At 43.4% G+C, this 57,671-nt stretch carries 50 protein-coding genes and 1 pseudogene (1 of these 51 running past the window's edge); 47 read left to right on the top strand and 4 right to left on the bottom strand.

Features of this window, described 5'->3' with window-relative positions; all coding sequences use genetic code 11:
- From ACVC7T_RS07165 to ACVC7T_RS07100, 14 genes and pseudogenes are all read left to right on the top strand, one after another.
- Positions 1 to 252, top strand: partial view of a GNAT family N-acetyltransferase gene (locus ACVC7T_RS07165; RefSeq protein WP_447262717.1) — the 3' portion only. 195 nt of this gene lie to the left of the window's left edge; only the last 252 of its 447 coding nucleotides appear in the window; the start codon falls outside the window, past its left edge; its stop codon occupies positions 250 to 252.
- Positions 249 to 758: a cysteine hydrolase family protein gene (locus tag ACVC7T_RS07160; protein ID WP_447262712.1), complete on the top strand. Its 510-nt coding sequence runs from the start codon at positions 249 to 251 to the stop codon at positions 756 to 758. Before ACVC7T_RS07165 ends, ACVC7T_RS07160 begins: the two co-directional genes overlap by 4 nt.
- 1 nt (position 759) lies before the next feature.
- A complete protein-coding gene (gene rsfS, locus ACVC7T_RS07155; protein ID WP_044781673.1) occupies positions 760 to 1,119 on the top strand; it encodes a ribosome silencing factor in 360 nt (119 codons plus the stop codon).
- 165 nt (positions 1,120 to 1,284) lie between these two features.
- Entirely contained in the window at positions 1,285 to 2,031 is a 747-nt protein-coding gene (locus ACVC7T_RS07150) for a class I SAM-dependent DNA methyltransferase (protein ID WP_447262711.1), read from the top strand.
- Entirely contained in the window at positions 2,028 to 3,116 is a 1,089-nt protein-coding gene (locus tag ACVC7T_RS07145; RefSeq protein WP_447262710.1) for a nucleotidyltransferase, read from the top strand. The genes ACVC7T_RS07150 and ACVC7T_RS07145 overlap by 4 nt, the downstream gene beginning before the upstream one ends.
- Positions 3,117 to 3,193: 77 nt before the next feature.
- Positions 3,194 to 3,922, top strand: a complete 729-nt coding sequence (locus ACVC7T_RS07140; protein ID WP_447262709.1) for a MerR family transcriptional regulator — start codon at positions 3,194 to 3,196, stop codon at positions 3,920 to 3,922.
- Positions 3,923 to 3,992: 70 nt separating this feature from the next.
- Complete coding sequence (locus ACVC7T_RS07135; RefSeq protein WP_024386578.1) at positions 3,993 to 4,403, top strand: peptide deformylase; 411 nt, start codon at positions 3,993 to 3,995, stop codon at positions 4,401 to 4,403.
- A 71-nt stretch (positions 4,404 to 4,474) separates the two neighbouring features.
- Positions 4,475 to 5,949: pseudogene (locus tag ACVC7T_RS07130) on the top strand (IS1182 family transposase).
- A gap of 272 nt (positions 5,950 to 6,221) precedes the next feature.
- Positions 6,222 to 8,321, top strand: a complete 2,100-nt coding sequence (locus tag ACVC7T_RS07125) for an ATP-dependent Clp protease ATP-binding subunit (protein WP_447262708.1) — start codon at positions 6,222 to 6,224, stop codon at positions 8,319 to 8,321.
- 202 nt (positions 8,322 to 8,523) lie between these two features.
- A complete protein-coding gene (gene malQ / locus ACVC7T_RS07120) occupies positions 8,524 to 10,032 on the top strand; it encodes a 4-alpha-glucanotransferase (protein ID WP_105111174.1) in 1,509 nt (502 codons plus the stop codon).
- Entirely contained in the window at positions 10,025 to 12,289 is a 2,265-nt protein-coding gene (glgP, locus tag ACVC7T_RS07115) for a glycogen/starch/alpha-glucan family phosphorylase (RefSeq protein ID WP_447262707.1), read from the top strand. The genes malQ and glgP overlap by 8 nt, the downstream gene beginning before the upstream one ends.
- Positions 12,290 to 12,512: 223 nt before the next feature.
- Entirely contained in the window at positions 12,513 to 13,724 is a 1,212-nt protein-coding gene (locus tag ACVC7T_RS07110; RefSeq protein ID WP_105111176.1) for a quaternary amine ABC transporter ATP-binding protein, read from the top strand.
- Positions 13,725 to 13,739: 15 nt separating this feature from the next.
- Positions 13,740 to 15,464 (top strand): ABC transporter permease/substrate binding protein, encoded by a 1,725-nt coding sequence (locus ACVC7T_RS07105; RefSeq protein ID WP_105160085.1) that lies wholly within the window; start codon positions 13,740 to 13,742, stop codon positions 15,462 to 15,464.
- 213 nt (positions 15,465 to 15,677) lie between these two features.
- The gene (locus ACVC7T_RS07100) at positions 15,678 to 18,284 is read left to right on the top strand and encodes a glycoside hydrolase family 3 N-terminal domain-containing protein (protein ID WP_447262716.1); all 2,607 of its coding nucleotides are present in this window, start codon (positions 15,678 to 15,680) and stop codon (positions 18,282 to 18,284) included.
- 160 nt (positions 18,285 to 18,444) lie between these two features.
- Here ACVC7T_RS07100 and ACVC7T_RS07095 read toward each other — a convergent pair whose 3' ends face one another.
- Positions 18,445 to 19,152 carry a GntR family transcriptional regulator gene (locus ACVC7T_RS07095; RefSeq protein WP_447262706.1) on the bottom strand — a complete coding sequence of 236 codons (708 nt, stop codon included), beginning with the start codon at positions 19,150 to 19,152 and terminating at the stop codon, positions 18,445 to 18,447.
- Between the two features lie 197 nt (positions 19,153 to 19,349).
- On the opposite strand from ACVC7T_RS07095, the gene ACVC7T_RS07090 reads away from it, so the two are divergent.
- The 3 genes from ACVC7T_RS07090 (at position 19,350) to ACVC7T_RS07080 (ending at position 23,171) form a co-directional block, all read left to right on the top strand.
- Complete coding sequence (locus tag ACVC7T_RS07090; protein WP_447262705.1) at positions 19,350 to 20,141, top strand: endonuclease/exonuclease/phosphatase family protein; 792 nt, start codon at positions 19,350 to 19,352, stop codon at positions 20,139 to 20,141.
- Between the two features lie 36 nt (positions 20,142 to 20,177).
- Positions 20,178 to 22,346, top strand: a complete 2,169-nt coding sequence (locus tag ACVC7T_RS07085) for a PTS transporter subunit IIBC (RefSeq protein WP_447262704.1) — start codon at positions 20,178 to 20,180, stop codon at positions 22,344 to 22,346.
- 108 nt (positions 22,347 to 22,454) lie between these two features.
- Positions 22,455 to 23,171 carry a YebC/PmpR family DNA-binding transcriptional regulator gene (locus ACVC7T_RS07080; RefSeq protein ID WP_004195244.1) on the top strand — a complete coding sequence of 239 codons (717 nt, stop codon included), beginning with the start codon at positions 22,455 to 22,457 and terminating at the stop codon, positions 23,169 to 23,171.
- A 507-nt stretch (positions 23,172 to 23,678) separates the two neighbouring features.
- On the opposite strand, the gene ACVC7T_RS07075 is transcribed toward ACVC7T_RS07080, so the two are convergent.
- Positions 23,679 to 24,218, bottom strand: coding sequence for a Gx transporter family protein (locus ACVC7T_RS07075; protein WP_394732713.1), 540 nt, complete (start codon positions 24,216 to 24,218; stop codon positions 23,679 to 23,681).
- 190 nt (positions 24,219 to 24,408) lie between these two features.
- Here ACVC7T_RS07075 and ACVC7T_RS07070 point away from each other — a divergent pair, with 190 nt between their 5' ends.
- From ACVC7T_RS07070 to ACVC7T_RS07020, 11 genes are all read left to right on the top strand, one after another.
- A complete protein-coding gene (locus ACVC7T_RS07070) occupies positions 24,409 to 26,292 on the top strand; it encodes an NAD(P)/FAD-dependent oxidoreductase (RefSeq protein ID WP_447262703.1) in 1,884 nt (627 codons plus the stop codon).
- A 17-nt stretch (positions 26,293 to 26,309) separates the two neighbouring features.
- Positions 26,310 to 27,299 (top strand): polyprenyl synthetase family protein, encoded by a 990-nt coding sequence (locus tag ACVC7T_RS07065; RefSeq protein WP_447262702.1) that lies wholly within the window; start codon positions 26,310 to 26,312, stop codon positions 27,297 to 27,299.
- A 73-nt stretch (positions 27,300 to 27,372) separates the two neighbouring features.
- On the top strand, positions 27,373 to 27,876 hold the full coding sequence (locus ACVC7T_RS07060; RefSeq protein ID WP_105111186.1) for an FMN-binding protein: 504 nt from the start codon (positions 27,373 to 27,375) through the stop codon (positions 27,874 to 27,876).
- A gap of 68 nt (positions 27,877 to 27,944) precedes the next feature.
- Complete coding sequence (locus ACVC7T_RS07055; protein WP_105160077.1) at positions 27,945 to 28,988, top strand: FAD:protein FMN transferase; 1,044 nt, start codon at positions 27,945 to 27,947, stop codon at positions 28,986 to 28,988.
- A complete protein-coding gene (menA, locus tag ACVC7T_RS07050) occupies positions 28,978 to 29,949 on the top strand; it encodes a 1,4-dihydroxy-2-naphthoate polyprenyltransferase (RefSeq protein WP_269089459.1) in 972 nt (323 codons plus the stop codon). Before ACVC7T_RS07055 ends, menA begins: the two co-directional genes overlap by 11 nt.
- 78 nt (positions 29,950 to 30,027) lie before the next feature.
- The gene (locus tag ACVC7T_RS07045; RefSeq protein WP_105160107.1) at positions 30,028 to 30,789 is read left to right on the top strand and encodes a hypothetical protein; all 762 of its coding nucleotides are present in this window, start codon (positions 30,028 to 30,030) and stop codon (positions 30,787 to 30,789) included.
- The gene (locus tag ACVC7T_RS07040) at positions 30,779 to 31,048 is read left to right on the top strand and encodes a PspC domain-containing protein (RefSeq protein WP_105111189.1); all 270 of its coding nucleotides are present in this window, start codon (positions 30,779 to 30,781) and stop codon (positions 31,046 to 31,048) included. The genes ACVC7T_RS07045 and ACVC7T_RS07040 overlap by 11 nt, the downstream gene beginning before the upstream one ends.
- Positions 31,049 to 31,282: 234 nt before the next feature.
- Positions 31,283 to 32,215: an HPr(Ser) kinase/phosphatase gene (hprK, locus tag ACVC7T_RS07035; protein ID WP_105111190.1), complete on the top strand. Its 933-nt coding sequence runs from the start codon at positions 31,283 to 31,285 to the stop codon at positions 32,213 to 32,215.
- Between the two features lies 1 nt (position 32,216).
- Entirely contained in the window at positions 32,217 to 32,993 is a 777-nt protein-coding gene (gene lgt, locus ACVC7T_RS07030) for a prolipoprotein diacylglyceryl transferase (protein ID WP_105111191.1), read from the top strand.
- 12 nt (positions 32,994 to 33,005) lie between these two features.
- Positions 33,006 to 33,419, top strand: coding sequence for a DUF948 domain-containing protein (locus ACVC7T_RS07025; protein WP_105111192.1), 414 nt, complete (start codon positions 33,006 to 33,008; stop codon positions 33,417 to 33,419).
- Complete coding sequence (locus ACVC7T_RS07020; protein ID WP_105111193.1) at positions 33,403 to 33,864, top strand: YtxH domain-containing protein; 462 nt, start codon at positions 33,403 to 33,405, stop codon at positions 33,862 to 33,864. The genes ACVC7T_RS07025 and ACVC7T_RS07020 overlap by 17 nt, the downstream gene beginning before the upstream one ends.
- Before the next feature lie 106 nt (positions 33,865 to 33,970).
- On the opposite strand, the gene ACVC7T_RS07015 is transcribed toward ACVC7T_RS07020, so the two are convergent.
- Positions 33,971 to 34,681, bottom strand: coding sequence for a GntR family transcriptional regulator (locus ACVC7T_RS07015; RefSeq protein WP_105111194.1), 711 nt, complete (start codon positions 34,679 to 34,681; stop codon positions 33,971 to 33,973).
- 230 nt (positions 34,682 to 34,911) lie between these two features.
- On the opposite strand from ACVC7T_RS07015, the gene ACVC7T_RS07010 reads away from it, so the two are divergent.
- From ACVC7T_RS07010 to ACVC7T_RS06920, 19 genes are all read left to right on the top strand, one after another.
- On the top strand, positions 34,912 to 36,684 hold the full coding sequence (locus ACVC7T_RS07010) for a glycoside hydrolase family 35 protein (RefSeq protein WP_447262701.1): 1,773 nt from the start codon (positions 34,912 to 34,914) through the stop codon (positions 36,682 to 36,684).
- 13 nt (positions 36,685 to 36,697) lie between these two features.
- Positions 36,698 to 37,183 carry a PTS system mannose/fructose/N-acetylgalactosamine-transporter subunit IIB gene (locus ACVC7T_RS07005; protein ID WP_105123427.1) on the top strand — a complete coding sequence of 162 codons (486 nt, stop codon included), beginning with the start codon at positions 36,698 to 36,700 and terminating at the stop codon, positions 37,181 to 37,183.
- A gap of 39 nt (positions 37,184 to 37,222) precedes the next feature.
- Positions 37,223 to 38,119 carry a PTS mannose/fructose/sorbose/N-acetylgalactosamine transporter subunit IIC gene (locus tag ACVC7T_RS07000; RefSeq protein ID WP_161943055.1) on the top strand — a complete coding sequence of 299 codons (897 nt, stop codon included), beginning with the start codon at positions 37,223 to 37,225 and terminating at the stop codon, positions 38,117 to 38,119.
- Positions 38,106 to 38,927 carry a PTS system mannose/fructose/sorbose family transporter subunit IID gene (locus tag ACVC7T_RS06995; protein ID WP_105161240.1) on the top strand — a complete coding sequence of 274 codons (822 nt, stop codon included), beginning with the start codon at positions 38,106 to 38,108 and terminating at the stop codon, positions 38,925 to 38,927. Before ACVC7T_RS07000 ends, ACVC7T_RS06995 begins: the two co-directional genes overlap by 14 nt.
- A gap of 1 nt (position 38,928) precedes the next feature.
- Positions 38,929 to 39,330: a PTS sugar transporter subunit IIA gene (locus ACVC7T_RS06990; RefSeq protein WP_105111199.1), complete on the top strand. Its 402-nt coding sequence runs from the start codon at positions 38,929 to 38,931 to the stop codon at positions 39,328 to 39,330.
- Between the two features lie 266 nt (positions 39,331 to 39,596).
- Entirely contained in the window at positions 39,597 to 40,598 is a 1,002-nt protein-coding gene (locus ACVC7T_RS06985) for an aldose epimerase family protein (protein ID WP_447262700.1), read from the top strand.
- A 108-nt stretch (positions 40,599 to 40,706) separates the two neighbouring features.
- Entirely contained in the window at positions 40,707 to 40,961 is a 255-nt protein-coding gene (locus tag ACVC7T_RS06980) for a DUF1912 family protein (RefSeq protein WP_105111201.1), read from the top strand.
- Positions 40,962 to 40,977: 16 nt separating this feature from the next.
- On the top strand, positions 40,978 to 41,385 hold the full coding sequence (locus tag ACVC7T_RS06975; RefSeq protein ID WP_105111272.1) for a helix-hairpin-helix domain-containing protein: 408 nt from the start codon (positions 40,978 to 40,980) through the stop codon (positions 41,383 to 41,385).
- A gap of 58 nt (positions 41,386 to 41,443) precedes the next feature.
- Positions 41,444 to 42,550: a hypothetical protein gene (locus ACVC7T_RS06970; protein ID WP_447262699.1), complete on the top strand. Its 1,107-nt coding sequence runs from the start codon at positions 41,444 to 41,446 to the stop codon at positions 42,548 to 42,550.
- 310 nt (positions 42,551 to 42,860) lie between these two features.
- Entirely contained in the window at positions 42,861 to 43,448 is a 588-nt protein-coding gene (locus ACVC7T_RS06965; RefSeq protein ID WP_447262698.1) for a GNAT family N-acetyltransferase, read from the top strand.
- 89 nt (positions 43,449 to 43,537) lie between these two features.
- On the top strand, positions 43,538 to 44,581 hold the full coding sequence (locus ACVC7T_RS06960; RefSeq protein WP_354368171.1) for an EcsC family protein: 1,044 nt from the start codon (positions 43,538 to 43,540) through the stop codon (positions 44,579 to 44,581).
- Positions 44,582 to 47,230, top strand: a complete 2,649-nt coding sequence (locus ACVC7T_RS06955) for a valine--tRNA ligase (RefSeq protein WP_447262697.1) — start codon at positions 44,582 to 44,584, stop codon at positions 47,228 to 47,230. It begins immediately after the preceding gene.
- Between the two features lie 175 nt (positions 47,231 to 47,405).
- Positions 47,406 to 48,206, top strand: a complete 801-nt coding sequence (locus tag ACVC7T_RS06950) for a Fic family protein (protein WP_447262696.1) — start codon at positions 47,406 to 47,408, stop codon at positions 48,204 to 48,206.
- 87 nt (positions 48,207 to 48,293) lie between these two features.
- Positions 48,294 to 49,370 (top strand): DNA cytosine methyltransferase, encoded by a 1,077-nt coding sequence (locus tag ACVC7T_RS06945; RefSeq protein WP_447262695.1) that lies wholly within the window; start codon positions 48,294 to 48,296, stop codon positions 49,368 to 49,370.
- On the top strand, positions 49,367 to 51,211 hold the full coding sequence (locus ACVC7T_RS06940; RefSeq protein ID WP_447262694.1) for an ATP-dependent nuclease: 1,845 nt from the start codon (positions 49,367 to 49,369) through the stop codon (positions 51,209 to 51,211). Before ACVC7T_RS06945 ends, ACVC7T_RS06940 begins: the two co-directional genes overlap by 4 nt.
- A 45-nt stretch (positions 51,212 to 51,256) precedes the next feature.
- Positions 51,257 to 52,489, top strand: a complete 1,233-nt coding sequence (dcm, locus tag ACVC7T_RS06935) for a DNA (cytosine-5-)-methyltransferase (protein ID WP_447262693.1) — start codon at positions 51,257 to 51,259, stop codon at positions 52,487 to 52,489.
- 66 nt (positions 52,490 to 52,555) lie between these two features.
- Complete coding sequence (locus tag ACVC7T_RS06930) at positions 52,556 to 54,151, top strand: hypothetical protein (RefSeq protein WP_447262692.1); 1,596 nt, start codon at positions 52,556 to 52,558, stop codon at positions 54,149 to 54,151.
- Positions 54,135 to 55,190 carry an MmcQ/YjbR family DNA-binding protein gene (locus tag ACVC7T_RS06925; RefSeq protein ID WP_447262691.1) on the top strand — a complete coding sequence of 352 codons (1,056 nt, stop codon included), beginning with the start codon at positions 54,135 to 54,137 and terminating at the stop codon, positions 55,188 to 55,190. The genes ACVC7T_RS06930 and ACVC7T_RS06925 overlap by 17 nt, the downstream gene beginning before the upstream one ends.
- 617 nt (positions 55,191 to 55,807) lie before the next feature.
- Positions 55,808 to 57,481, top strand: a complete 1,674-nt coding sequence (locus ACVC7T_RS06920; protein ID WP_394732067.1) for an ABC transporter ATP-binding protein — start codon at positions 55,808 to 55,810, stop codon at positions 57,479 to 57,481.
- Positions 57,482 to 57,575: 94 nt separating this feature from the next.
- Here ACVC7T_RS06920 and ACVC7T_RS06915 read toward each other — a convergent pair.
- Positions 57,576 to 57,671: IS3 family transposase (locus ACVC7T_RS06915; RefSeq protein ID WP_136117368.1), on the bottom strand; the 96-nt coding region annotated here is incomplete at its 5' end.

Raw genomic sequence — 57,671 nt, 5'->3', positions numbered from 1 at the left:
GACATCCAGCAGTATATGCTTTGGCGGTTTATGATTGGTCAAGAATTTCAGGGGAAGGGTTATGGTCAGGCGGCTTTGGAGGTCGTGATCGATCAAGCAAGAGCTCATCCTGTCTGCGACCATTTGATTGTAGCTTATGTTAAGGGCAATCAGAAGATGGCTCATCTCTTGGAGAAAAATGATTTTGTCTTGGATAGTGAAGAAGAAAGGGAATTGGTCTTCCGTTTGGAAACGCTTTGGGTAAAGCTATGAAATCTGCACTGTTAGCCATTGACATTCAAAACCTTCTAGTGGAGGAAAAACCTTATGCCATTGAAGAGCGATTAGCCCTCTGGCAAGATAGCCTTGCACAAGCCCGTCAAGCGGGGATAGAAGTCATCCATGTCCGACATCATGACCAGGAATTGGTCAAGGGGACTGCTGACTGGGAGATTCACTCAATTGTTGCACCCTTAGCTAGTGAGAAGATTTTCGATAAGACCTTTAACAGTGCCTTCAAGGAAACGGGGCTTCATGCTTATTTGCAGGAAAAGGGAATGGAGCAGCTCATCATCATGGGCATGGCGACCAATTTTTGCATTGATACGACGATTAAAGTAGCTTATGAACTAGGCTACAAGGTAGCTGTGCTTCAGGATGGAACGACGACAGGTTATTCAGGCAAATTGGATGCCAAAGACTTGATTGACCACTACCAAAACATCTGGTCATGGAATTTTGCCCAGGTGGATAGATTAGAAAATATAATTAGAGGATAAGATGAAAGAACTAGATTTAGTAAAAGTTGTGGTTCAGGCTGCTGATGACAAGCGAGCTGAGGACCTTGTTGTAATTGATGTTCAGGGTGTGACTAGCCTGACAGATTACTTTGTGATTGCAAGTTCCATGAACAGTCGCCAGTTGGAGGCTATTGCGGAAAACATCCGTGAAAAGGTAGCGGAAGTTGGAATCAAGGGCAGCCGTGTAGAAGGCGATAGTAACGGTGGCTGGGTTCTTTTGGACCTTGGAGGCGTTGTCGTTCATATCTTCTCAGAAGAAATGCGTGACCTCTACAACCTTGAAAAATTATGGCACGAAGGCAGCTTCCTGGAAGTCGCAGACTTTTTAGAAGTGGAATAGTGAAACAGTCTGGGGATAGACTGTTTCAGCTGGTCACCTTAAAACTCGAAAGTGACCAAAGAGAGTTCACTATTAGGTAATTAGAAGTGATGAACTTCTTGAACACAGCATGAGTTAATGAAGCAGTCGATGGGCTGCTTTTTATGAAAGGAAAAATGGGAAACTATGGCAACTTATGAAACCTTTGCGGCGGTCTATGATGAAATCATGGATGACAGCTTGTATGATAAATGGACAGATTTTAGCTTGCGGCACCTGCCACAAGATACCAAGACAATTTTAGAATTGGCCTGTGGGACAGGGATTCAGGCTGTACGTTTTGCTCAAAAGGGTTATGAGGTGACAGGGCTTGACCTGTCCTATGAAATGTTGGAATTGGCCCAGAAAAAAGCAGAAGCTGCTGGTGTCATGATGGAATTGGCCCAGGCAGATATGATGGCTCTGGAAGGTGTTGGAGATTTCGATGCGGTGACCTGTTACTCGGACAGTCTGTGCTACATGTCGGACCAAGAAGCCGTTTTGCGGGTTTTTGAAGGGGTTCACTCTGTTCTCAATCAAGGTGGTACTTTCCTTTTTGACGTACACTCCATTTATCAAATGGAGGAAGTATTTGCAGGCTACAGCTACCATGAAAACTACGAGGATTTTGCCTTTGTCTGGGACACTTATGAAGGTGAGCATGAGCATTCCATTGTGCATGAATTGACCTTCTTTGTCAAAGATGAGGACAGTCAAGAGGAGCGGTTTGTCCGTCGGGATGAAGTTCACGAAGAGCGGACCTATCCGATTGAAACCTATGTGGAATTATTGAAACAAGCTGGTTTTGCATCTGTGGAAGTCTTTGCGGACTTTGAAAATCAAGCTCCGACAGAAACCAGCCAGCGGTGGTTTTTCAAGGCGGTCAAGGCATGATTTCAGGCATCGTAGCAGAATACAATCCCTTCCATACAGGTCATAAATACCTGCTGGAGCAGGCTGAGGGGTTGAAAATCGTGGTCATGTCTGGTAATTTCATGCAACGGGGTGAGCCAGCTATTGTGGATAAGTGGACACGGTCTCAGATGGCTCTGGAACACGGGGCAGACTTGGTTGTCGAGATGCCCTTTTTAGTGTCCGTCCAGTCAGCTGATCACTTTGCCAAGGGAGCCATCAGCATTTTACACAAGCTAGGTGTGGAAAAACTGGTTTTCGGTACGGAAGAAATGCTGGATTACCAGAAAATTGCGGATATCTATGTGGATAAGTTGGAAGAGATGGAAAATTTTGTGAAAAACTTGCCAGACAATCTCTCTTATCCGCAGAAGACACAGGCTATGTGGCAGGAATTTGCGGGTCTAACCTTCACAGGTGACACGCCAAACCATATTCTGGCCTTGGCTTATGCTAAGGCAGTGGCTGGAACAGGCATTCAGCTCAGCCCTGTTCAACGGCAGGGGGCTGGTTTTCATTCGGAAGAGGTGGAAACGTCCTACGCCTCGGCGACAGCTATCCGCAAGGGTGTTGACCAGCTGGACTTGGTTCGTGACTTTTTACCGTCTGCCAGTCTCTTTGAAGAGGCGACCAAGGTAAGCTGGAGAAACTATTTTCCCCTGCTCCGCTACCAGATTGCGACCCACCGAGCTCTCAGTCAGGTCTTTCAGGTCAACGAAGAACTAGCCAGTCGTATCCGCTCTGCTATTGGGAGCGCAGCGACCGTGGAGGAGTTAGTGGATGCCGTTGCGACCAAACGCTACACCAAGGCGCGGGTGCGGCGGGTGCTGACCTACATCCTGGTCAATGCGGTGGAAGCTCCCTTGCCAGAAGCGGTCCATGTATTGGGCTTTTCAGCTCGAGGCCAGGCCTATCTCAAGCAGGTCAAGGAGCAGGTGGACCTGGTAACACGGATCGGCAAAGAACCTTGGGACAGCCTGACCCAGCAGGCGGATGTGGTCTATCAACTGGGCGCTGACGCAATAGCAGAGCAGACCTACGGGCGTGTGCCGGTGAGGGTGGAGTGATGAGAAAAAATTTTTTATAAAGTTCTTGACTCTCACCTTACGTTATCCCTTATACTGATTATAGAGAGGAGATTTCTATGAGCGAAAATTGGACAGTTAAGCAGGTCAGTCAGTTGACAGGATTGACGGTGAGGACCCTGCACCACTATGACCAGATTGGTTTGCTCAAACCAGCATTTGTGGCTGAAAATGGTTATCGCTACTATAACCAAGAGAATTTGGCTCGTCTGCAAGAAATTCTATTGTTTCGTGAATTGGATTTTCCTCTCAAAGATATTCAGCAGCTTCTGGACGTGACGGAAGTCAATCGTCAGCAGGTCTTGCGGGACCATATCAGCCTTTTAGAGCTCAAAAGGGAACGGCTGAACCGCATCATCAATCACGCCAGATTGCTCACAGAAAAAGGAGGAGAAGTCATGGACTTTCACGCATTTGACAGCAGTCAACTAGAAACCTACAAGGCGGAGGTCAAGGACCGTTGGGGAAAAAGCTCAGCCTATGCTGAATTTGAAGAGCGATACGATGCCAGCAAGGACAGAGTGTTTGCCCGAGAGATGCAGAGCATTTTTGAAGCTTTTGGAAAAATGCAGAGCTTGGAAGCAAGTCATCCAGATGTACAGGTTCAGGTAGCTACTTTACAGGCCTATATCACAGAAAACTTCTACACCTGCACCAAGGAAATCTTGCAGGGGCTAGGTCTCATGTACGTTGAAGATGTGCGATTTTCAGTCAACATTGACCGAGCAGCTGGACCAGGGACTGCAAGTTTTGTCAGTCAGGCTATTGCGGTCTATTGCCAAGAATAATCGAAGAAGTCTAGTGAGAACTAGGCTTTTTTGGTATACTAGATGAAGCTAGAATGTAAGGAGACACCCCATGATTCAACCTATTATGAAAGATATTTTCTTCTTGCAGCAGAAGTCTGAGCCTGCGACTCCGCTAGATGTGCAGGTCGGCCAGGACTTGCAGGATACGTTAGCAGCCAACGCTCACGCTTGTGTGGGCATGGCGGCCAACATGATTGGCGTCAAAAAGCGGATTATCATCGTCAACATGGGCTTCACCAACCTGGTCATGTACAATCCCGTCCTCATCAGCAAGGCCAAGCCCTATCAGACAGAAGAGGGCTGTCTGTCGCTCGAAGGTACTCGTCCGACCACTCGCTATCAGGAGATTGAAGTGGAGTTTTTTGATGCTTCATGGAAAAAGCAGAGTCTAAAGCTGACAGACTTCCAAGCCCAGATTGTTCAGCATGAGCTGGATCATTTGGAAGGGATTATCATCTAGTAGCTACCAAATCTACCGTCAGGTAGATTTTAGAGTTAGGAATAAAGAGAACGCTTAGAAGGAGAATCGCTATGTTACACAAAGAAAATCCAGACTACAATCGCGGTCAATTTGGTTTCTACAGTTTAGATGACCTTGTTCCTCAAGATCATCTCCTTCGTCAAATAGAGGAAGCTATTGACTTCTCCTTTATCTATGACTTAGTCGCAGATAGCTATAGCGATGATACAGGGCGTCCTAGTCTTGACCCTATTCTGCTCATTAAAATTCCAATCCTTCAGTGTCTCTTCGGCATTCGTTCTATGCGTCAAACCATTAAGGAAATCGAAGTCAACACTGCCTACCGTTGGTTTCTTGGTCTTCGACTGGATGATAAGGTGCCTCATTTCACTACCTACGGAAAGAACTATGTCCGTCGTTTTCAAGATAGACAAGTTATTGAAGGCATTTTCACCCATATCTTAGGTCTCTGCGTCAATGCAGGCTTCATAGATCCAACAGAAATTTTCATTGACGGTACCCATATCAAGGCTGCGGCGAATAATCGTAAATTCATCAATCGTGAAATTGAAAAGCAAGCCAAGTTTATGAGTGACCAGCTAGAGATTGAAATTAACAGGGATAGAGAAAAGCATGCAAAAAAGCCGCTAGGGCCCGCAAAAGAGGAGGGACCCATCACTAAGAAAATTTCTACAACTGACCCTGAAAGTGGCTGGTTTCATAAAGGGGACCATAAGGAAGTATTTGCTTATACAGCTCAGGTTGCTTGTGACAAGCATGGTTGGGCTCTGGCTTATAGCGTGGAGGCTGGCAATGTCCATGACAGCCAGGCCTTTCCTGTACTCTTCGCTAAACTCCAACCCTTTCAGCCTAGCTTTCTCGTTGCCGATTCTGGCTATAAGACCCCAAGTATCGCTCGCTTCCTCCTAGAACAAGAGATTACTCCAGTCTTTCCGTATACACGACCGAAAGGAAAGAAAGGGAAACTACGCTCGAAGGATTTTGTCTATGATGAATACTATGACTGTTATATCTGTCCTGAGAATCAGGTCTTAACCTATCGCACTACAACCAGAGAAGGTTATCGGGAATATAAGAGTGACTCAGCTATCTGTGCTACTTGTCCACTTCTATCAATTTGTACAGAAAGCAAGAACAAGCAGAAAGTGGTAACTCGACACATTTGGAAAGAGGCTTTAGAAAGCTGTGAAGAGATTCGGCACAGGAAAGGTATGAAGGAGCTCTACCAGAAGCGGAAAGAAACCATTGAACGCCTCTTTGGGACAGCCAAAGAGTACCACAATCTTCGTTACACAAGAGAGAAAGGCAAGTCCAAAATGGAGGATAAGGTTGGACTGACTTTGGCGTGTTTAAATCTCAAGAAATTGGTAAAAATGAGGGCAGGGAAGCCTTTTTATTTTGTCCAAATAGCCACTATTCTGGCAAAAAGACGGACTATCAGACCAATAAACAGAAAAAGACAAACATCAAGCGAGATGTTTGTCTTCAATCTGAAATCTACCGTCAGGTAGATTTTTTTGTATAAAAGTCAAAAAAGGTCAAACAAAACCATTGACTTTTACTGACCAATGGTGTAGAATAAGATTCGTAAGGTAAAGGACCTTACGAATTCTTTGAACAAAAGGTCAGTTTAGGTCAAACAAAAGAGTTTGACTGACTAATTGACTAAATGGTCAGTAAAGGACAAACTTCTGAGGAGGTTAGGATGAAAGATAAGATTATTTCCTATTAGTAATTTTTTTAACTCAAAGGTCAGTATTGGTCAATCAAAATGATAAAAATAAACGAGGTAGAACTATGAACAACAATTTCAATAACTTTAACAATATGGACGATATTTTCAATCAACTCATGGGCAACATGGGTGGTTACAGCACAGAGCGTCGCCGTTATTCTATCAATGGGCGTGAAGTGACACCGGAGGAATTTGCTATGTACCGTCAGACTGGTCGCCTGCCACAGACAGAAGAAGTGGCTCAAACACAGGCTAAAGGTCAGATAAAGTCAGATGGAATTCTTGCAAAACTGGGTCGCAATTTGACCCAAGATGCGCGTGAAGGTAAGTTGGATCCAGTCATTGGACGCAACAAGGAAATCCAAGAAACCTCTGAAATCCTAGCTCGTCGGACTAAGAACAATCCTGTTTTGGTCGGTGATGCGGGTGTCGGAAAGACAGCGGTAGTAGAAGGCTTGGCTCAAGCCATTGTCAACGGAGATGTCCCAGCTGCCATTAAGAACAAGGAAATCATCTCCATTGACATTTCTGGCTTGGAGGCAGGGACCCAGTACCGCGGAGCTTTTGAGGAAAATGTGCAAAATCTTGTGGATGAAGTCAAAAAAGCAGGAAATATCATTCTCTTCTTTGATGAAATTCATCAGATTTTGGGAGCTGGTAGCACTGGTGGGGACTCAGGTTCCAAGGGTTTAGCGGATATTCTCAAACCAGCTTTATCCCGTGGGGAATTGACGGTTATCGGTGCCACTACACAGGACGAATACCGCAATACTATTCACAAGAATGCTGCTCTGGCTCGTCGTTTCAATGAAGTCAAGGTTAATGCTCCGTCCGCAGAGGACACCTACCAGATTTTGAAAGGGATTAAGCCGCTTTATGAAGCCCACCACAATATTGAATTGCCAGATGAGGTTTTGAGAGCTGCGGTTGATTATTCTGTCCAATATATTCCACAACGTAGCTTGCCTGATAAGGCCATTGACCTGGTCGATGTGACTGCTGCTCACTTGGCTGCACAACATCCTGTGACAGATATTCAGACCTTGGAAGCAGAAATGGCTGAGGCAAAACAGTTGCAGTTGGAAGCTGCTGAGAAAGAGGATTATGAAAAAGCCTTGAATGAAAAGGTCCGTATTGATAAGCTACAAAAACAGATTGAAAATCATACGGAGCAACAGAAAGTAGTGGCGACCGTCAATGATGTGGCTCAGTCAGTTGAGCGCATGACAGGAATTCCAGTTTCACAAATGGGAGCTTCTGATATTGAACGACTCAAGGAATTGAAAAATCGCCTGGCAGCCAAGGTTATCGGTCAAGACGATGCGGTGGAAGCTGTATCCCGTGCCATTCGTCGGAATCGTGCAGGTTTTGATGACGGCAACCGTCCGATTGGTTCCTTCCTCTTTGTCGGTCCGACAGGTGTGGGTAAGACAGAGTTGGCAAAACAGTTAGCGCTAGACTTGTTTGGTAACAAGGATGCCATTATTCGTTTGGATATGTCTGAATACAGCGATCGGACAGCCGTTTCCAAATTGATTGGTACCACAGCTGGTTATGTGGGCTATGATGACAATTCCCATACTCTTACCGAACGTGTCCGCCGCAATCCGTACTCCATTGTCCTCTTGGATGAGATTGAAAAAGCAGATCCACAAGTGATTACTCTCCTCTTGCAAGTCTTGGATGATGGTCATTTGACAGACGGGCAAGGCAACCAAGTCAATTTCAAAAATACCCTTGTTATCGCGACTTCTAATGCTGGTTTTGGTTATGGAATGGCAGAAGGTGAAGAAAATCAAGACATCATGGACCGCATCGCACCATTCTTCCGCCCAGAGTTTCTCAATCGTTTCAATGCAGTTATCGAATTCAAGCACTTGGATAAAGAAGATCTCAAAGCTATCGTAGAATTGATGCTGGCTCAGGTCAATAAAACACTTGCTAAAAAAGGGATTAGCTTAGAGGTGACCGAGGCTGCCAAAGACTTCTTGATGGAAGCCGGCTATGACAAGGCAATGGGGGCTCGCCCACTCCGTCGGGTCATCGAAAGCCAAATTCGCGACAAGGTAACAGACTTTTATTTAGACCATACAAATGTGACAAACTTACTCGCGGATGTGGCGGATAATGAAATCAAAATTGAAGAGCAAACCTTTTCATAAAAAATAAGATAATATAGAAAATCTGAGAAGAAATTCTCGGATTTTCTTTTTGAAAGGTATTAATAAGTGTTTAATAAAGCTCATATTGTCAGCTTTTGAGCAGTTTTACGGAAAAGTTTTTAAAAATATTGTGTAATTCCTTGACAAGTGCAAACGTTTGCGTTAAACTATCATTGTACTTGAAAGAAAGGAAAACGTTTTTATGGCGAATCGTACCAGTGGAATTTTAATGCATATTACCTCACTTCCAGGTAAGTTTGGTATCGGTACTTTTGGAAAGCCTGCCTATGATTTTGTTGATTTCTTGGTTGAAACCAAGCAGACCTACTGGCAGCTTCTTCCTCTCACAACGACCAGTTATGGGGATTCTCCCTACCAATCATTTTCAGCTATTGCTGGAAATACCCACCTAATTGATTTTGATTTATTGGCAGAAGAAGATTTATTGGCCAACTTTGATTACCAAGATGTGAACTTTGGGGACAATCCAGAAAAAGTGGACTACGCCTTGATCTATGAGGCACGTCGTCCAATCTTGGAAAGAGCTGTTAAAAATTTCTTGACTGATGACAAGCGTAAAGTAGCCTTTCAAGAGTTTGAAAAAGCTAATTCATCATGGCTAAATGACTATGCAGAGTTCATGGCAATTAAAGAACATTTTGGCAACAAGGCCCTACAAGAATGGGATGACAAGAAAGTTGTTGCCAGAAACGAAGAAGCCTTGGCCAAGTATCGTTTAGAGTTAGCAGATCAAATCGACTACTTCAAAGTCACTCAATACTTCTTCTTTAGCCAGTGGAAGCAGTTGAAGGACTACGCCAACAAGAACCACATCAAGATTATTGGAGATATGCCCATTTATGTATCGGCAGATAGTGTGGAAGTTTGGACCAAGCCACAGCTCTTCAAGCTTGATAGCGAACGCAAGCCACTTTATGTGGCAGGCGTACCAGCGGATAACTTCTCTGCGGACGGTCAGCTCTGGGGTAACCCACTTTATGATTGGGAGCAACATGAAAAGACTGGCTACAATTGGTGGATTTACCGTATTCACGAGAGCTTTAAGATCTACGATGTCTTGAGAATTGACCATTTCAAAGGATTTTCTGACTACTGGCAGGTAGCTGGAGATGCTAAAGTTGCCAAGGTTGGCACATGGGAGCCAGGACCAGGCTACAATCTTTTCAAGGCAGTTAAAGAAGCCCTAGGGGACCTGCCGATTATTGCAGAGGACCTTGGAAATATCGATGCTAAGGCACGCAAGTTGCTGGCAGACTGCGGCTACCCAGGTATGAAAATCTTAGAATTTGGCTTCTTTGATGTGACAGGGCAGAGCATCGACATCCCACACCGTTGTGTGCCAAACTCAATCGCCTATACAGGTACCCATGATAATGAGGTGGTTAATGGCTGGTATAACAATCTAGAGCCTGAACAACAGGAATTTGTAGATGCCTATACCAACAGAAAACCGATTGAGCCAGTTACTCAAGCCATGCTTAGAACACTGTTTGCAACTGTCAGCGATACAGCTATTGCGACCATGCAAGATGTTCTGGACTTGGGCGAAGACAGCCGTATGAACATGCCTTCAACTGTTGGAGGCAACTGGGAATGGCGGATGAAAGCCGAAGATTTAACCCAGGACCGCATAGACTTCTTAGTCAAAATGACTACACTATATCAACGAGGAAATAAAAATCATGAATAACTTTACTACATTTGCAGAAAGCAAAGCCAATAAGAAATTAGCCGACATGACCAACGAAGAAATCTATCTTCAGTTGCTCAACTATGTCAAACTATCAGCGGCAGATATGCCAAAAAACACAGGTAAACGCAAGGTTTACTATATCTCAGCAGAGTTCCTTATTGGTAAACTCTTGTCAAACAACCTGATCAACTTGGGTGTTTACAAGGACATTCAGGCAGAATTAGCTGCGGCTGGCAAGTCCTTGGCACAGGTTGAAGACGTTGAGCCAGAACCATCACTTGGTAACGGTGGTCTTGGCCGTTTGGCATCATGTTTTGTAGATTCGATGTCAACACTTGGTATCAACGGTGAGGGTGTTGGTCTCAACTACCACTGCGGTCTCTTCAAACAAGTCTTCAAGGACAACCAACAAGATGCAGAGCCAAACTTCTGGATTGAAAATGACTCTTGGTTGATTCCAACGACAATCAGCTACGATGTACCATTCAAAAACTTCACCTTGACATCTAAGTTGGACCGTTTGGATATTCTTGGTTACAAGAAAGACACTAAGAACTACCTCAACTTGTTTGATATCCAGTCTGTCAACTATGGCTTGATTGAAAATGGCATTACGTTTGACAAGACGGCTATTCAAGAAAACTTGACCCTCTTCTTGTATCCAGATGATTCAGACAAGAATGGTGAATTGCTCCGCATTTACCAACAATACTTCATGGTATCAAACGCTGCCCAGCTCTTGATTGATGAAGCGATTGAGCGTGGCTCAAATGTGCGTGACTTGGCAGACTATGCTTACGTTCAAATCAATGATACTCACCCTTCACTTGTTATTCCAGAATTGATCCGTCTTTTGACTGAAAAGCATGGCTTGGAATTTGCAGAAGCAGTGGCCATCGTTAAGAACATGACTGGTTACACCAACCACACCATCTTGGCAGAAGCTCTTGAAAAATGGCCATTGTCATTCTTGGAAGAGGTAGTACCTCACTTAGTAGATATCATCAAGGAATTGGATGCCTTGGTTGCAAAAGAAGTTTCCGATGTAGCCCTTCACATCATCGACGAGTCTGGTCGTGTGCACATGGCTCACATGGATATCCACTTCTCAAACTCTGTCAACGGGGTTGCGGCTCTCCATACTGAAATTTTGAAAAACTCTGAGTTGAAAGGTTTCAACGAGCTTTACCCAGAAAAATTCAATAACAAGACAAACGGTATCACCTTCCGTCGTTGGTTGGAATTTGCTAACCAAGATCTTGCAGACTACATCAAGGAATTGATTGGTGATGAGTATTTGACAGATGCAACTAAGCTTGAGAAATTACTAGCCTTTGCAGACGACAAGGAAGTGCATGCTAAGTTGGCAGAAATCAAGCACAACAACAAGTTGGCTCTCAAACGTTATTTGAAAGACAACAAGGGTATCGAATTGGACGAAAACTCTATCATCGATACACAAATCAAACGTTTCCACGAGTACAAACGCCAACAAATGAACGCCTTGTATGTCATCCACAAGTATCTTGAAATTAAGAACGGTAACCTTCCGAAACGTAAAATCACTGTTATCTTCGGTGGTAAGGCAGCTCCAGCTTATATTATCGCTCAAGACATCATTCATTTGATTCTTTGCTTGTCTGAGTTGATTAACAATGACCCAGAAGTGAGCAAGTACCTCAACGTTCACTTGGTAGAAAACTACAACGTAACGGTTGCTGAAAAACTGATTCCTGCGACTGACATCTCTGAGCAAATCTCATTGGCTTCTAAAGAAGCGTCAGGTACTGGTAACATGAAATTTATGTTGAACGGTGCTTTGACACTTGGTACTATGGACGGTGCTAACGTTGAGATTGCAGAATTAGCAGGCATGGATAACATCTACACATTTGGTAAGGATTCAGATACCATTATCGACTTGTACGACAAAGCTGGCTACGTGTCTGCGGACTACTACAATGGTGATGCCAACATCAAACGTGCGGTTGACTTTATCATTAGTGATGAAGTGAAAGCACTTGGTAATGAAGAACGCCTTGGTCGTCTTCACCATGAATTGATCTCGAAAGACTGGTTCATGACCTTGATTGACTTAGCAGAGTACATCGAAGTTAAAGAGCAAGTCTTTGCAGACTACGAAGATCAAGATGCATGGAACAAGAAAGTTGTTCACAATATTGCTAAAGCAGGATTCTTCTCATCTGACCGTACAATCGAGCAGTACAACGAAGACATCTGGCATAGTAAATAATACTTACATAAAAGACAAATCACTTCGGTGGTTTGTTTTTTTTACTCTTTCACCAGAGTTTAAGCCTTGTAGATACGGCGTTTGAGGGTATTTTTGATAGTCTGTTTGAAAATGATGTGAACACTTTTTCCTTGACAATGGGCTTCACTTACTTTAAGATAGAGTTTATAAAAGTGACAACACTTAAATTTTATAATGTAGCCACTTCGAGAAAGGAGTTCACATGACATTACTAGAAGTGAAAAATTTGACCAAAGTATTTGGTAAAAAGCAGAAGGCTGCCCTTGAAATGGTCAAACAGGGAAAATCAAAAACAGAAATTTTGAAGAAAACAGGTGCCACCGTTGGGGTCTACGATGCTAATTTTTCAATCCAAGAGGGCGAAATTTTTGTCATCATGGGTCTGTCGGGCTCAGGGAAATCAACTTTGGTGCGGATGCTCAATCGTTTGATAGAACCATCATCTGGTAGCATTGTCTTGGATGGTCAAGATATTTCAAAAATGAACGCTGAAGAGCTGCGGCAGGTGCGTCGCCACGATATGAACATGGTTTTCCAAAGTTTTGCCTTATTTCCACATAAGACGATTTTGGAAAACACAGAGTTCGGTCTGGAATTGCGTGGGGTATCAAAAGAAGAACGTCAGGCAGCGGCTGAGAAGGCATTGGAAAATGCAGGCTTGTTGGTCTTCAAGGATCAATACCCAGACCAACTGTCTGGTGGGATGCAACAGCGTGTCGGCTTGGCTAGAGCCTTGGCCAACAAACCGAAAATTCTCTTGATGGATGAGGCTTTTTCAGCCTTGGACCCGCTTATTCGTCGTGAAATGCAGGATGAGCTCTTGGATTTGCAAGCTAGCAATCAGCAAACCATCATCTTTATCAGTCACGACCTCAACGAGGCCTTGCGAATTGGTGATCGTATTGCTCTGATGAGGGACGGGAAAATCATGCAAATCGGTACTGGTGAGGAAATTTTGACCAATCCGGCCAATGATTTTGTTCGTGAATTTATGGAAGATGTCGATCGTTCCAAGGTCTTGACGGCACAAAATATTATGATTAAGCCGATTACGGCAACGGTTGAATTGGACGGGCCGCAAGTTGCTCTGATGCGCATGCGTACAGAGGAGGTTTCTATGTTGATGGCAACCAATCGTCGTCGGGAATTGGTGGGAGCCTTGACCGCAGATGCTGTTATCGAGGCGCGTCGTAAGGGCTTGCCACTGTCTGATGTCATTGATAAGGACGTTCTGACGGTTTCAAAAGATACAGTGATTACAGATATTATGCCTCTGATTTATGATTCGTCGGCGCCGATTGCCGTGACGGACGAGCACAATAAGCTCCTTGGGGTTATTATTCGCGGGCGCGTGATTGAAGCCTTGGCTAATATTCCAGATGATGGCACTGCGTCAGAAACAGAGGAAAACTAGAGAAAGAGGTTAGATATTTTGGATTTATTGCAAGAAAAACTACCAGTGGCAGAGCTGGTAGAGGCCTTGACCAGTTGGTTGACCACGACCTTCGCAGGGCTGTTTGATATACTACAAGCCATCGGGAGTACCTTGATGGACTGGATCACCAACACCTTATTGTTCATTCATCCGCTCCTATTTATCGGATTAGCAACTGTAGCTGTATGGTTTTTGGCACGAAAAAAATGGCCCCTGCCAGTCATGACTTTCTTGGGCCTGCTCTTTATTTACAACCAAGGGTTGTGGGATGAATTGATCAACACCTTGACTCTGGTCATCGTAGCCAGCCTGATCTCGATTGTTATCGGGGTTCCTCTGGGAATTTGGATGGCCAAGAACAATACGGTCAAGAAAATTGTCAATCCGATTTTGGACTTTATGCAGACCATGCCGGCCTTTGTTTATCTGATTCCGGCGGTAGCCTTCTTCGGGATTGGCATGGTGCCAGGTGTCTTTGCATCAGTGATTTTCGCCCTACCGCCGACAGTTCGGTTTACTAATTTGGCGATCCGTGAAATTTCGACAGAGTTGGTTGAGGCAGCGGATGCTTTTGGTTCAACGTCGGCTCAGAAATTGTTTAAGGTTGAATTGCCCTTGGCTAAAAATACCATTATGGCTGGTGTCAATCAGACCATGATGTTGGCCCTGTCCATGGTGGTTACTGGTTCTATGATCGGGGCGCCAGGTCTGGGTCGTGAAGTCCTGTCTGCCCTTCAGAAGGCGGACATCGGGAATGGATTTGTATCTGGTATTTCCTTGGTTATCTTAGCGATTATCCTTGACCGTGTCACTCAGGCTTTCAATGCCAAACGTGAAATTGGACAAAAATCGTCAACCAACAAGTGCATCGCTCTAGCGGCCTTGCTGGTATTTGTCGGAGCAGCTTTGGGACGAAGCTTCCTAGCCTTGACTTCCGGAAATACAGAGCAGGGACAGACGGTGACCATTTCCCATACTCAGTGGGATACTGAGGTGGCGTCGACAACTGTCATTGCCAAGGTCTTGGAAGAGGCGGGCTACCACGTAAAAATGGTACCGCTGGATAATGCCGTCATGTGGCAGTCAGTTGCAAACGGGGACTCGGATTTCTCAGTCAGTCCTTGGTTGCCGGTCACACAGGCGTCGCTCTATGACAAACATAAGAACCAATTAGATGATTTGGGACCAAATATGGAAGGGACTAAGCTCGGATTGGTTGTCCCAGCCTATATGGATGTGACTAGCATTGCGGACCTGTCTAATCAGGCGACCACAACTATCACAGGGATTGAGCCCGGTGCTGGAATTATGGAGGCGGCTGAAAATGCCCTGCAAGACTATGGAAACTTGTCTGGTTGGGAACTGACCAAGGCCTCTACAGGTGCCATGACAACCGCTTTAGAAAAAGCGATTGCCAACCAAGACGAAATCATCGTAACGGGCTGGTCTCCGCACTGGATGTTCTCCAAATATGACTTGAAATACTTGGACGACCCAGAAGGTTCATTTGGTTCGACAGAAAATATCCATACGATTGCACGGAAAGGTCTACAAGAGGATATGCCTCAATTGTACCAAATTGTGGATAATTTCCACTGGACCTCTGAGGATATGGAGTCCATTCTTTTGGATATGAATGAGGGGATGTCTCCTGACGATGCCGCTAAAAAATGGATTGATGTCAACCGCGAAACGGTTGACCAATGGTTGAATGAGTAAGATAAGTCTATAGTGATAAAACCAGTTGTTCGTATTTGTACAACTGGTTTTTCATTTTGTCGAATGGAGAAAAAAACTAGTAGAGAATGTCAACAGTCAGGCGGTAAACGTTTACAGGTAGCGGATGTTTTTGTATAATAATATAAAAAACAAAAAATGGAGGTAACTATGAAAAAGCATAGCTATTTGTACTTAGCAGGTCTTGCGCTTGCTATGGCGACAAGTCCATGGGCTACAGTCAAGGCCAATACGGAACCTGTTTCACCAGAAACAGGCACCAGTCTTGAAGCTGTGAATGCACCGATTGCCAGTTCCACAGACTTATCTGCAACTCCAGCTAGTGAGGAGCTTAACACTGGTGAACAAGCTGTAGATGCAGAGACGCAAATCACTAGCATGATTGACGACATGTCTACACGGCAAAAAATCACGCAGATGTTGATGCCGGATTTTCGTAAGTGGCAGACGGAAGGTAGCGAAGTGGTGAGCGACCTGACGGTTGTTAATGAAGAAATTGCAGAAGCGATTGATGGGTACGATTTTGGTGGCGTTATCCTCTTTGCGGAAAACGTAAAGGAAACGGAACAAACCCTCAATCTTACACAGGATATGCAAGCAGCTGCAGTTGGAAATAAGGCTCAGAATGGGAATATCCCTCTCTTGATTGCTATTGACCAGGAAGGGGGAATTGTTTATCGTCTGGGTTCAGGTACGGCCCTACCAGGGAATATGGCATTGGGTGCCACCCGTGATCCAGAGTTAGCTAGACAGGCTGGTGAGATTATCGGTAGGGAATTATCTGCTTTGGGTGTCAATGTGGATTTTGCGCCGGTATTGGATACAAATAATAATCCTCAAAACCCTGTTATCGGTCTGCGTTCCTTCTCATCTAATCCTGAACTTGTTGCCTCCCTAGGAATTCCTTTGATGCAGGGAATTCAGGCCCATAATGTGGCTGTAGCAGCTAAGCATTTCCCAGGCCATGGGGACACCGCAACCGACTCTCATACAGGTCTTCCTCTGGTAGATAAGTCAATGGAAGAATTGGCAGCCTTAGAATTAGCTCCGTTTAAAGCTGCCATGGATGGCGGAGTGGACATGATTATGACAGCTCATATCCAATACCCACAGATTGAGAAAGATACCTATGTTTCTAAAAAATCTGGCGAAGAAATTCATATTCCTGCTACCCTGTCTGATGATATTTTGACAGGCATTGTCCGCAATCAGTATGGCTATGATGGAATTATTGTTACGGATGCTATGGGTATGGACGCCATTTCTCAAAACTTTGGGGAATCCGAAGCAGCGATCATGGCCATACAAGCAGGTGTGGATATTGTCTTGATGCCAACAGTTTTGAGAAACAAGCTTGATTTAGCTAAAATCGATGCTATTATTGATGACATCGAAGCTGCAGTGGCGCAGGGACACATTACAGAAGGCATGCTGGATGATTCTGTTCGACGGATTTTACGTTTGAAAGCAAAACGCGGCGTATTGGACTTTGACTTGGCGGCAAGAACTGCAGAGGCAGCCAACCAGGCGGTAGGATCTGATTTGAATAGAGACCTGGAAAGACAAATTGCCGCCAGCGCGGTAACGGTGGTTAAGAACGATGATACTATCTTGCCATTTAAGTTGACTGCTGGTGACCATGTCTTATTATTGGGTGCCTATAATAACGAACTTCCTGGCCTTGATTTGGGAATGAGACGCTTGCAGGCGGATGGTATTATACCAGCAGATGTTACATTTGAAACTGTCAGATACAATGCGGAATCTAGTTCGGAAAGCTTGAAAGAAAGTTTAGACAAAGCGAGTCATATTATCCTTGTGTCGGAAATTGGACGTGAATCTCATTTGGCTAGTGACCATTGGTTGACCAGGGTTCCTACTGAGGTTGTAGATTACGCTAATAGCCAAGGTAAGCTAGTTGTTGTCATGAGTATTTCCAAACCTTATGATGTTGCTAACTATCCAGCTGCTAAGGCAATTGTAGCAGTCTATGGTAACAAGGGAATGGATCCAACGGAGGCTCTCCGACCAGATAATGCGTTCGGTCCAAATATTCCAGCTGGGGTAGAAGTTATCTTTGCCGGCCTACCACACAAGGGTAGCTTGCCTGTAGACATACCTCTGATTAAGGATGGATTGCTCAGTACAGACCAGGTTGCCTACCCAATTGGTTTTGGATTGAGTTATGATGAGCCTGCCAAAGGAATTTTAGCCGTTCTTCCGGAAGCAGCTAAAATTGGTCAGGAATTCCCTGTGACACTAGAGTTGGGCGATCTCAAAGGCATTGAAAAAGGTACTTACCAAATTCGTTTACACTTTGATCCGGCTCTAGTAGATGGAGTTCTTTCAGAGGGAATCAAGCTTGAAGGGAATACCTTTGTGGTTGAAAAAGAAGCTGGTGATTTATCATCTATTGCATTGAGTCTCAAGGCTAAGACAAGTGGGTCAGTTGCACCGATTCTATTTGTGGAGCTGGTTGACCAGCTTGGACGAATCTTTAGCCTGGGGCAAGCAGCTTATCAAGGGCTGACGGTTTTAGTTACTTCTGATAGCAAGGTGGTTACAACGACTCCGATAGATAAAGACGTTAAGGACCAGACGGCCGAATCTAACAAGGACTCAAACAAGGACGAGGTTTCTACTGAGTCTACTGTTTCTGCTGAGGAAGAAAGCAAGAAAATGGAAACTACAACAACTCAACCAGTCCTGCCAAATACTGGTGACAGTCAAAATATTTCCTTCTTGTTGCTAGGTTTGACCGGCTTGGCATTCTTGGCTGCTTTGAAAAAGAAAAGAAGCTGAGCTTATCAGAAAGGCAGTGAAGTCTGATATCACTCCTTGAAAGTAAAATGCTCAAGGTGTAATAAGGACAAACATCGTTTCGGTGTTTGTCTTTTTTAGCGCTCACGACACAAGAAAACCCAGTGCCTATACACTGGGTTGAATAGAGAGAATGGGTTGATCACCGTTTGGCCATTGAAACAAAGGTAACCTTGTCTGGTCGGTAGGTAATGGTGCCGTACTGGAAGGGACGGCCGTCTGCTAAATAGGTGGTACTGGTAACAGAGATCACCATGTCGTAGCCTGCCAGGTCTAGCAGGCTTTTTTCTTCTTCTGTCGCAAAGCGGAAGGAAATTTCCCGACGGGAATGGGAGATTTCTAAGCCCAGGTCCGATTCTAGATACTGATAAATGGAGCTTTCAGCGATTTCCTTGCTGAGATAGGGGACAATTCTGCGGTCAAAGTAGGAAATCTCATACTCTAATCGCTCACCGTCGATAGTCCGAACGCGGCTGACACGGTAGAGATCCGTTTTTTCATCCACTTCCAATTCCTTCATGACCTCTGGCTGACCTTGGACAATATAGAGGTTGGTCAATTCAGTCTGGACTTGATGATGGGCAGAGCGGTTGAGTTCACTGACGGTCTTCAATTCGGACACAAATGGTTTTCTAACGAGGTTATGGTCCAAAATAATCGAGTTTCGTCCCTGACGTTTTTGGATATAGCCGTCCATTTCCAATAGAGATAGGGCCTTGCGGATAGTGTCCTTGGAATAGGAATAAATCTCCATCAGCTCATTCTCTGTAGGCATCTCTTGATTGGCCTGCCAGAGATTTTGTTCAATTTTTTCCTTGATGTCAGCATAGACTTTCTTGTATTTACTCATTGGGGGGTAACTTCCTAGCTTGCTATTTATCGCTAGTATATCATAAAAAATGCCAAAGGTCAGTATTCTAAGTCCAGATAAACTTTTACGTAAAACATCTTAAATTATTCCGTAAAAGTGTTGACAAGTGAAAACGTTTACGTTATAATAAGGCTACAAATTGAAAAGGTTTTACGAAGTAAATAGAAAGGAGAGATATGAAATTACTAACAGTCAATGTTCATGCCTGGCTAGAAGATGACCAGCATGAAAAATTGGATATTTTAGCTCAGACCATTGCCCAAAAGCAATATGATGTAATTGCTCTTCAGGAAGTCAATCAGCTGATGACAAGTCCTCTGGTGACCAAGGACTTACGGCAAGACAATTATGGTCTGGTCCTGCTTGAGAAACTGAGAGAGCTTGGAGTGACAGACTATTCCTATTTCTGGTCCAATTCCCATATTGGTTACGATAGATATGATGAAGGAATTGCCTTCTTGACTAAACTACCTGTCTATGAAGTAGATGCCTTCTACTGTAGTCAGAACCAAGACCTGACATCAATCTTATCTAGAAAAATCATCGGTTTGACAGTCTTGCACGAGAAGGAATGGATTGACATTTATTCTTGTCATATCAATCTTCCTGACAGTAAAGAAGAAAATCAGTTGGAGAATATTCGCTCGATTGTGAAACGGACAAGTTCGGGACGTTTGAAAATTCTAATGGGAGATTTCAATACGGATGCCCTGTCAAATCCACAAGCCTATCAAGCTATCAAGGACTTAGGTTTATATGATAGTTATGATTTGGCCGAGGAAAAGGATAGGGGGATTACAGTTGAAAAAGCCATTGATGGATGGGCAGGTCATAGTCAGGAAAAACGTCTGGACTATGTGTTCTTAAATCAGAAAAGACAGGTTCAATCCAGTCGTGTGATTTTCAATGGGGATAATCTTCCCATTATTTCAGACCACTTTGGTGTGGAAGTTAACATAGGTATCTAAAGGTCAACAGACCAAGAAAAAATTTAGGAGAAACACATGAAAAAATTTCTTAGTTTTGAATTTTGGCAAAAATTCGGTAAATGTTTGATGGTCGTGATTGCCGTTATGCCGGCGGCAGGTCTCATGGTTTCTATCGGAAACTCGATTCCACTAATCAGTCCTGAATCTGAATTGCTCATTCGTATTGGGAATATCATCGCCCAAATCGGTTGGGGGATTATCGGAAACCTCCACTTGCTCTTTGCCTTGGCAATCGGTGGAAGCTGGGCTAAAGAGAAAGCTGGTGGTGCCTTCTCGGCTGGTCTTGCCTTCATTCTCATTAACTTGATAACAGGTCACTTCTTTGGTGTAACGACTGATATGTTGGCTGATGCGACTGCGACTGTTAGCACTGTATTTGGAACTCAAATTCCAGTATCTGGCTACTTTGTCAATATCCTTGGTCAGCCTGCTTTGAACATGGGTGTCTTTGTAGGGATTATTGCTGGTTTTGTTGGTGCGACTGCTTACAACAAATACTATAACTATCGCAAGTTGCCAGATGTATTGACCTTCTTTAACGGCAAACGCTTTGTGCCGTTTGTTGTCATCTATCGTTCAGTTCTTGTAGCGCTAGGATTAGCTATCTTTTGGCCAGTTGTTCAAACAGGAATCAATAGCTTTGGTAAGTGGATTGCAAGCTCACAGGATACAGCACCAATTCTTGCACCTTTTGTTTATGGTACCTTGGAACGTTTGCTTCTTCCATTTGGTTTGCACCACATGTTGACCATTCCAATGAACTATACGTCACTTGGTGGTACCTATGACATCTTGACAGGTGCACAAGCAGGTACACAAGTATTTGGTCAAGATCCGCTCTGGTTGGCTTGGATTACAGACTTGATTAACCTCAAGGATGCTGGTGATTTGACTCAGTACAATGACCTTCTTGCCAATGTAACCCCTGCTCGCTTTAAAGTAGGTCAAATGATTGGTTCCTCAGGTATTCTCATGGGCTTGACCCTTGCTATGTACCGTAATGTTGATGAGGATAAGAAGAAAAAATATCGTGGTATGTTCCTTTCATCTGCTGCAGCCGTCTTTTTGACAGGTGTAACAGAACCAATTGAGTTTATGTTCATGTTTGCAGCAATGCCACTCTATGTCGTTTATGCTTTTGTACAAGGTGCTGCTTTTGCTATGGCGGATATTGTCAATTTACGTATGCACTCATTTGGTAATATCGAATTCCTTACACGTACACCGATGGCGATTAAAGCTGGTATCGGTATGGATGCTTTCAACTTTATCTGGGTAACAGCCCTCTTTGCAGTTGCAATGTACTTCATTGCCAACTTCATGATTCAAAAATTCAACCTAGCAACAGCTGGACGCAATGGTAACTATGATACAGAAACAACAGATGTGGTTTCAAATTCAAACGTAGATACTGCGGATGCTAGTTCACAAGTGGTACAAATCATCAACTTGCTTGGTGGTCGTGATAATATCGCAGATGTGGATGCTTGCATGACTCGTCTTCGCGTAAGTGTCAAAGATGTGGCACAGGTTGGAGATGAAAATGCTTGGAAACAGGCGGGTGCTATGGGCTTGATTATCAAAGACTCAGGTGTTCAAGCAGTCTACGGACCAAAAGCAGATGTTCTCAAATCAGACATTCAAGACTTACTAGAATCTGGCGTAGCCATCCCTCGTACGGAAATTGTTGCGACTGAAACAGTAGTTGAGGAAGCACAATTCAAGGGTGTGACCGAGGCAGTTTATGCTGTTGCTGAAGGTCAAGCCATCGCCATCACAGAAGTGAAAGATCCGGTCTTCTCACAAAAAATGATGGGCGACGGTTATGCAGTTGAGCCTAGCTCCGGAAATGTCTATGCACCAGTTTCAGGTATTGTAACTAGTGTCTTCCCAACAAAACACGCTGTCGGTATTTTGTCTGACAAGGGGGTAGAAGTCTTGGTGCACGTCGGTCTAGATACGGTTGCACTAAACGGTGCTCCATTCTCAACTAAGGTAACAGATGGTCAACGTGTTGAAGCTGGTGACTTACTCCTTGTGGCAGATTTGGATGCTATCCGTTCAGCAGGACGTGAAACAACCATCGTTGTTGCCTTCACAAACACAGCAGAAATCAAATCTGTCAGCCTTGAAAATCTTGGACAAGTAAGCAAAGATAGTCAAGTTGCGACAGTTGAGTTGTAAGATAAAAAGACAAGTTCATGCGAGCTTGTCTTTTGCTTTTAAAAATCTTCTCAATCCTTGCCATTTATGGTATAATAAAGCGATTTTATAAAATGTAGGAGGTTCCCCATGGGACGTAAATGGGCCAATATTGTAGCTAAGAAAACCGCAAAAGATGGTGCTAACTCAAAAGTTTACGCAAAATTTGGTGTTGAAATCTATGTAGCAGCGAAAAAGGGTGACCCAGATCCAGAAACAAACTCAGCGCTGAAATTTGTTATCGACCGTGCTAAGCAAGCGCAGGTTCCAAAACACATCATAGACAAGGCCATTGACAAGGCAAAAGGAAACACAGACGAAACCTTCGTGGAAGGGCGTTACGAAGGGTTTGGGCCAAACGGTTCTATGATTATCGTTGATACCTTGACATCAAACGTAAACCGTACCGCAGCCAATGTTCGCTCTGCCTTTGGTAAAAACGGCGGTAACATGGGTGCGTCTGGTTCTGTATCCTTCATGTTTGATAAAAAAGGTGTGGTTGTCTTTGCAGGTGATGACGCAGATGCCATCTTCGAATTGCTCCTTGAAGCAGATGTCGAAGTCGATGACGTAGAAGCAGAAGACGGCACAATCACTGTTTATACAGCACCAACTGATTTGCACAAGGCAATCGTGGCACTGAAAGAATCAGGAATCCAAGAGTTTAATGTTACTGAACTGGAAATGATCCCACAATCAGAAGTATCACTTGACGGCGATGACCTCGCAACATTTGAAAAACTCTACGACGCCCTCGAAGACGACGAAGATGTACAAAAAATCTACACGAATGTAGATGGGTTCTAATAAAATTGGCAGTCCAGTGGACTGCCAATTTTATTAGAAGGCTGGAGATTGGAACTGCCGGCAGGCAGTTTTCTTTATACTCAAAAGTCCGGGGGACAGTTATTTTTATTAAAAGGTTGGAGATTGGAACTGCCGGCAGGCAGTTTTCTTTATGCTCAAAAGTCCGGGGGACAGTCATTTTTATTAAAAGGTTGGAAATGAGAACCAGCGGCAGCTGGTTTTCTTTATTTTCAGCTGTCCATAAGGACAATTACTGGCTTAAAAGGTTGGAAATTAGGATTGCTGGAAGGCATCCTTTCTTTATCATTTCATGGTCTGTGGGACATATAAAATGACTAGAAAGTTGGAGATGAGAACCGCTGGTAGGCAGTTTTCTTTATACTCACAAGTCCGGGTGACAGTCATTTTTGTCAAAAGATTAGAAATTGGAACTGTCTAGAGGCAGTTCTTTTTCTGCCCTTGTTTTTTTCAAAAAGAAAATCCCGCCTTCTTAGAAATAAGGCATGCCTATTTCCATTGGGCCAGGATTTGTTTGTGGTGATGGTGGAGCGGTCCGACCTTTTCTAGTAGGTAGGTCGCAGCAAGGCCGACCAGTAGACCAGACAGGATGCCGGTGATTGATAAAATTGGCAGGTAGTTTAAAACGTAGAAGGAACGAGCGATGCTGGCAAAGACAAGCAGTTGTCCCAGATTGTGGAGCATGCCCCCCAGTATGGAGATGCCGATAGGGCTGACCCGTTTAGGTCCCAGTTGCTTTGAGGCGAGCATACCAAGATAGCTTAGGGTGACTCCAGCAAAACTGTAGAGAAAGGTAGAAAAAGTGCCGCCTAGAAAGGTAGCAATCAGCAGACGAAGGCCCACAACCTTTAAGCTGTCTTTGGTAGGAAGGGTGAAAATGGCAATCAGGCTAATGAGATTTCCCAGCCCTAGCTTGGCACCCGGCGCAAAGGCAAAAGGAGGTGTGATCAAGCGCTCAATGAGCGAAATGACCACAGCCTGAGCTGCCAGCATGGTGATAAAATTTAAGGTTTGTTGTTTCCGGTTCACCAGTTCTCGCCTCCTTTCAACCGATTGACTCGTGTCTATTCTTATCATTCTATCTTACTTTTTTTTTCTCAATCTGGCAAGCTTCCTCATAGATATTACTAGTTATTGAAATAGGGGCTTGAATTTTCTTCTATAAAAATATATAATAATCTCATGTAAATCGTTTCTATTTTCACAAGGAGGACACACTGTGACGAAAAATATTGTGATTGTTGGTGCTGGTTATGCAGGGATTGCAGCAGCACGTTTGCTCGGAAAGACATTTAAAAAGGACTCGGATGTAACCGTTACCCTGATTGATAAGAATTCCTTCCATACCTATATGACAGAGCTCCATGAGGTGGCTGCTGGTCGTGTAGAACCTAATGCGATTAAGTATGATTTACAACGCATTTTTGCCAAGTATCCTAAGGTTGACTTGGTAACTGATAAGGTTTTGGAAATCGACTATGATAAGAAACAGGTCATTGCTGAGCACCAGACCTTGGACTTTGACTATCTCTTGCTGGCTATGGGGGGCGAGGCCAATGACTTCGGTGTTAAAGGTGTTAAAGAGCATGGATTCACCCTCTGGTCAATTGAAGCGGCAGAGCGCTTGCACGATCACATGGTGGATGCCTGCTACCGTGCCATGCGTGAGCATGATGAGGCAAAACGTCGCGCCCTCTTGACCTTTACTGTTATCGGTGCAGGTTTCACTGGTATTGAAATGATTGGTGAGCTTATTGACTGGGTACCGATCCTGGCACGTGAGTTCAAGCTTGATCCAAAAGAATTCTCGCTCAAGGTTGTTGAGGCAATGCCAAATATCTTGGCCATGGTGACTGAGAAAGAACAAGTTAAGGCTAAGAAATACCTTGAGAAAAAAGGTGTTGAATTGGTTCTCGGTGACGGTGTTGCTAGCGTACAAGAAGACAGCCTGACCCTGTCATCAGGTCGCCAAATTCCGACCTACACCTCTATCTGGACAGCCGGTGTTCAAGCCAACACAGACACTGCAGAGTTCGGAATTGAACGTGCGCGTGCAGGACGTCTGGTTGCAAACGAGTACATGGAAGCAAAAGGCCGTGAGAACGTCTATGTTGCCGGTGACTTGGTTTACTTTGAAGAAAGCGAAGGCAAGCCAACACCGCAAATCGTACAGGCTGCTGAGCAGACAGGTCACACAGCTGCAAGCAATATCGTTGCAGCCATTAAGGGTGGCGAAAAACATGCCTACAAAGGTAAATACGACGGCTTCATGGTATCTATCGGTGCCCGTTATGGCGTAGCCTTCTTGATGGACAAGTACCACATGTCAGGTTTCCTGGCTATGGCTGTCAAACACATGGTCAACTTGCTCTACTTCTTTACCATCCGTAGCTTCTTCTACATGGGTGCCTATGTTCGTCATGAATTCTTTGATATTCAGAACAAGCGTAATATCTTCGGTGGCCATACTTCTGGTAAGGGCAATCTCCTTTGGTCTCTACCAATGCGCCTGCTCTACGGTTCAGTTTGGCTTTATGAGGGTGTGAAAAAGGCCTTTGGTCTTTTCGGTACGACTTCATGGTTCGGTGACCAAGTTGTCTTCCCATTCCCATGGTTGGCAGATCCTGTTTCTGGGGCATCGGCTGCAGAAGCTGTATCTGGAGCGTCTGAAGCAGTTGCAGAAATGGCAGATCCAATCTTTGGTCTCAGCTATGCTTATGGTGAAACGCCGATGACGGTCTTGGAATCAATGCCAGATTGGTTTGCGTCAATTATGGAATTTATGATGCCTAACCAAGAAGTTGCTCTCTTCATGCAGAAATTCATGACCATCACCGAAATCGGTATCGGTTTGGCTTTGATTGGTGGTGCCTTTGTATGGTTGGTATCTGCCATCACAGTTATGTTCGTTATCATGTTTAGCTTGTCTGGTATGTTCTACTGGGTTAACATCTGGTTCATCCCGGCGGCAATCTCGCTCATGAATGGTGCCGGTCGTGCCTTTGGTTTGGACTACTGGATTATGCCATGGTTGGGTCGCTTCCTTGATAAGCTCGTCTATGGTAGACCCAAGCATATTTATCGTAAGAATGACAAAAAATAAAGGACAAATAAGAACTAGTGGTACATGAAATTTGGAAGGCCTATCCTGAGGTTGAAGCTGGATTAGAGCAGGTCAAGGCTATCATCAAATCTGAGATGGTAGTCTTGCACCCTGATGTAAAAGAGAAAATTGATCAGTACATCGATGCTCCTGGTAAATACCTCAGGGCAGGTCTTTGCCTTTTTTTAGCCAGGGAGACAGAAGGCCAGATAGTTCCTGCCAAGCTCTATTTTGCTGCTCATCTGGAGGTTCTGCATTTGGCGACCCTCATTCATGATGATGTGATTGACCAGGCTGACTACCGTAGAGGTATCCAGGCTGCCCACATTCAATTTTCCAATCGTATTGCTATTTATGCAGGAGATTATCTCTTGGCCTATGCAGGTCGTCTCTTGGCCCAGGGGCTCCGGCAATTGGACCTTGAAGAAAAAGACGTTCACCTGGCTCACCATAAAATCGTCGAATGGATTTTGAGGGGTGAGCTGGAGCAACTCCTGAATGCCTATAATGTGAACATGACACCAAGGGCTTATTTAAAGCAAATTCAAGGGAAAACGGCTAGTTTATTCGGATATGCCTATCAATTGGGCCTCTTCTATCCTGGACAGTCCTTGCGTCATGCACGCCAGGCCTATCGAGCAGGCCGTGATTTGGGAATGGCCTTTCAAATTCGTGATGATTTGATAGACTACAAACTAGATTTGTCAGAGTCTGGCAAGCCAGGTTTGCAGGATGTCCAAAATGGTATTTATACCCTTCCCCTGTTGCTAGCTTTACAAGACAATGAAGGCCTGGCTGCTGATTTCGAGGAGTTGGTCAATGAATCTAGTCCTGAAAAGTTGACAGACTTACACCAAAAAATTCTAGCTACGTCTGCTCTTGAGCGGACGGAGATAATCCTAAACCAGTATCTGGACAGGTCCTCTAGGCATTTGAGAAAGCTTTCTCCACAGGCTGCAGACTCGGCAAACGCTTTTTTGGGTGATTTCTTTCACAAATATTTCTAAAAACACTAGACATTTTTGGAAAAAAGTTATATCATAATATAAGAAAAACAAATAATTCCAAAGGAGTATTTATATGAAATCAACAAAATGGATGTTGAAAAGTGTCTTGGTTCTTGGTGCAGCCCTCACTTTGGTAGCATGTGGTGCTAAAGAAGAAGCAGCAACAACAGCTTCTTCTGCTGAAACTGCAGCTTCTGAAGCAACTGCAACAGCAACTTGGAAAGATGGTACTTACAAAGCTGAGTCTGATTTCGATGAGCGCGGTTGGAAGTTTGTACATGAAATTACTATCAAGGATGGTAAAATCACTGCTTCAACAGCTGACTATGAAAATGCTGACGGTGCTTTGAAGTCTGAAGACGAAGAGTACAACAAAAACATGGAAGCAAAATCAGGTATCTCATCTAAAGATGCAACTGACAAGCTTGACGAAGAACTTCTTGCAGCTCAAAGCGCAGATGTAGAAGTTGTATCTGGTGCGACTAATACTTCTGAAAACTTCAAGAAATCAGTTGAAGAGCTCTTGAAAGCTGCTGAAGAAGGAAATACTGAAACAGTAAAATTGACATTTGAATAATCTATTCAAAAACAAGAGGGAAACACGGTAGCCAGCCTACTGTGTTTTCTGTTTAGAGAGGATAATCTATGAAAAAAGCGCTAAGATGGCTCTGTTTGAGTCTTGTGCTGATTCTATTAGTCGCTTGTGGCAAGAAAGAAGAGGCCCTGCCTGTCATCAAAAGTCCCTTGACCCGTAGCGAAAGTCTGCTCCACACCGTGGTCCAGCTCAGTATCTACCATGAAGGTCAGGAAGAGGTCATGGATCGGGCTGTTGCCTATATCAAGGAAATGGAAGGTCTACTATCGACCAACCTTGAGGGATCAGATGTCTACCGTATCAATCAAGCGGCTGGGAAAGAGCCGGTTGTCGTTGATGAGAGGACCTTTGAGGTTCTGGAAACTGCTCTTGAGATGGGCAAGGAAAGCGACGGCCTCTTTGATGTATCTATTGGTGCCGTCAGCAATCTCTGGAAAATTGGAGATCCAGATGCCCGTAAGCCTTCGGACGAGGAAATCAAAGCAGCTCTGCCATTTATTGACTATAAAAAGATCCAGCTAGACAAGGAGAAAAAGACAGTCTTTATTGAGGAGGGGATGACCCTGGAGCTGGGGGCTATTTCCAAGGGCTATATCGCCGATAAAGTACGGGAACTCTTTGCCAGCAAAGCTATCACGACGGCTATCATCAATCTGGGTGGCAACGTAGTGGTTATGGGGGATTCCCCTTCTAGTCAAGATGGCTGGAATGTCGGCGTGCAAGACCCTGATGAAGTGCGTGGAGCTACCGTGGGCTCTGTCCCTGGCGCTCACGATTCTGTCGTGACGTCCGGTATCTATGAGCGCTATGTCGAGGTGGATGGGGTCAAATATCACCATATCCTTGATCCCAAGACCGGTTATCCTGTGGAAAATGACATCTCTGGTGTTACAGTCTTTTCGCAATCGTCTATGCAGGGTGATGCCCTATCGACAACCCTCTTCCTTTTAGGAGTGGAAAAGGGGTTTGATTTTATCAATCAACAGGAAGGTGTCGAGGCTGTTTTCATTGATAAAGACCAGGGAGTTCATGTCAGTGATGGTTTAAAAGATTCATTTGAACTAAGCAACGAGGAGTATCATCTTGTCAACTAATAGTAAAAAAGGGCTAACCTTGCCCGTATTCCTAGAATTTGTAGAGCTCAAAACCAAGGTTGCCAGTGTCTTTCCTATGACCATCGGCATTCTTTGGGCTTTCTACCGCTACCAGACCTTCAATTGGCTCAACACCCTGCTCTTTGTACTGGCTGTCCTTAGCTTTGACATGTGCACAACTGCTATTAACAACAGCATGGATTTTCACAAGGCCAAGGACGAGGTCTATCGTCAAGAGAGCAATGTTATCGGAAAGTTTGCCCTTGATTTCAAGCAGATGATTGGCATCGTCCTCGGTCTACTGGTCTTTTCAAGCCTGGTTTCCCTTATCTTAGTTTGGCAGACCAGCTGGTTGCTCTTGCCTATGGGGGCTGTTTGTTTTTTGATTGGGATTTTCTACACCTTCGGTCCCATTCCGCTTTCCCGCATGCCGCTGGGCGAGGTGTTTTCTGGAGTGACCATGGGGTTGGGGATTTTCTTCCTAGCTGTCTTTATCCAGGCGCCTGACAGTCTTCTGCTTGCTCGTTTGGATGGGCAATGGCTGAGCTTGCAAGTTGATTGGATTAAGGTTTTGGAAATTCTCTTCATGTCCTTGCCCTTGGTGACCTTGATTGCCAATATCATGCTGGCCAATAATACCTGCGACCTGGAAGAGGATATCCGTAACCACCGCTATACCTTGGTCTATTATATCGGAAAGAAACATGCGCTCCAACTTTATTTTACTCTTGCTAGTCTGCCCTGGTTGCTCTGGTTGATTTATTGCCTGACAGGATTTTTGCCAATCTGGGCCTTGCTCGGTCTACTTGGAATTATTCCTGCCTACAAGAGTTTGAAGAGATTCCTGAAAAAGCAGGTTAAGGGAGAAACCTTTATCGAAGCTGTGAAAAGCTTTGTCCTCTTTGCAGCTATCTATGTCTTGTTTTTAGTAGTAGCCATTATCTTTTGGAGCTGGAAATAGTAAATGATAGAATCAGTCTTCGGGCTGATTCTTTTCTGCTTTTATATGCTATACTAGAAGAGAATTGAGGTGGATGGAATGTCACGAACACAAGAAGAACGCTTGATAGAACTATATGAAAAGGGAGTGCTAACCAAGGCAGAAGCACGGGCTCTGTTTCTGGAATTAGACCAACAGCCGGAATTTCTCTTGGAGGATGAAAAAGCTAAATTGAGCTTTAGTCTGCCCAATCTCAAGGTGTTTTCTTCCAATAAGCGCAAGCAAGAATATAGCTTTGACGGAATCGAATCTCTTTTTCTCAATATCCTAGCAGGGCGTTTGACCGTGACCCAATCCAAGACGGACCAGGTGGGCCTTGAGATTATCTATCAAGAAAATGCACCTGAGGAAAAACTCCCCCAGCTCTATGTGGAGAAAAAGGGTCTCTATTTTTCTAGTAGTCTGCCCTGCAAACTGACTATTAGCTTGCCTCAGCGCTGGATGTCGGTCTTTGACCTGGACCTGGGTCAAGCAGATGCCCGCTTGGATTACCTGCCTTTTGAAGACATCTCCATCCGAAGTTCGAAGGATAAAAAACAACAGGATATCCGTTTGAACACATGTGGTGGTTATGCCCAACATCTCTATGTCCAGCTGGATCAAGCACCCTTGATATTGCAGGCTGGAAAGGGGCAAGGAATTCAAGGAAAAATTGAATCGGAGACTGGACAAATTCGAGTCAATCGCCGGAAAAAAATCAGTCCCTACCGATTTGAGAAATCAGGCGATGATGTGCTCTATATCCGTGCTCAGACTGGTCAAAGTGCCTTTTATGTGAAAGGAATAAAAGATGTCGATTGAATTATATAAATGCAAACAGGGAAAAGTCTTAGCTGGTGTACTGGCTGGCCTAGCCCACAAGCTGGGCTGGGAAGTCTGGCTGGTTCGTGGCTTATTCTTAGCCAGTCTATTGATCGGTAGAGCTTCCTTGCTAACCTTGGTCCTCTATATAGCAGGTGCCTATTTTCTTCCCTACAAGGAAGAGCAGGATGCTGAGCGTTATGGAATGGGCCCACGAAAAATCAAGGATGCTGAAAAAATTCGGAAAAACTGGTTTTAAGAACAGAGTTTGGGAGCTTTCTTCCAAACTTTTTCTTATTTGTTACCAATTAGTGTTGCTTATGGTATAATATACTGAGAACCGTATTCACAGCTCGGTACCTGAGATAAGGCTTGTTTTTCTCGAAATACAGTCGGTATTGTAGCAAAAACGGCTTTGATGTGAGAAAACGATTTCTTATTTAAAGGTACCGTACTTGTGGATACAATTTCAGAAGCGAAAGAGAGGGAATGCATGACAGTATATGTAAAAGATTTGGTAGATAATCTGCGGATTGAGCCTGCGTATAGTACAGAAGAGTTGTTGCGCAAGGAAATTACAACAGCTGATATTACGCGTCCAGGCTTGGAGATGACGGGCTATTTTGACTATTACGCTCCAGAGCGGATTCAGCTCATGGGGATGAAAGAGTGGTCTTATATGATGGCCATGACAGCCCATAACCGCTATCAGGTCCTATCGCAGATGTTTCAGCCGGAAACGCCGGTGATTATCGTAGCCCGTGATTTGGAAATTCCTGAGGAGATGTACAAGGCGGCCAAGGAAAAGAAAATTGCGATCTGCCGTAGCAAGACAGCGACCAGTCGTTTGTCTGGGGAATTATCTTCTTTCCTAGATAGTCGTTTGGCCCAACGGACCAGTGTTCACGGAGTTCTCATGGATATTTATGGCATGGGTGTTCTCATCCAGGGAGATTCTGGTATCGGTAAGAGTGAAACTGGTTTGGAATTGGTTAAGCGTGGTCATCGCCTGGTAGCGGATGACCGTGTGGATATTTTTGCTAAGGATGATGTGACTCTGTGGGGTGAGCCAGCAGAAATTCTGCGCCACCTATTGGAAATCCGTGGGGTCGGTATCATTGATATTATGAGTCTCTATGGTGCGAGTGCCGTTAAGGATTCATCAGAGGTTCAGTTGGCGGTTTATCTGGAAAATTATGAAACAGGCAAGGTCTTTGACCGTCTGGGCAATTCAGGCGACACCATCGAGATTGCAGGTGTTGAAATTCCGCAAATCCGTATCCCTGTCAAAACTGGTCGAAACATCTCTGTCGTGATTGAAGCAGCTGCTATGAACTACCGTGCCAAGCAGATGGGCTTTGATGCGACCAAGATGTTTGAAGAACGCTTGACCAACTTGATCGAAACAAACAAGGAAGAGGTCTAGTATGGGGCCAATTGCTATTCAATTAGGGCCTCTGGAGATCCGCTGGTATGCAATCTGTATTTTGACAGGCTTGATTCTAGGTGTGTATTTGGCATCGAAAGAGGCACCTAGAAAGAAAATTTCTTCAGATGATATCCTGGATTTTATCCTCTGGGCTTTTCCTATTTCAATCATCGGGGCTCGCATTTACTATGTCGTCTTTTCCTGGGACCAGTATAAGGACAACTTGCTGGATGTCATTGCCATTTGGAATGGTGGGATTGCTATCTATGGTGGTCTGATAACTGGTGCCTTGGTCCTCTATTTCTTTACCAGATACCGGTTTATCGAGACCCTGGACTTCCTGGATGTGGTAGCACCATCGGTTATGCTGGCACAGGCTATTGGCCGCTGGGGCAATTTCTTTAACCAGGAGGCCTATGGTGCAGAGGTAGCCAACTTGGACTACCTACCAAGCTTTATCCGAGACCAGATGTTTATCGATGGTGCCTATCGCCAGCCGACCTTCCTCTTTGAATCTGTCTGGAATATCCTTGGTTTTGCTCTCATCTGTGTCTTGCGCAGAAGACCGAAATTCCTCAAGCAGGGAGAAATCACCGCCTTTTACCTGATCTGGTATGGCTGCGGTCGTCTCTTGATTGAAGGCATGCGGACAGATAGTCTCATGTTCTTGGGCATTCGAGTGTCCCAATGGCTGTCGGGACTACTTATCCTAGTCGGTATCAGCATGGTCCTGGTGCGGAGAAGAAAATCCACAGTTCCCTATTATCAATCCTAAAAAGGAGAATATATGTTAATCGAAATTTCAGTATTGATCATTGCCTTGTCCATTGCGGCAGTGGCTATCTACCTGGTCCTGCTCTTGCAAAAAGTCGGCAAGGTGACAGATGAGGCCCAGCAAACCATTAAGGTCTTGACCAGTGATGTCAATGTGACCCTCTTTCAGGCCAATGAAATCCTAGCCAAGACCAATGTCCTGGTCGACGATGTCAATGGCAAGGTGTCAACTCTCGACCCGCTCTTTGTGGCAGTGGCAGACTTGTCGACTTCAGTGTCCGACCTCAATGCCTCGGCGCGTGATTTGACAGTCAAGGCCAAGTCAGCGGGCAAATCAACGGCTAAAGCAGGCGGAGCCCTCTCTGCCCTTACAACAGTATCATCTCTCTTAGGAAAGAAAGGAGCAAAAAATGGTAAAAAAATCTAGTATCGTCACAAGCCTCTTGCTGGGTGCAGCAGGTGGAGCGGCAGCAGCAGCTTTTCTGGCCACCAAAACAGGGAAGGCAGTAAAGGATAAGGTGATTTCTTTTGCTAATGACTACAAGGAAAACCATGAAGAAATCAATGCCGACCTAGTCTCTAAGGCTCAGGATTTGGGCAAGCAAGCCACGGATAAATTTACAGAGGTCAAGTCTCAACTGGAAACAGGTGAATTGACGGTCGAGGACCTGGTGCAGACAGGCAAAGAGAAGTCTAAGGATTTGTTTGAATCAATCAAGTCTAAGACAGTCCATGCGCCAACAGTTGATGAAGAAGATGTCGAAGATGCAGTGATTGTGTCTGAAGATATTGAAATGGACATTGCGGACGTCGTAATAGAATCAGTTGTCGAAGCAGTTGAAGAAGACCAGACTTCGGAAACAGAACTCTAATCATAACATGAAAAATTGGGTAGAGCAGTCTATCCAATTTTTTTGTATAGGTTGAAGCATCAGAGTAGACAAAAACACCATGGTTTTCCATGGTGTTTGCCGATTTTTAGCGCTTGTTGGCAGAAATTTCGATCTTATAGTATTTCCAGTGTTTATAAGTCTCTACATATTCAATCACTTCATTGCTGCCACTCTTATGTGTAGTGCGGATTTGAAGAATGCTTGGTTCTTTTGCCTGAAGCTTCAACTGTTCCTTGACATCCTTAGGTGAAGGGAAAACAATTTCATTGGTTTCCACATAAGGTTCCTCAGACATGTGGATATTGAAGTCTAGCTTAAATCGTTGATAGAGCGATTGGAAATGCGAGAGATCTGCTTGAGGCTGTTGAATATATCGAGCAGGGATGTAAGACTGGTGGTAAATATAAGGTTGACCATCTGTTGTACGCACGCGAGAAATCTTGTAATAGAAGTCATTGCTATCCAATTGAAGCTTTTCAAGAATATGAGCTTCATTTCCTTTTTCACAACCCAGCACTGTGACAGTGTCGTTGCCGATAGGGAAAATCTCGATATCAGAAAACTCAACAAGCTTTCCTTTGCGAGAACGAGAAACGAAGGTTCCTTTACCCTGTTGGCGAACGAGGTAGCCGTCCTTAACCAATTCATTGACTGCACGGATAACAGTGATAGAACTTACGTTAAATAGCTTGGTTAACTCAGCTTCGGTGTAAAACTTATCGCCATTCTCAAATTTTCCTGAAATAATTTGCTGACGAAGATCGTTTTGAACTAATTGATACTTAGGTACTTTCATAGTAGGTTTCCTTTCTTTTTCCTAATACTTCCCTTTAACTTTCATTATACTAAATATCTTTAAAATTGAAAACTGGAAATGCTCAAAAATGCACAAATTTCTTTCAAAAATAGGCTTTGAAAAAAATTTAAAAAATTTTACATTTTTTCAAAAAAACTACTGGACATAACCAGTAATTTGTGTTAATATATTGATAACAAAGGGATGCAGCGACATCGGAGGCAAAATAAATGCAGAAATTTGAAATAAAGGATCAGTTCTATTTGGATCAGAAGTCTTTCAAAATTCTTTCTGGTGCAATTCATTATTTTCGGGTTCACCCTGATGATTGGTATCACTCTTTGTACAATTTAAAGGCCCTGGGTTTTAATACAGTTGAAACCTACGTCCCCTGGAACTGGCACGAGCCTCAGAAAGGTCAGTTCAACTACGAAGGAATCTTAGATATCGAACGATTTCTAAGCATTGCTCAGGATTTAGGGCTATATGCTATTGTTCGTCCTTCCCCCTATATTTGCGCAGAGTGGGAATGGGGAGGTCTCCCCGCTTGGTTGATGACGGAGGAGCTTCGGATACGTTCGCACGATGCAACTTATCTGAGGCATTTAGATGAATATTACGCTTCTCTTCTTCCGAAATTGGCCAAGCACCAACTCTCACAAGGTGGAAACATTCTCATGTTCCAAGTGGAAAATGAATATGGTTCCTACGGTGAGGACAAGGAATACCTGAGAGCAGTAGCAGATTTGATGAGAAAGCATGGCCTGACAGCTCCCTTTTTCACATCGGATGGTCCATGGAGAGCCACTTTGAGAGCTGGTACCCTGATAGACGATGATATTTTGGTCACAGGAAACTTTGGTTCCAAGGCTGCAGAAAACTTTGCTATGATGCAAGATTTCTTCGATGAATACGATAAGAAGTGGCCACTCATGTGTATGGAATTTTGGGATGGATGGTTCAATCGCTGGGGAGATGAGATTATTCGCCGGGATCCAGATGAGCTTGCCCAGTCTGTCATGGATTGTATCCAGCTTGGGTCTATCAATCTTTACATGTTCCATGGAGGGACTAACTTCGGCTTTATGAACGGCTGTTCGGCCCGGGGTCAGATTGATTTACCACAGGTAACTTCCTATGACTACGATGCCATCTTGGATGAGGCGGGGAATCCTACTAAGAAATTCTATGCTATTCAATCCTTGATGAAGGAAGTCTATCCAGAATCGAACTATGCTGAACCACTCATTAAAGCAGCCAAAGCCTACCCATCGGTGGAATTAGAGGCAAAAGTTAGTCTCTTTGGGACACTAGAAAATGTAAGCGGTTCCCTATCTAGCTTCTATCCACAAAATATGGAAGAGTTGGGTCAGAATACAGGCTACATTCTCTACCAGACTACCATTGAAAAGGATAAGGATGAGGCGGAACGGTTTAGAGTGATTGATGCGCGTGACAGGATACAGGTCTATGCAGATGGCCATCTGGTCACAACTCAGTATCAGACGGAAATCGGTGAGGATATTGAGCTGGATTTGCAGAATCAGCACACCGACATTTCAATCCTGGTCGAAAATATGGGACGTGTCAATTATGGTCACAAGCTAACCGCACCAACCCAGTCCAAAGGTATTGGTCGGGGCGCGATAGCTGATCTTCACTTTATCGGCAATTGGCAAACCTATCCTCTCCCCCTAGAATCTGTAGAAACGGTAGATTTTACCAAGGAGTGGAAGGAAGGGCAACCAGCCTTTTACCGCTACCGATTTGAAGTGGATGAACTGGCAGACACCTACCTGGACATGACAGGATTTGGTAAGGGTGTAGTATTTGTAAACAATGTTAATATTGGTCGGTTTTGGGAAAAAGGCCCAATCCTCTATCTCTATCTTCCGAAAGGATACTTAAAGAAAGGAGAGAATGAGATTATCGTCTTCGAGACGGAAGGAAGCTATAGAGAGAAGATAAGCTTTTCACAAGAACCCATCTATAAAGAAATCTAAAAGGAGAACTAGTATGGCAATTATTGCTACACGTATTGATGGTCGTTTGATCCACGGTCAGGTTGCTAACCTATGGACTACCAAATTAAATATCGGTCGTATCATGGTTATTGACGATGCTGTTGCTCAAAACGACATTGAAAAACAAGGATTGAAATTAGCTTGCCCACCTGGTGTAAAATTATCCATTTTACCTATCGAAAAAGCAGCTAACAACATCAAGGAAGGTAAGTACGATAGCCAACGTCTCTTGATTGTGGCACGTCGCCCTGAAAACTTCCTGCGCTTGGTTGAATATGGTGTAGAAATTCCTGAATTGAACGTAGGGAACATGTCTCAAACACCTGAAACGCGTTCAGTGACTCGTTCTATCAACGTGGTTGATAAGGATATCGCTGATTTTGATGCCTTGGTTGCCAAGGGAGTAAAATTGATTGCTCAAATGGTACCAGGTGATACACCTAAAGACTTTATGCCTTTGTTGGATAAAGTTCGTTAACATTCGGATATTTTTGAAAAATTTTAAAGGAGGAACACTATTATGCAATTCTGGCAAATAGTACTTTTAACGCTCTACTCTGCTTATCAGATTTGTGATGAGTTGACTATCGTATCGTCAGCAGGTTCACCAGTCTTTGCAGGGTTCATCTCAGGCTTGATCATGGGTGATATGGCCACTGGTCTTGCTATCGGTGCATCTCTTCAATTGATGGTACTCGGTGTTGGTACCTTCGGTGGTGCATCTCGTATCGACGCAACTTCAGGTGCGGTTCTTGCGACAGCTTTCTCTGTTTCACAAGGTATCGATCCAGAACTTGCGGTATCAACTATCGCGGTACCAGTAGCGGCACTTCTTGTTTATACTGATATTGCAGGTCGTTTCTCAACTACTTACTTCGCACACCGTGTGGATGCTGCGGTTGAAAAATTCGACTACAAAGCAATCGAGCGTAACTACCTTCTTGGTGCGATTCCATGGGCACTCTCTCGTGCACTTCCAGTCTTCTTGGCTCTCACTTTCGGTGGTGGCTTCGTTGAATCAATGGTTAACACTATCCAACAATACCAATGGGTTGCTGATGGTTTGACTCTCGCTGCTCGTATGCTTCCAGGTCTTGGATTTGCAATCTTGCTCCACTACCTTCCACTTAAACGTAACCTTCACTACTTGGCAATCGGTTTTGCCCTTACAGCTATGTTGACTGTTCTTTACGGTAACGTATCTGCTTTGGGTGGTGCTGTTGCAGGCATCGTTGGAACTCTTCCAGAAGATGCAGGTGTATCATTTGTAAACAACTTCAAAGGTTTGTCAATGATCGGTATTGCGATTATCGGTGCATTCCTTTCAGTATTGCACTACATCAATAGCCAAAAAGTAGCAGTGGTTGCTCCATCAAATTCAGAAAGTGGGGAAATTGACGATGACGAAATCTAATTACAAATTAACAAAAGAAGATTTTAATCAAATCAACAAACGTAGCTTGTTCACTTATCAATTGGGTTGGAACTACGAGCGGATGCAGGGTTCTGGTTACCTTTACATGATTTTGCCTCAATTGCGTAAAATGTATGGAGATGGAACTCCTGAATTGAAAGAAATGATGCAATTGCATACACAATTCTTCAACACTTCTCCATTCTTCCACACCATCATCACTGGTATTGACCTTGCCCTCGAAGAAAGCGACGGTGTTGCTTCTAAAGATGCGGTTAATGGTATCAAGACTGGTTTGATGGGACCATTTGCCCCTATCGGTGACTCTATCTTTGGTTCCTTGGTACCAGCTATCATGGGTACAATTGCAGCGACTTTTGCATCTGATGGGAACCCACTCGGTATCTTCCTCTGGGTTGCTGTAGCAGTTGTCTACGACATCTTCCGTTGGAAACAGTTGGAAGTTGCTTACAAAGAAGGTACTAAACTGATCACAACAATGCGCGATCGTTTGACTGCCCTTGTTGATGCAGCATCTGTAATGGGTGTCTTCATGATGGGTGCCTTGATTGCAACTATGATTAACTTTGAAGTATCTTGGACTCCAGCAATCGGTGAGAAAACAATTGATATCCAAGACTTGTTGAACTCAATCTTCCCACGTTTGGTTCCTGCAATCTTCACAGGCTTTGTCTTCTGGTTGTTGGGCCGCAAGGGTATGACTTCAACTAAGGCTATCTTGATTATCATTGTATTGGCACTTGCCTTCTCAGCGCTTGGTCGCTTCGCATTTGGTATGGGCGCTTAATATGACGAAGAGCTTAGTGTTAGTAAGTCATGGAACATTCTGTCAGGAACTCAAACAATCAACTGAGATGATTATGGGGCCACAGGACAATATCTTTACTGTGGCACTCCTTCCTGAAGAAGGTCCAGAAGACTTCCAGAAAAAATTTGAAGAAACAATTGCAGATTTAGACGACTTTGTTGTCTTCGCAGATTTACTTGGTGGAACACCTGCTAACGTGGTTTCTCGTAAATTGATTGACGGTGCGCAGTTTGACCTCTATGCAGGTATGAACATGCCGATGGTCATCGGTTTCTTGAATGGTGTTCTCCTAGGAGAGGACGTTGACTACGTCGAATTTGGTTCAACCAATATTCAACACATCAACAAACTCCTCACATCTAGCGATGATGAGGATGAGTGAAACAGTTAGGGAAGTGACTGTTTCAGCCCGAGCCTGAAAATACAAAAGCAAGGACAGTCAGGGAAGTTGAAACAGTTTGGGGAACTGTTTCAACTGGTCACCTTGAAATGAAAGAGTGACCAAAGACAGCCCGAGCTTAGAAATAAGAGAGCGAGGGTTATTCCAAAGTATTATAGCAAGTTTATACTAGCTTTAAATAGGCTTTAAGTATCCTGAGGGGAAGCAAGTTGATTGCCTCCCCTCATTTGATGTTGTGAGGAAAAGCAATGATTGAAGTAAAAGAATTTGGTAAACAAGCGAAGCTTTATTACATGAAAAATAAGAATGGCATGCAGGTCACTCTGACTGATTTTGGTGCCAGAGTGGTGGAAGTACTCTTGCCAGTAGAGGAAAATGGTGGTTTACGCAATGTCAGTTTGGCTGCTGGGTCGGATGATGATTACCGTAAGACAGACTTGTACCCTGGTTCAAGCATTGTCCCAGTAGCGGGGCGTATTTCAGGAGCCCAGGCTGAGATAAAGGGAACCAGTTATCAGTTCACAGAAAATGAGCCAGGTCGCACCTTGCATGGTGGGATTGACACGGCAAATGAACAGTACTGGGATGTTGCTCTTGACCACGAAAAAAATCAAGTTACCTTTGGGATTGTCCTAAAAGATGGTTTCAATGGTTTTCCAGGAGATGTGAGGGTTGAGGCTATTTATGGTCTAACAGACCAGAATGAGTTGACGGTAGATTATCGGGCGGTGTCTAGCAAAGATACGATTTTCAATCCGACCAATCATATCTATTTCAACTTAACGGGGGATTTTCAGCAGTCAGTGGTAGACCATGAAATTCGAATTGCAGCCAATCGCTATGCTCCGCTTGGTGAGGATAATCTGCCAACCGGTGTCTTAGAGGATGTGACGGGAACGCCGTTTGATTTTAGAGAGGGAGCAAAATTTGCTCAGGGCTTTGACAGCCAGCACCCTCAGAATATCCTTGTGAAAGGCTATGACCATCCGTGGCTTTTGGAGCAAGTGGAGGTTCCGGTTGAGGTTGTCAGCCCAGATGGGCAGATTACACTTGCTGTGCGAACCAATCAGGCATCAGTGGTCATCTACACCTACAATTATCCTGTTGAAGCTTTGGCTGCCTACCATGGTGCCTTTAGCTTGGAATGCCAGGCTCTGCCAAATGCTTGCAACCTAGATGGCTTTGGCTCTATTTTGCTAGAAAAAGATGAGGAATTCTTGTCTGAAACAGTTTATCAATTTACTTGGTAAGAAGGAGAGGCTCTAACTGTGTTGCAGTTAGGGTTTTCTTGTGTTTTCCAGAAAATATGGTATAATAAACCGGTGTGTTTCAAACGAAACAGACGAAAGAGGAAAATAATGACGAAAGAACAAGAATTTTTAAAAGAATTTGAGGCCTGGGTCAATACACAGGTTATGGTAAATGAGATGGCGGTAGAAGAAAGCCGTCGTGTATTGGAAGAGGATAAGGATGAGCGTGCAGCGGATGCCTACATCCGTTACGAAAGTAAGCTAGATGCTTATCGCTTTATCCAAGGAAAATTTGCCAACTATCATGCTGGCAAGAGCTTCCATGATTTACCAGATGGCTTATTTGGCCAAAAACATTATTAAAGAGAGGACAAAAATCTTGGCAAAGAAAAATGTAAATCGTAAAAAATTATTGAAAAAACAACTAGCAGACTTGAGACGAGCAGGGCGTGTCGGTCTTGACACTGCTCGCGGAGCTGTTGAGACAGTCGCACATCAGGCTGAAACTGTAGTTGAAAAAGCTGAAACTGCGGTAGAGAAGGCTGTAGAACAAGTGAAAGAAGTTGTAGCAGAGGTGACTTCTTCAGCGGCTTCATTGGATGACTTTTTGGCACTTCCTGAGTTGGAGGGTATTGCGGCAGCACGTTTGGAAACCTTCTACGAAGCAGGTATTCAATCTGTAGAGGATTTCGCAAACCACACAGAAAAAGAGCTCTTGGCTCTTAAAGGCATCGGTCCTGCAACTATCAAGCAGTTGAAGGAAAAAGCGATTGAATTGAAAGCTTAAGAAGCACCGTCCCTGGAATCACGTAACAATAATCTACAGGGTAATTAATAAATAAGACATGAATCAAAAAAATTTTATCAAACAATTTAAAAAAGTTCATGGGCGCAATCCCTCTCCAGTTGAATTGCATCAAGCGATTCAAGAGGGACGTGTGAGAGTAACATCTCGTACACCATTTTCTAAACGCCTTTTTTTAGTACTTGGGATAGCTGTTTTAGGAGTAGGTGGCTATTGTTTGAAACTGGCTTTGCAAGATACTGAGCAAGTAAAGGATGTCAAAGTAATTCCTTCTAAACAGAAAGAAGCAACAAGTACCTCAAAAACTACCTCCACAAGCTCCACTTCACGTTCAAGCTCTGCTTCAACAACCGCTAAAGCCACGTCCACAAGTTCCACTTCAAGTTCAAGCTCTACTTCAACAACTGCTAAAACCACAGAAACGACATCCAATAAAATGGATATAGAAGCGCTTTATAAGAGAGATTTAAGGAGTGTTCAGGGGGAGTGGACTAATGGTCAAGATACTCTGAAGTTGACGGATAAGCTGGTGGGTGATGTGGAGGTTATGCAACATGAAGATGGTTATGTTGAATACATCGTAACAGAAACTGGTGTGAGAACCAGTCGCATGGCTTACTTCTTTTTTCCTGCTGGCACTCCAACCATTGATTTAGCTGGTGCACAGATTTCAAATCAGGATGATACAACTAAGGATCGTGTTCTTGTGATGTCTGAAATGTATGGTTCATTTTATTACAGGGCTGATGAAAAAAGTGACAAGCAAGATGCATCAGTAGAAGGCGTGCAGGCTCAGATTAAAGAGCGGGTAAATCAGTACCGTAAGGATATCAATCGCTCATTGGCAACGCGTACAGATGCGATTGCTGATAATTTTGTAAAGGGATCTGAAAGTCATCGTATTACAGTTGATTGGGTGGTCAATGATTCAGCAAATGAGGGGATTGCGCGTTATGACTCCACAACCGATAGTATCTCCAATATTCAAGTATCAGGAAATACAGTCACTTGCGATATTTCCTATACCACTATCACTTCTTATACTGATGGTCGTTCACCAGCAACAGGTCACTCCAATCGACATTACGTTTTTGAAAAAACAGCAACAGGTTTGCTGATAAAGGACTTTGGTGGTCTGATAGAGTAAGGGCCAACAGATTGGTTTAAAGCAGGTGAGAGAGTTTGAGAAATCCAGTAAATTTCTTGCACTTGCCTGTCTTATTTGCTACAATAATAGCATTCAGAGGTGTTTTGGACTCCATTTGTCACAGGAAGCGGTGGTACTGAGAAATCCGCACAAATGTCAAAACTGGTTGCTGATGTTTTGAATCGAATAGATAAAGTGCAGATAATCAATCTGAACAAGGGTGGTACCGCGGAAATCAACTTCGTCCCTGTCTAGCAAGTCTAGGCGGGGATTTTTGCTGTTTTATGAGTATTATAGTAAGGAGATAAGGATGAAAGTTGTTGGAGAACTAAAAGATAATATGTTACCAGCTGTGGAGACGGATCGTCTCATCTTGCGTCAGCGGACGATAGATGATGTGCCAGATATGTTTGCTTACGTTAGCTTAGAAAATGTGGTTTATCCAGCTGGTCTGCCACTCGTTGCAACCTTGGAAGACGAGTATGATTATTTTGAAAATCACTACTACCAAAATCTTGAAAAAGAAAATCTGCCATCAGGCTATGGTATAACAGTCAAGGGGAACGACCGCATTATTGGCTCTTGCGATTTCAATCACCGTCATGAAGATGATGTCTTTGAAATTGGCTACATGCTCCATCCAGATTATTGGGGGAAAGGCATCATGGCAGAAGCTGTAGAGGCATTAATTGAGGTTGGATTTACACTTCTTAACCTTCATAAAGTCGAAATTGTTTGCTATGACTACAATAGACAAAGCAGACGTATCGCTGAAAAACTCGGTTTTACTCTGGAAGCTAGCATTCGTGATCGAAGAGATATTCAAGGCAATCGCTGTCATGATTTACGATACGGTCTGCTAAAAAGTGAGTGGGAGAAGATGAAAGAGTCAAGATAAAACTAGAAAAATGAGAACTTTTATCCAGAAGAACCAGGTCGGATTAAGGTTGAGTTGGTGGGGTGAATTTAAAATAGAGAGGACTCAAAATGGAAGTACAACAACCAATTAGAGATACAAAAGAGTTAGAGGCAATTGATACCTTATCTAATCGTTATAAGAAGTTAGTTGAGCCTAATCATTTGATGAAGTTTGGAAATGAATTAGGTAAATTAGTTCCTCAGGAAATAAAAAACTTTGTAGGTGGAATTGGACAAAATATTTCAGAACAAGAATTATATATCAAGGTTTTGGAACTGTTAGGTCAAGGTTTCCATGAAATTGAAAAACAAGCTGCAAAGTATTCCATTAGCAAAAAGGAAGTTGTTAAAAAATACAAGGGTGTCGAGTCTTTTGAAGAAATCGTCCTATTAAGAAGCTACCAGATTGCTAAAGTTGTTAGTGATTATAAAGTTCAAGATTTATTAGCTGCAGGGGTACAAGGAGCTGCTACAGGAGCACTTGGTTTTGCGGGTATTCCATTTAATCTAGCTTTAAGTACGTTTTTATACTTCCGTGCTGTACAGTCTATAGCACTACATTACGGATATGATGTTATCAATGATCCTGATGAGTTGGTAATTGCAAGTAAGGTTTATACTGATGCGATGAGTCCCTCAGTTAAAGGTGGGACTGACGAGCTTTCAACTGCTATTGCTAAAATTATGATAATGAGTAAGGCTACTATCATTCAACAGACTACTAGAAAAACTTGGTCTGATATGGCTGCTCGTGGTGGAATACCATTATTTTTGACTCAACTGAGAGCATTGGCTCACAAATCAGCACAGAAAGCAGTAGAAAAAGCAGGTCAAAAAGGACTAGAAAATACCTTGTTTAGAGAATCATTTGAGCTGATTGGAAAAAAACTGACTCAAAAAACTATAGAACGCAGTATTCCTGTTATTTCAGCAGGGATAGGGGCATTGATTGATACTGCTCAAATGCGTTCTGTTCTAGAGTTTGCAGATGTTTTTTATCAAAAACGCTTCCTAGCTGAAAAAGAGTACCGTATAGAATTACTAAAAAATAAAGATACCACAATAATTATCGATGCAGAATTCACAGAAAGTGAATCTAAAGGAGAAAAATAAATGTCAAAAGAATTATCACCAAAATACAATCCAGCCGAGGTTGAGGCTGGCCGTTACCAAACTTGGTTGGACCAAGATGTCTTTAAGCCGTCAGGCGATGCGGAGGCTAAGCCTTATTCTATCGTCATTCCGCCGCCAAACGTAACAGGGAAGTTGCACCTGGGACACGCTTGGGATACCACCCTTCAAGATATTATCATCCGTCAAAAGCGGATGCAGGGCTTTGATACCCTCTGGCTTCCAGGTATGGACCACGCGGGGATTGCTACTCAGGCTAAGGTTGAGGAACGCTTGCGTGAGCAAGGCGTAACCCGTTATGACTTGGGTCGTGAAAAATTCCTCGACAAAGTCTGGGAATGGAAGGATGAGTACGCTGCGACCATTAAAGAGCAGTGGGGTAAGATGGGGCTATCAGTAGACTACTCACGTGAGCGTTTCACACTTGACGAAGGACTGTCGAAAGCTGTTCGCAAGGTCTTTGTTGAACTCTACAAAAAAGGCTGGATCTACCGTGGTGAATTTATCATCAACTGGGACCCAGCGGCTCGCACAGCCCTTTCAGATATTGAAGTTATCCACAAGGATGTAGAAGGTGCCTTCTACCATATGAATTACATGTTGGAAGATGGTTCTCGTGCCCTTCAAGTTGCGACAACCCGTCCTGAAACCATGTTCGGTGACGTTGCGGTGGCGGTTAACCCAGAAGACCCACGTTACAAGGACTTGATTGGCAAAAACGTTATCCTGCCAATTGTTAACAAGTTAATTCCAATCGTTGCGGATGAACATGCAGACCCAGAATTTGGTACGGGGGTTGTGAAAATCACACCTGCCCACGATCCAAATGACTTCCTTGTCGGGCAACGCCACAATCTGCCACAAGTCAACGTGATGAACGACGACGGTACCATGAACGAGTTGGCAGGCGAATTTGCAGGTATGGACCGCTTTGAAGCCCGTAAGGCAACGGTTGCTAAGTTGCAAGAACTGGGAGCCCTTGTCGAAATCGAAAATCGTGTGCATTCCGTTGGTCACTCAGAGCGTACTGGTGTGGTAGTCGAGCCACGCTTGTCAACCCAGTGGTTTGTTAAGATGGACCAATTGGCCAAGAATGCCATTGCTAACCAAGACACAGCTGACAAGGTAGAATTTTACCCACCACGTTTCAACGATACTTTCCTTCAATGGATGGAAAATGTACATGACTGGGTTATCTCGCGTCAGCTTTGGTGGGGTCATCAGATTCCAGCATGGTATAACGAATCTGGCGAAATGTACGTTGGAGAAGAGGCTCCAGCAGGTGACGGTTGGGTACAGGATGAGGATGTCCTAGATACTTGGTTCAGCTCTGCCCTTTGGCCATTCTCAACCATGGGCTGGCCTGACGAAAATGCGGCGGACTTTAAGCGTTACTTCCCAACCTCAACCTTGGTAACGGGCTATGACATCATCTTCTTCTGGGTGTCTCGTATGATTTTCCAATCGCTTGAGTTCACAGGCCGTCAGCCATTCAAGAATGTGCTGATCCACGGTTTGATCCGTGACGAAGAAGGTCGCAAGATGTCTAAGTCACTCGGAAACGGGATCGACCCAATGGATGTCATCGAGAAATACGGTGCGGACGCTTTGCGTTGGTTCCTGTCAAACGGCTCTGCTCCTGGTCAAGATGTTCGCTTCTCTTATGAGAAGATGGACGCGTCTTGGAACTTCATCAACAAGATTTGGAACATTTCCCGCTATATCCTCATGAACAATGAAGGCTTGACCTTGGATGCAGCGCGTGAGAATGTCGCTAAAGTCGCAGCAGGTGAGGCTGGTAATGTGACGGACCGCTGGATTCTCCACAACCTCAACGAAACCATTGCCAAGGTCACTGAAAACTTTGACAAGTTCGAGTTTGGTGTGGCTGGTCACATCCTCTACAACTTCATCTGGGAAGAGTTCGCCAACTGGTATGTCGAACTGACCAAGGAGGTCCTTTACAGCAACAACGAGGCTGAGAAAGTCATGACCCGCTCTGTCCTTCTCTACACGCTGGACCAAATCCTTCGCCTCCTCCACCCAATCATGCCGTTTGTGACGGAAGAGATCTTCGCCCAGTATGCAGAGGGCTCTATCGTGGTGGCAGCCTACCCCGTTGTCAACCCGGCCTTTGAAAATGCGGAAGCTCACAAGGGAGTAGAAAGCCTCAAGGACTTGATCCGTTCGGTGCGAAATAGCAGAGCAGAAGTGAATGTTGCTCCATCTAAGCCGATTACCATCTTGATTAAGACGGCAGATGCTGAGCTTGAAACCTTCTTCAAGGCAAATGAAAACTACATCCGCCGCTTTACAAATCCAGAACAGTTGGAAATCAGCTCAAGTATTGCTGCACCAGAACTAGCCATGTCAGCCGTTATCACCGGTGCTGAAATCTTCTTACCATTAGCAGACCTTCTTAACGTAGAAGAAGAGTTGGCTCGTCTGGACAAAGAGCTTGCCAAATGGCAGAAAGAACTAGACATGGTTGGCAAAAAACTCAGCAACGAACGCTTCATCGCCAACGCCAAACCAGAAGTCGTTGAAAAAGAAAAAGAAAAACAAGCCGACTACCAAGCAAAATATGATGCGACAGTAGCGCGGATTGAAGAGATGAAAAAACTGGTCTAGTGGTCTAAAACCACTTGATACTTCGTCAACTCACCTTGCCGTACTCAAGTACTGTCTGCGGTGTCGTTTCCTAGTCTCAAGCTGATTTTAGCCACACTAGATTAAACAAATGCCCAGCCTTAAAAGGCTGGGTTTTATGGTATAATAAGGCTAGAAATTCAAACAGGAGGAGTCTATGCAACCAACCTACAATATTGATAATCCCAATCTTTCCTATGAAGCCAAGCAGGAGCTCTGGGAAACAGGTTTGGGTCTTCAAAAAGTGGACGGGTTGACTCCGTCCATTTATATGGAAGAGTTGGCGGATAGGCAAGCTCGTGGAGAGTACACCTATTTGCAGGTGTACGAGGAAATTACGAAATACCACCAGTCAACTGATGCCAGTACGCAGGAGGCAGACATTGTCGCTCTCCGAATTGTTGAAATACTCTCCCAAAATGGTTTTAGCCTCCGACCAACCATCCTCATTCATATCCACAAAGAGCTTTTTCAGGGTATTTTTGACAGCAGTATTCCAGTAGGTGAGTATCGAACGGTTAACATTACAAAAAATGAGCCAGTTTTAAAGGAGAATACTGTGATTTATTCAGATTTTCCATTGATCGCCGCCACTTTGGACTATGATTTCCAGCAAGAAAGGGATTTTTCTTATGCTGGATTAGATAAACAAGCCATTGTTGCCCATATCCAATCCTTTATCTCAGGCATCTGGCAAATACATCCATTCCGAGAAGGGAACACTAGAACTATAACTGTGTTTTTGGTCAAATATCTTCGTTCCCTTGGTTTTGAGTTTGATAACGAGCCTTTTCAAAAACATGCAAAATATTTCCGTGATGCCCTTGTGCTTGACAATGCTAAGTTAGTCAATAAACGTTCTGACTTTTTAACGGCCTTCTTTGAGAATCTCCTCTTGAATGGTCAGAATGATTTGTCAAGTGAGAGAATGTATGAGGAGTTGGGGATTGTTGAGTAACGGGAAAATAAGTGTATGTATCCAGTCTAAATAGGCTGGATTTTGTGGTATAATGTAAGGATAGAAGTTAAATTGAAGGTGTTGAGAATGAGTAAAATTATAGCAATAGATTTATTTAGTGGAGCTGGTGGTACTACAAGTGGCTTAAAAAAGGCTGGGATATCAGTACAAGCTGCTGTTGAAATAGATTCGGTGGCTTCTAAGACCTATCAATATAACAACAAGGAGGTTTCGCTATTTATAGAAGATATTTCAAATATTTCGGGAGAAGAGTTGTTGTCAAGGATTGAGTTAGACTTTAAGGACCGTTTACTATTGGTTGCTTGTCCTCCGTGTCAAGGTTTTTCCACAATTGGTACTAACGATGAAAATGATGAGCGAAATCAACTAATTTTTCAATATTTAAGACTAATTAAAGAAATTAAACCAGACTTTTTGTTGATGGAAAATGTTTTTGGTATGACAAGAGCAAAAAATCAATCAATTTTTTCTAAATTTATTGAAGGTATCGACAAAGATTACCACTTTATTTATGACATACTTAATACTGCTGATTTTGGGGTACCACAGTCACGTAAAAGACTAGTTTTACATGGAGTGAAGAAAAGTATCGCCCCGAAGAATTTTCAAATTGATTTACCAACAAAAACACATTCTAAAAATGGTAAGGGAGGTTTGAGTAAATGGGTAAATGCAGATATAATAATGGATTTGCCTCAGATAGAAGGTGGTGAAGAGTATATTGGTGATGGTATATATAATCATGTAGCAAATAAATTATCAGAAATCAATATTGAACGGATACGACATATTAGAAATAATGGTGGAAGTCGAAACTCTTTACCCGAGAATATGCAATTAAGGTGTCATATAGGGAAAAGTGGACACGGTGATGTATATGGTATCTTAGATATTTCTAAACCTTCTATTACAATTACAGGAGGCTGTATGTCTTATTCTAAGGGACGCTTTGGTCATCCAACTCAAGATAGAGCTCTGAGTGCTCGAGAAGCAGCTAGATTACAGTCTTTTGACGATGAGTATATCTTTATTGGTAATAGGGGACAGTTAGCTAAACAAATTGGAAACGCAGTTCCAGTAAAATTAGCTGAAGCTAGTGGAAATTATTTTCAAAAGATTGTTAAGGAGATTGTCAGTAGATGAGTGATATTAAAGAGTTGCTGGATAGATTAACTAATATGTTTAAAAGTAAACATATTTTCTATCCTTATATTGAACACATTCGTTTTCCGAAATACAAGGCCTTAGAAAAGGATTCTAGAATAAATTTCACATATCCCATCACTTTATTAGTTGGTCAAAATGGTTCGAATAAAACTTCTATTTTGCAAGCTTTATATGGTTCACCAGAAGGGAATAGTGTATCTGATTATTGGTTTAGTACTGAAGTAGATCGTATTGATGAAAAGGGGAAACATTGTTTAATTTACGGCTACTATCAGAAGGAAGCAGGTAAAATTGTTGAAATTCTTAAAGGAAGATCTGGTACTGCTAAGGGTAATGATTACTGGGAACCATATGCACCTCAAAAACAGTATGGGATGGAAAAACTGAAAGATGGAGAATATTTAAAATTTGGTAGTTCTTCTAAATCTCGCTGGGATGTTTTGAAAAAGAATGTGGTATATTGTGATTGTAAGGAATATGTTTCTGCATTTGATTTGTTTTTCTATCATTATAACTTTGAATCTACTAAATCTCAAAGAACTAAACAAGATTTTATTAGAAGACGATCGAAACCATTAGCAAAAGTTTTACAGAATGGTGATACAGAATATTCTTATTATAAAAAAGAAATGGTAGATACAAACCTCTCTATTGATAGTAATGTTTGTACAACAGTAAGCGAGATTATGGGGGAAACGTATTCTGAAATAAAAATGTTGACCCACAATTTTTATAATAAGTCCAGTGGGAATAAACCCTCAAAAACTATTTGGATACAGAAAAATGGTAAAGAATATTCAGAAGCATTTGCAGGAACTGGGGAAGCACGGCTTATTTTACTAGTAAATGATATTTTGAATGCTCCCGAAAAATCACTTGTACTTATTGATGAGCCAGAAATATCTCTACATCCAAGTGCTATTTATCGTTTTAAAAAATTTATTTTAGAGCAAGCCATTGCAAAAAAACATCAGATTGTAATTACGACACATTCGACCCAATTAGTCAAAGATTTTCCTAAAGAAGCGATAAAATTAGTTTCGAAGTTTGGTGATAAGATAAGGATTGATGAAAATATTGACTATCAAAATGCATTTTTTGAACTAGGTGAAGATTATAAAGATAAGAAGTTAATATATGTCGAAGATAGATTAGCACAGGCAACAGTGGAATATGTCATAGAGCATGAATCAAATGAAAACATCAAGAATAATGTGAGGGTCATGCAGTTACCTGGTGGAGCAGAGCAGATGGTTAAGAATCATATTGTGCCATCCGCAATAGAGGAGCAACAAAATAAATACTATTGGTTAGATGGTGATAAGAGACGTTCCTATGATGAAGGGAAGGTGGAATTTATCAAGAGCCATTTTTTAGAAAATGGTAAAGTTGTTTCGAAAAATATTCCAGAATCGGAGTATAAAAACTTGGATAAAATAATTAATGAACTATCTATTGCTTCGTATATAAAAATCGATGTCTCAGGAAATCAAGGTAATAAAAATGAAGAGGAATTAGTAAAAAAACAGAAGCAATTCATTGATTATTGGGCTAGATATGTAGAGTTTCTTCCTTGTAAAACGCCTGAAGAGGCTTTGGCTAGGCTAGATATTTCAAAAAATGGTACTTCTTATGATTTTGTTAAGGATCCTAATGGTAAAGAATATTTTAAAAAAAAGGCGGAAGAAGAATACAATACATCGGTGAATTCAGACACTATCTTTGCTGAGCAGCGTAGGGCGCTTGGAAAGTTGACAAAGAGTGATGATTTATATATTGATATCAAAAAGATGCTTGAAGCACTCTTTTTGGACTAGTTTAATATTGAGATTTCAAATATCTTTTAGAAAGCAGGTGCTTACATGACAAATTCTGTAAGTTCACGCCAGCAAGGGAAGTTTGCTATTGCAGCGTTCTTCTCTGGTGTTGGTGGAATTGAGTTGGGCTTTGAGCAGACCAACGAGTTCAGAGTGGTGTATGCCAACGAGTTTGATAAGTATGCCAGACAGACTTATCAGTTGAATTACCCAGATACTTATCTGGACGGGCGTGATATTCACGCAGTATTGCCAGAGGAAATTCCTTCGGAAACAGTCGATGTGATTGTCGGAGGCTTTCCGTGTCAGGCTTTTAGTATTGCCGGCTACCGCAAGGGTTTTGAAGATGACCGTGGCGACCTTTTCTTTGAGTTGCTTCGGATGATTGAAGCCAAGAAACCCAAGGCGATTTTCGTTGAGAACGTAAAGAACATGGTTTCGCACGACCACGGGAACACTTTCAAAGTTATCCGTGAAGCCTTGACCGAGAACAATTACTTTATCAAGTGGAAGGTCTTGAACGGCAAGGACTATGGGAACATCCCGCAAAACCGCGAACGGATCTATATTGTTGGCTTTGATAACAAGGAAGCCTACGACAAATTTGAATTTCCAGAGGAAATTAAGCTGACCACGGGGCTTCAAGATGTTATTGATTTTGGGGCAAAACCAGAGGAGAATTACTATTATCGTCAAGGGAAACAGCCCTTCTTTGACCAGTTGAAAGAGTCTGTTACCAGCCAGGATACGGTTTACCAGTGGCGACGCCAGTATGTAAGGGAAAATAAAAATGGTGTCGTGCCAACCCTGACAGCTAATATGGGAACTGGAGGGCACAATGTCCCCCTCATCTTGACAGACACTGGAGAAATTCGTAAACTGACACCGAAAGAAACCTTTAATGTTCAAGGCTATCCAAAGACCTTCAAGATTCCAGAAGGTGTTTCCAATGGACAACTCTACAAACAGGCTGGTAACAGTGTTGTCGTACCAGTTATTAAGCGGATTGCGGATAAGATTGCCGAGGCAATGAAAACTTCCTCTGGTCCGTCACAGTTGGAACGAACTGGCAATGTCGCTATCATTTATACAAAGATGAATGGTCAGTTTGAAGGGCAGTCTTATGTGAAAGACTTTGTTGCGACCTACGACGAAGCAATTGCTAAGTTAGATAGCTACAATGACGGTTTAGGAATTTTGTCAGACGAAGACTATCTACGTTTGGTCAAAAAAGGTGGGAATTTAGAATTTTATAGTATTGTTATTACGAATAATTAGGTAAGGGGACTAGTGAAAATCTAGTCTTCTTTTGCTATACTATGATTAGAAAATGAGGTAAAGTCTATGTGGGAAAAATTAAAAGCAGAGCAGAAAGAAAAGTATCGGACACTGATTACCAATTTTGCGAGTCTGAGCGAGGCTTTTTCGCAAAAGTCTGAAACAGATGAGGAAAATGAAACCTTTAATTATGTAGCTCCGATTATCAATTCCAAATTCCAAGAAACAGTCTTTCAGAGAGCCTTTCAAGCAGTTGGTGAGGATATTGCCAACACTTCTTTTGATGCTTCGGTTATGGTGGATAGTCAGTATAAATACTTAGTCGGCATCAAGTCTTTCGGCATTCAGTCAGGGGACCAAAAAGTTGCCCAGTTCAAGAAAGATTCGCAGGGATGGACCGAGATTTTACAAGAGATTAAGTTTAATGCGATGATTGCTCCAGATAAAGCAACGGCAGATAAAAATAATCAGGCACTTTACTTGAAACTGGCCAAGGAAATTTCTCTCTTGCGTAACCAGCGGATTGAATCTTCAAAAGCACAAATTCGTGGTTTTGCATCGGACTCAACGGTGGAGTCTGTTTACCATGTCTTAATGCCAACGGCAAAGGGAGCTAAGCCACAAATTTTTGTAGGAGAAACCAGTTACCTTCCGATTGATGTCGAAAATTTACAGATTAAGGGAGCGACCAGTCTAAAAACTCCGACAAATTTTGCCTTTACAGATGGCCAACATGATTACAAATATACCGCAGCAGATAGTCAACTTCACATGACATTCCATAACAAAGAGATAGTTGTAGATACATGGGATGTGGACTATGTGGTAGATCCATTTTATATTTTTGAAAATCTCCACACTTTATCTGCGGATGAGAAAGAAAACCAAGTTCTTGATACAGTGTCATGGGTTATCACAGATAAGCATGGTCATGTTGAAGAAAATTCAGGCTTTAATGCCTTTAATGGTGGAGCTAAGTTAGCTAAAAAAGATAGATTATCACGCATTCAGAGAATCCAAGAGGAATTTTCGGATCAGCTCAGCTCGGAAGAACTTGCATTTGTAACCTATTCTTTGGAGGAAATTTTATTGAAAAAGTGGTCCTCTAAAGAAGAAAAAGCTGAAATGAAAAAAATTCGGACTGCCTTGATAAACTTTGCTCAGAAGTCGAGAATTGAAAAGCTATCTGAAAAACTGGAGAAATTGGTTTACCGTCCAGTTAGTGAAGTTTACATTCCACTGCCGGATTCTAAAAAGTTTCATGATGCTCGACCAGACTTTTTCGGTCACAATGTTGGGACATTTGATGAAACAGGCAAAAAATTGGCACTGTCGAAAGAAGAACGAACTTTTACGCTTCGTTTTCTATCATCAGGAGATGCTATTGAAGCCTACATCAATCAAGAATCAGGCAAGGCCATTCAGTCGGTGGATAGGCAAGATATTCTTGGGGAATGGTTACTGAGAGGTGTATTTCAATTAGCTGAACGTGAAGTATTGACAGGCAAGAAATTAGAATCTCTGGAAATAAATGGTATTCGATTAACCAAATTCAAAAATGGTGAAATCGGTATTGAATTTATTTGGATTGATACTGAAAATCCACCAACAGATGCGATTGGCTGGGTTAGTAGAAAAGGAAAAAATGACAAATGTAAATAGCAAACTACAAATTCACCTCCCCTCTCTCCTCCCTTTCGGTTTCCTTTTCGCCAACAATCGTTACATCTACCGTGAGGTCTTCATGGAGGGGCAGTTTGAGGCGGTGGTGGAGGTGGATGAGGCTGGTCAGCTGTCGTCTTATATTTGGGATTGTGAGATGGAGGAGGTCTATACCGCCCATCTGGTGACTGCGCAAGCTGGGGCTTTTGTGGGGCAGGTGCGTGAGGCTTATCAGTCCATTTTGGATCGGGTAGAGGAGGCTTGTTGTGTCGCTCTGCCATTTTCCAAAGACCAAAGCAACCGCATAGCCCAGTTCATCAAGGAGAAGTGGGGTGACCTGCCTGACTATCCCTTTGCCAAGTTGCCGACCTATGGGGCCTTTCGCCACCCTGCCAATAACAAGTGGTACGCCCTGGTCAGTCAGATTCCGAGGGACAAGCTGGATGGGAGCGGTTCTCAAGAAGAGGTGGAGATTGTCAATCTCAAGGTTGACGGTCGGGAAACAGCAGAGCTGCTGAGTCAGTCGGGCATCTTCCCTGCCTACCATATGTCGAAGAAGGCCTGGGTGTCGGTCTTGCTGGATGATACGGTGGAGGACCAGACGGTGTTTGCCCTCCTTGAGAAAAGTCGCCATCTGGTAGGACCAAAATCCTACAAGGCAGTGCAGGGACCTGATTACTGGGTTATTCCTGCCAATCCCAAGGTCTATGATATTGATACCGAGTTTGCGGAAAATAAGGTAGTCTATTGGCCACAAAAATCAACCATTCAAGCTGGGGACATCGTAGCCATTTACATGACGGCGCCTGTTCAGGCCATTCGCTATGTCTGTCGGGTTTTGCAAGCCAATGTCACCAATCATGGTCAGTCGGATATCCCAAGTGACAAGTCAGTCATGCAGGTCGAGTTGATTGCACAGTTGCCAGATGACATCTTGCCTCGTCAAAGGATGATGGCTCTGGGTATCAAGGCAGTCCGAGGTCCTAGACGCTTGACCAAGGAGGCTATTGAGTACTTGAAATGTCAGCTGAAAGAGTGAAGTGGGTTTGATAGCAGTTTTAAAATTAGGAGGTCCCTATGTCTTTCTACATTGAAAAATCAAGGGCAGGGTGGCTAGGCATCTTAATCGTTTCATGAAAGCAATGAAAGAGGATGAAGCAGTAGCCAAGGTTTTACAACTATCAAAATAAGTAGATGTGTAAGGGGATCTCAAATTCCCTTATGAGTTTGTAGACAAAGCCTCTTTTAGGACTTTCCTGAGGTGATGTCGGACGGTAGTAAACTTTCTTGTTTCTGGGTTTACTCCTCAAACAGTCTCTCTGACTGTTTGAGCTACCTACGGAATTCCATACCTAGCCATTGAGCCTAAGGTCTCAACAGCTCCGAATGCTTGAGACGACAACGTCTCAAGCATTTTCATTACAGCGGAAAGTCTCGGTGTAGGCCCGCTTCGCTCGCAAAATGAGACTAATTTTTTAATTTTTCTAGCAGAGCTACTCAGTTTATTTTTCCAAAGTATAGTCTGTCTACATTCTGGTAAGGGAAAATAAAATTATTCCCTTATTTTTATCCCTAAGTTGTTAAAAAATTAGAACATTCAGAAGTTTTTAGTAATTCTAGCCGATTTTCAATCATCTTTTTGGTATAATAGGTACTATGGAAAAACTCATTGAATTCAAGGATTTTAGCTTTCAATACAAGGCCCAGCAGGAGCCGACATTGAGGGATATCAACTTAAGCATATATAAAGGTGAGAAAGTCTTGATTGTTGGACCTTCGGGCTCTGGTAAGTCAACACTGGGTCAATGTCTTAACGGCATTATTCCCAATATTTACCAAGGTAGTCATAGCGGCCAGCTCTTGATAGATGGTCAGGAGGCTTTTGACCTGTCTATTTATGAAAAATCCCTGCTAGTATCGACTGTTTTGCAGGATACGGACGGTCAGTTTATCGGTCTGTCTGTGGCAGAGGATTTGGCCTTTGCCTTGGAAAATGACATGGAAAGTCAAGAACTGATGCAGCAAAAAGTGGCTGATTGGTCCAATCGTTTGGAATTAAACCAGCTTCTCAACCACCGTCCCCAGGACCTGTCTGGTGGACAGAAGCAACGGGTCAGTCTGGCAGGTGTCCTGATTGATGAAAGTCCGATTTTGCTCTTTGATGAACCACTGGCCAATCTGGATCCCAAGTCTGGACAGGACACCATTGACTTGATTGATCGCCTGCACCAGCAGGAGGGAGCGACCACCATTATCATCGAGCATCGCTTGGAAGATGTTCTTTATAGACAGGTGGACCGCATCGTTCTCATCAATGCGGGACAAATCCTATTCAACGGTCAGCCGGATCAACTCTTGCAGACCAAGCTCTTGGTGGAAAATGGCATCCGCGAGCCACTCTATTTGGCAACCCTACGGGCTATGGGCTACCCTCTGGAGCAGGCAAATTCTTTATCAAGCCTGTCAGGTCTTGATTTGACAGGACTTCAATCAGTGGATTTGCTCTTAGACCGAGAAGAGGTCCTTGCCAAGCCGAGCTTGCTAGAGGTTAAAAACCTGAACTTCTCCTATCCGCAGAAACAGGCCCTCAAGGACATCCATTTCACCCTCTATAAGGGGGAACGTCTGGCTATTGTCGGGAAAAATGGAGCCGGAAAATCGACCCTAGCCAAGGCTCTCTGTGGTTTTCTGGATGTGGAAGGAGACTTTATCTGGCAGGGGCAATCCATCAAGGACGATTCGGTCAAAGAACGGGCCGAGCGGATTGGCTATGTCCTGCAAAATCCCAATCAGATGATCAGCCAGACCATGATTTTTGATGAAGTGGCTCTCGGTTTGAGAATGCGTGGAGTGGGTCAAGAAGAACTCGAAAAGCGGGTGCATAAGGCTCTGGAAGTTTGTGGTCTCTATTCATTCCGTAAGTGGCCGATTTCAGCCCTATCCTACGGTCAGAAGAAGCGGGTGACCATTGCCTCCATTTTGGTACTGGAGCCGGAAATTATTCTGCTGGATGAGCCAACAGCTGGGCAGGATGAGCGTCATTACCGTGAGATGATGGATTTCTTAGACGAGCTCAATCGACAAGGTCATACCATTGTCATGATTACCCACGATATGCAGCTGATGCTGGATTATTCGGACCGGGCCCTGGTTGTGGTGGATGGTCAGATTATTGCGGACCAGTCTCCAGCGGAAATCCTTTCGGATGCCGCTATCATTGACCAGGCTAATTTGAAAGAGACCTCTATTTTCCATTTGGCTCAGAGAATGGGAGTGGACCCTCTGGCCTTGACCAACTACTACATGCAGGAAGAAAGGAGAAAGTTATGAGCCAGCAAGCACTTATCGGCTACCAGCAGGGACGGGGCTTTATTTATGAACTATCTGCTGTCAGTGTACTGACCCCAAAAAGTTGGACAAATAATTATTGAAAGGATTTAGTTCTGTATTGGACAGGACTAAGTCCTTTTAATTTTGCTTTGATTCGTTTGTTGTTATAGTAAAAAATATAATCAGTAAT

This window comes from Streptococcus sp. P25B114 (assembly GCF_053010325.1).
This window is presented reverse-complemented; position numbering and strand designations above follow the sequence as displayed.

What these genes read in the sequence shown, in the direction of transcription:
- ACVC7T_RS07160 (WP_447262712.1), top strand. Translation starts at nt 249, where the DNA reads ATGAAATCTGCACTGTTAGCCATTGACATTCAAAACCTTCTAGTGGAG.
- rsfS (WP_044781673.1), top strand. Translation starts at nt 760, where the DNA reads ATGAAAGAACTAGATTTAGTAAAAGTTGTGGTTCAGGCTGCTGATGAC.
- ACVC7T_RS07150 (WP_447262711.1), top strand. Translation starts at nt 1,285, where the DNA reads ATGGCAACTTATGAAACCTTTGCGGCGGTCTATGATGAAATCATGGAT.
- ACVC7T_RS07145 (WP_447262710.1), top strand. Translation starts at nt 2,028, where the DNA reads ATGATTTCAGGCATCGTAGCAGAATACAATCCCTTCCATACAGGTCAT.
- ACVC7T_RS07140 (WP_447262709.1), top strand. Translation starts at nt 3,194, where the DNA reads ATGAGCGAAAATTGGACAGTTAAGCAGGTCAGTCAGTTGACAGGATTG.
- ACVC7T_RS07135 (WP_024386578.1), top strand. Translation starts at nt 3,993, where the DNA reads ATGATTCAACCTATTATGAAAGATATTTTCTTCTTGCAGCAGAAGTCT.
- ACVC7T_RS07125 (WP_447262708.1), top strand. Translation starts at nt 6,222, where the DNA reads ATGAACAACAATTTCAATAACTTTAACAATATGGACGATATTTTCAAT.
- malQ (WP_105111174.1), top strand. Translation starts at nt 8,524, where the DNA reads ATGGCGAATCGTACCAGTGGAATTTTAATGCATATTACCTCACTTCCA.
- glgP (WP_447262707.1), top strand. Translation starts at nt 10,025, where the DNA reads ATGAATAACTTTACTACATTTGCAGAAAGCAAAGCCAATAAGAAATTA.
- ACVC7T_RS07110 (WP_105111176.1), top strand. Translation starts at nt 12,513, where the DNA reads ATGACATTACTAGAAGTGAAAAATTTGACCAAAGTATTTGGTAAAAAG.
- ACVC7T_RS07100 (WP_447262716.1), top strand. Translation starts at nt 15,678, where the DNA reads ATGGCGACAAGTCCATGGGCTACAGTCAAGGCCAATACGGAACCTGTT.
- ACVC7T_RS07095 (WP_447262706.1), bottom strand. Translation starts at nt 19,152, where the DNA reads ATGAGTAAATACAAGAAAGTCTATGCTGACATCAAGGAAAAAATTGAA.
- ACVC7T_RS07090 (WP_447262705.1), top strand. Translation starts at nt 19,350, where the DNA reads ATGAAATTACTAACAGTCAATGTTCATGCCTGGCTAGAAGATGACCAG.
- ACVC7T_RS07085 (WP_447262704.1), top strand. Translation starts at nt 20,178, where the DNA reads ATGAAAAAATTTCTTAGTTTTGAATTTTGGCAAAAATTCGGTAAATGT.
- ACVC7T_RS07080 (WP_004195244.1), top strand. Translation starts at nt 22,455, where the DNA reads ATGGGACGTAAATGGGCCAATATTGTAGCTAAGAAAACCGCAAAAGAT.
- ACVC7T_RS07060 (WP_105111186.1), top strand. Translation starts at nt 27,373, where the DNA reads ATGAAATCAACAAAATGGATGTTGAAAAGTGTCTTGGTTCTTGGTGCA.
- ACVC7T_RS07055 (WP_105160077.1), top strand. Translation starts at nt 27,945, where the DNA reads ATGAAAAAAGCGCTAAGATGGCTCTGTTTGAGTCTTGTGCTGATTCTA.
- ACVC7T_RS07045 (WP_105160107.1), top strand. Translation starts at nt 30,028, where the DNA reads ATGTCACGAACACAAGAAGAACGCTTGATAGAACTATATGAAAAGGGA.
- ACVC7T_RS07040 (WP_105111189.1), top strand. Translation starts at nt 30,779, where the DNA reads ATGTCGATTGAATTATATAAATGCAAACAGGGAAAAGTCTTAGCTGGT.
- hprK (WP_105111190.1), top strand. Translation starts at nt 31,283, where the DNA reads ATGACAGTATATGTAAAAGATTTGGTAGATAATCTGCGGATTGAGCCT.
- lgt (WP_105111191.1), top strand. Translation starts at nt 32,217, where the DNA reads ATGGGGCCAATTGCTATTCAATTAGGGCCTCTGGAGATCCGCTGGTAT.
- ACVC7T_RS07025 (WP_105111192.1), top strand. Translation starts at nt 33,006, where the DNA reads ATGTTAATCGAAATTTCAGTATTGATCATTGCCTTGTCCATTGCGGCA.
- ACVC7T_RS07020 (WP_105111193.1), top strand. Translation starts at nt 33,403, where the DNA reads ATGGTAAAAAAATCTAGTATCGTCACAAGCCTCTTGCTGGGTGCAGCA.
- ACVC7T_RS07015 (WP_105111194.1), bottom strand. Translation starts at nt 34,681, where the DNA reads ATGAAAGTACCTAAGTATCAATTAGTTCAAAACGATCTTCGTCAGCAA.
- ACVC7T_RS07010 (WP_447262701.1), top strand. Translation starts at nt 34,912, where the DNA reads ATGCAGAAATTTGAAATAAAGGATCAGTTCTATTTGGATCAGAAGTCT.
- ACVC7T_RS07005 (WP_105123427.1), top strand. Translation starts at nt 36,698, where the DNA reads ATGGCAATTATTGCTACACGTATTGATGGTCGTTTGATCCACGGTCAG.
- ACVC7T_RS06995 (WP_105161240.1), top strand. Translation starts at nt 38,106, where the DNA reads ATGACGAAATCTAATTACAAATTAACAAAAGAAGATTTTAATCAAATC.
- ACVC7T_RS06990 (WP_105111199.1), top strand. Translation starts at nt 38,929, where the DNA reads ATGACGAAGAGCTTAGTGTTAGTAAGTCATGGAACATTCTGTCAGGAA.
- ACVC7T_RS06985 (WP_447262700.1), top strand. Translation starts at nt 39,597, where the DNA reads ATGATTGAAGTAAAAGAATTTGGTAAACAAGCGAAGCTTTATTACATG.
- ACVC7T_RS06980 (WP_105111201.1), top strand. Translation starts at nt 40,707, where the DNA reads ATGACGAAAGAACAAGAATTTTTAAAAGAATTTGAGGCCTGGGTCAAT.
- ACVC7T_RS06970 (WP_447262699.1), top strand. Translation starts at nt 41,444, where the DNA reads ATGAATCAAAAAAATTTTATCAAACAATTTAAAAAAGTTCATGGGCGC.
- ACVC7T_RS06965 (WP_447262698.1), top strand. Translation starts at nt 42,861, where the DNA reads ATGAAAGTTGTTGGAGAACTAAAAGATAATATGTTACCAGCTGTGGAG.
- ACVC7T_RS06960 (WP_354368171.1), top strand. Translation starts at nt 43,538, where the DNA reads ATGGAAGTACAACAACCAATTAGAGATACAAAAGAGTTAGAGGCAATT.
- ACVC7T_RS06955 (WP_447262697.1), top strand. Translation starts at nt 44,582, where the DNA reads ATGTCAAAAGAATTATCACCAAAATACAATCCAGCCGAGGTTGAGGCT.
- ACVC7T_RS06950 (WP_447262696.1), top strand. Translation starts at nt 47,406, where the DNA reads ATGCAACCAACCTACAATATTGATAATCCCAATCTTTCCTATGAAGCC.
- ACVC7T_RS06945 (WP_447262695.1), top strand. Translation starts at nt 48,294, where the DNA reads ATGAGTAAAATTATAGCAATAGATTTATTTAGTGGAGCTGGTGGTACT.
- ACVC7T_RS06940 (WP_447262694.1), top strand. Translation starts at nt 49,367, where the DNA reads ATGAGTGATATTAAAGAGTTGCTGGATAGATTAACTAATATGTTTAAA.
- dcm (WP_447262693.1), top strand. Translation starts at nt 51,257, where the DNA reads ATGACAAATTCTGTAAGTTCACGCCAGCAAGGGAAGTTTGCTATTGCA.
- ACVC7T_RS06930 (WP_447262692.1), top strand. Translation starts at nt 52,556, where the DNA reads ATGTGGGAAAAATTAAAAGCAGAGCAGAAAGAAAAGTATCGGACACTG.
- ACVC7T_RS06925 (WP_447262691.1), top strand. Translation starts at nt 54,135, where the DNA reads ATGACAAATGTAAATAGCAAACTACAAATTCACCTCCCCTCTCTCCTC.
- ACVC7T_RS06920 (WP_394732067.1), top strand. Translation starts at nt 55,808, where the DNA reads ATGGAAAAACTCATTGAATTCAAGGATTTTAGCTTTCAATACAAGGCC.